We start from the raw sequence: 48862 nt of genomic DNA on the forward strand, positions 1-48862 counted from the left end.
AAACCCATGCCTAAATCCACTATCATCCGGCTTGAAGACATCTATAAGATTTACGGTTCTGGCGAAACGGAAGTTCGCGCTTTAGCTGGAGTCGATCTCATTGTAGAAGAAGGAGAGTTTTGCTCGATTATGGGTGCTTCTGGCTCGGGCAAATCCACCATGATGAATGTGATTGGCTGTCTCGATAAGCCAACATCAGGGCGCTACTACCTGGATAATGTGGACGTGTCTCATTTGGATGATTCTGCCCTCGCCCACGTGCGGAATCGTAAGCTAGGGTTTGTCTTTCAACAGTTTCACCTATTGCCCCAACTGAGCGCCTTAGAAAATGTAATGCTACCGTTGGTTTATGCCAATGTTCCTGACCGCGATCGCCGCGATCGTGCTACTGAAGCCCTAACAAAAGTTGGTTTAGCTCATCGGCTCAACAATCGTCCCAATCAGCTATCCGGTGGGCAGCAACAACGAGTTGCCATTGCTAGAGCGATCGTTGGGCAACCGGTTGTACTTCTGGCAGATGAACCCACAGGCGCACTTGACTCCCATACGACCGAAGAAATTTTACAAATCTTTTCAGACCTGAACGCCAGCGGTATGACCGTTGTAATGGTTACCCATGAACCCGATGTTGCCCGTCGCACTCGTCGGATTATTTGGTTCAAAGATGGTACTATTTTAAGCCCATCCCTTGCTCCAACTGAACTCAATCAAATCATGGCAGTAGCATAATCCAGTAAAAAATAGACCTAAAACTGTCTTTTGTCACTGTGCTATGATGCTCCAATAGGTGATTATTTTCGGTTATTCAAAGCGCTTCTGCTCATGAGTGTTTCTCTCCGAATTTAACCCTCTACACACTTCTCTATGTTTCGGAGACGCTCTTTATGTCGATTTACGTTGGTAATCTGTCCTATCAGGTTGCAGAAGATGACTTGAAACAAGCTTTTGGTGAGTATGGCACCGTCAAGCGTGTTCAGCTACCTACCGATCGCGAAACAGGTCGTGTTCGGGGTTTCGCATTTGTGGAAATGGGAACAGAAGCCGAAGAAGCAACTGCAATTGAAGCACTGGATGGTGCTGAATGGATGGGGCGAGATTTGAAAGTGAACAAAGCAAAGCCTAGAGAAGAACGAGGTTCTTCGGGAGGCTGGGGTGGCGATAACAATAGAAATCGCGATCGCCGCTTTTGAGTTCTGTTCCGCAAACAAAATTTTAGAGTTCCAGCAGAGCCAGTTAGCTGCGTCACTCTGCTGGAGTATTTTTATGTTTTTAGTTCACAGTCACACGAGGGATATCTAGAATGGCTCAAGTAGTTCTAGGGGAAAACGAAGGAATTGAATCTGCTCTGCGCCGATTCAAACGACAGGTTTCAAAAGCAGGAATTTTTCAAGATATGCGAAAAAATCGGCATTTTGAAACACCCTTAGAAAAGGAAAAACGCAAAGCTGTTGCTAAGCACAAGCAGCGTAAACGGAACTCTCTATTTCGCTATAAGTAAATGTTGCCTTGAGTTCATCCACTGCTTCATTTGTCTCAGTTTATTCATTGCCTCATTCATAACTTGCATAACTTAGCCAATAAAAGACTTAACGGCAATCAGTCTGGGTGGTAACAATCGAACTCATCCAAGATTTCATGATATGACTCCAGAATCTATCCGTGTTCTTTCCAGTCTTAGAACTGAGTTCTACACTCAGTTTGTGGCTGCAATGCAAGTACCTGTCAAAATTAGTGGCAGTTCTTACAACAGCATCTCTTTCGTTGCATCTTGGCTAAATGACCGAGAGCAGCTTAATTATCTAAATATTTATGCCTATACTGCTCCTGATGAGTTAGCGGTTAAACGTCCCTTTATTCTGCGAGTTGCAATTAATAAAGGGGCTGGTAACATGGGTTTTGCGCGACAGGCGCAGGCTTTTCGGGGTGTCAATCAAAAATGGCAATTGGAACTGACTGTTTTGCCAGATCAACTCCTAGATTTTTTACCTTGGGTTGTTGATTTAGTGCAGGCACATGCGAAAGGGGACTCATCATTCATGCAGGAGCCGCCCCACCCAGTCACGCTTGAACTTTCTAACTGGCTGCTGACTGACATGATTTGGAGTACACAAGCTGAACAGAAGCTAGCGTTACAGGCTCTAGAAGAGCTTGCTGAACCGCAGATTACTAACCTGAGCGAAAAAACCAATCCGCCTGTAAAAGCTGCTTTTTGGTTGAGCTAGAGAACTCTACAAAGTCTACCCTATAGACCTCTAGACTCCCGTGTCTAGGAATCTAAAAACTTACATAATTGCCGTAGGAGTACTATTTTGATGTTCTACGGTTTTTTAAAGCGCTACAAAAACGAGCTTAAACAGCAAGATAACAAATCTTAAAGCGCCACTGTACATCTTGGTTGGATAGGCGCTTTAGAAAAATTTAGTGTCCAAATTCCTCCTTCGATAAGCTTTGTCAAAGTGGTTGCAGCATAACCATTTGTTAGCGAAGTTGCAGAGAGGAGGTTACTTGTTTGCTAGATAAATTGCTGAGTCACTGAGTTTTGAGCACTGAAAAGTTTACCTAAACTAGTAAGTAGAAAACATAAATGTAGTAGTTATATTCTGTATGGGCATCAGACAAGAATTCTCAGTCCAATAGATTGAGAGAAAATTAGAAGTCAACTGAAATCCTTGTGGATCTGAACAATGATTGTTTTGGAAGTAATGTTTGGGCTGTTGATCATTGGAGGAATCGCGTTTTATTTGGGGTGTGCTTTTTTTACTAGTCGGTTTTTTGATTCGAGTGCTACTCTACCGCAAGTAACGACTACTAGCCAGAGTGCAGAGAACTCTTCTTCTCTCAATTCTGCTAGCATATCTTTTTCTCCTGTTTCTATTTTGGTTCCAGTCTGTGGGCTGGATGCAGGAGCTTGGGAAAATTGGTCATCCCTTTGTAGTCAGACTTATACAAACTATGAAGTTTTGTTTGGAGTTGTTGATCCACAAGATCCAGCGATTCCAGTACTTAAGGCGCTAGCAGATAGTTTTCCAGATAGGGTAAGAGTTTTTACTGGGCTAAAACCGCGTGGAATTAACTATAAGGACAGTAGCCTGAGTTATTTATTAGAAGAGGCTCAGCATGACTGGATTATTTTTGTTGATAGTGATGTTCGGGTGCCGCTGAATTACATTGAGATCGTGACTACTCCACTGTTGGATGCAAACGTGGGCATGGTGACTTGTGCGTTTATTGGTCATAATCCACGATCGCTAGGTGCCGCGATCGCCTCTTTTGGGCGTTGTTTTGATTTTATTCCGAGTTTATTGATTGCACGGGCGATTGATGGCGGGCTGAAGTGTGCGATTGGAACCACGATCGCAACTCGTCGTGATGCATTAATCAACTATGGGGGCTTGCATTTAAATCGGATTGGATCGGATTACAATATCGGCAAACGAGCCGCTAGCGCAGGCTATATAGTGGAACTATCGCGCTATGTGCTGGAGTCAGATACAGGCACAGAAAGCATTAGAGATGTTTATCAACGAGAACTACGCTGGGCACGAACGATTCGCTTTAATCGGGGCGCACAGTATTATTCAATGATTTTTTGCCATGCTACCGTCTTTTGTGTGCCCCTATTACTGATATCTCATTTTGCAACGTGGGCGATCGCCCTTACCCTAATTTGCTTTCTGGTTCGTTATATTCAAATATTGATCTCTATCCGCAGCATGGTAGCCCCCAATCTGATTCGCTGGCTGTGGGCAGTGCCACTACGCGATCTGCTCAGTTTCACCATTTGGGTGATGGGTTCCTACGGACAAAATGTTTACTGGCGTGGACGGCGGCTTCGGGTTTATAGCGATGGGCTGATTACCCAATCAGAATCTTAGAATAGGAATAGATGAAACATCCAAATGACCCATAGTTAATTGTCAACCTAGGCTTGATATGGCTCACCTCACCCAACGCCGTTCCGAAAACATTGACGGTGATTTTTATGTAGATTCCAGTTGCATTAATTGTGATACATGCCGCTGGATGGCTCCAGATATATATTATGAAATAGGTAGTCAATCTGCGGTACAACAGCAACCGAGCAATACCGCCGAGCGCTTACGAGCAATGCAAGCGCTCTTAGCTTGCCCTACTGCATCCATCGGTACGCTTGAAAAGCCTCAAGATATTAAAAGCGTTCACCAAAGTTTCCCGGTTCATATTGCAGAGACCGTTTATCACTGCGGCTATCATGCAGAAAATTCTTTTGGTGCGGCTAGCTATTTCATCCAGCGTCCAGAAGGAAATGTGCTAGTAGATTCGCCTCGTTTTGCTCCTCCATTAGTGAAGCGCTTAGAAGAGATGGGAGGTATTCGGTACTTATATCTCACCCATCGCGATGATGTGGCGGATCATCAAAAGTTTCACGATCATTTTAACTGTGAGCGGGTTTTGCACAAGGATGAGATTAATCAGGGGACTCGCGGTGTAGAAATGCAACTTTCTGGATCTGATCCCATTCAGTTAGCGCCCGATTTGCTAATTATTCCAGTACCGGGACACACCAAAGGACATACGGTTTTGCTTTACAACAATACCTTTCTATTTTCGGGAGATCATCTCGCTTGGTCGAGCGATCGCGATCAGCTAATCGCCTTTCGTTCTGCCTGCTGGTATTCCTGGACAGAACTAACGCAATCAATGCATAAACTGGCTGAGTATTCCTTTGAATGGGTTTTGCCGGGTCATGGTCGTCGCTATCATGCAGACCGAGAAACCATGCATCAACAAATGCAGCGTTGTTTGGCTTGGATGGCACAGATGTAAGGGATCAGTGGGTTAGTAGCATATCAATAGACCTAAACGATCGGGCGATCTCACTTGAGAGCATTTGCGATCGCGAAAATGATCAGATTTCGGTCACATCCCCACCAAGGACTTGCGGCATAATGCCCTGTTAAATCGTGCCTAACTCACGTTTGGCAAGGCTTCAATCGTAACAGAACCACCCTCGATCGTCTGAATCCGCAAATCGTAACCTCTCAATAATCGCATCCCAACTAGAGGCACTGTTTCTGATTCATTGATGTCAATGGTGCGATACTGCCCGTCCCAAATCACGCTGGCAATGTAAACGTCAAAAATGCAGGAAGTCCCATCTCCTAATGTCGCGATATCACGCCCCTTCCAAGTTAAATCCAAACCATCAATGATGTTAGAGGGCAAGGTTAAGAAGCCTGAGAAACCTGTATCAATCACGGTATCGACCAATTGCGTTGTGGAATTATGCTTTACTACAATAGGAAGGATTGCCTCACAACTCTGATTTACCACACCCTGCATCATGGAGTTTCTCTCAGACTCCGTGCGCCAAAATGGTAGACTGCCCGATGTCCAATCCGAATAAACCAAGTTTGAGCATCGGGATACTTGGCAAGAAGAAGCTCGGATGCCTTCACAATGTCGTCAGCAACTTCAAAGGCTCCAGTTTCAATGTCGATCGCCACAATCTTGCCATGATTGCCTGCCTCAACTTGAGGACGCACCTGAGACTCATAGATCTCATCCCCACGGCGAGCAAACTCTTCTTTGCTATATCTGGGTTGTCGAACTGTCATCTATCTGACCTTGGTGCGACTTGACCCTCTAATTTTAACTTGGGCGGGCGATCGCCCTTGAGAGAATTTGCGATCGCGGCATTCATGCCCAAATGATTGAGAGATCGCAGTTGAGAAAATTTGAGATCGTGAACAGATCAGATTTTGGTTACATCCCCAACGACTTGTTAGACCGCGTCGTTCAACAGTTTGACTCTATTTACCTCAACAAAGCTTTGATTGTTACAGCACCACCATCGATTGTCTGAATACAGACTTCATAGCCATACAACAAGCTCATACCGAGCAGTGGATCTGTGTCTGATTCGTTAACTTTGATTGTTCTAAATTCCCCATCCCAAATTATGGTTGCTGAATAAACATCAAACATTTCTTCCATCTCCAAGAATGCCCTCTTCGCTACCACGCCAAGGAAGATTCAGCGCTGCAATGGTGGATGGTGGCAAAGTCAGATGCCCAGTGTATCCTGTATCAATTACTGCATCAACTACGATCCGTTGTGTCTCCAAATCACCTACGACGACACGGAGCATCGCTTCGCTATTCACATTCACAACCCCTATCATCATGCTCTCTCTGATACCCCATGCCAACCGAAGCGATGGACTCCACGATGTCCAATGCGGATAAACCAGGTTTGAGCATCCGGGCACCTCTCCAACAGGCGATCTGAGGCAACTAAGGTATCGTCAGCGACTTCAAATGTCCCCGTTTCAATGTCAATTGCGACGATTTTGCCAAAGTTATTTGGCTCGACTTGTTGACGAATCTGAGACTCATAGAGTTCTTTCCCACGTCGAGCTAACTCTTCTTTGCTGTACCGTCGCTGGTGAACTGCCATAGGATTGACCTCGGTGCAACTTGACCCCTTCATTTTAGCTTGGGCAGGCGATCGCGGACTCCAGAGCTTGTGGTTGGTTGTGAGATCGCGCCCTTCATACCCACAAGCGGGCGATCGCACTTGAGAGAATTTGCGATCGCGAACAGATCAGAATGACTTGTGGCATAACGTTCGCAATCACCGGCGGCTCGTAACCTTTGCATCCTAACCGAGATCTCAATACCGTCCGCTGCAACCCGTTTGTTAGACCGTGCCATCGACAAACCCTATTGATTGACCAACCCTTGCAATGCCTTGATGTCAAGGTCAATCCCCTGACGTTTCAGATATTGGTTCAAATTGATCTGGATGAATAAATCTTTGAGTTCTTCAGCAATCTCTGGAGGCGGATTGCCCGATAATGCAGTTGCGATCAGGCGTTCTGCGGCTCGTAACTCGCCACATTCGATCGCTAGAGATGCAGCGCTTCGGTGAAGGACAGAACGAGTGGGTTCTGCATCAAGATCGCTAGCGACTAAAGTAGCGGCTTGGGCTTCTTGTTCAAAGGCTTGACGTGTTATCTGTGTAGCCTGTTCAATCGCACCTCTTAGACGAGCGACTGCCGCTGCTTCGGCTAAATTCATCGCTTGTTGATGGAGCGCTTGAATCTGGCTCATTAGAGTAAGGTTCCTTTGGGGTTGTGCTTTGCACTAATGATAGAAATTGGGCGGTTGAATTCTACCACAATGATATACGCTGGCAACCCTTCTGCATCAGATGCGCGGGTTTGCTCAGTTTTCTGCTTAACTCTGGCATTGATTTGACTCCGATTGCCTCTACGAATTCCAGAGACTTCTAGCCGAGCCATTCTTTGAAATGGCAGCTTAACGGTTGAATCGTGAATACCTAACCAGTAGTCAAATCCGGTTCCTTTGCGAGAACGCTCAATAACTGTGAGATTGGTTAATTGCAGAATTAGCAGAAATGCAATTCCATAAGCAGCTTGCTCGGTTGTATATTCCTCATCATTCCAGCATCGCCGCGCTTGTTCCGTGACGGGCTGCCAATTCAACTGCAATCTGGTGGAGAATTCTCCCTCAACTTCGAGGGTTACTCCTGGCTCATGAGCTTCATCAGTTAGACATATTGCACCTGCCTCTGAGATCGCGGCTCCAAAAGCGGGTGTAATAGCCGGAAGCCCTTGATTAAGACTCTGTAAGTTTAAGACTTGAATCCGGCTCAAAACGGTGTTGCCCCATAAAAACTAAAGGCTCAATTTTACTTTTAATCTCTATGATTTGAGTCGATCGCGACGATTTTGCCGTGATTGCCTGACTCGACCTGCGATCGCACCTGCGACTCATAGATCTCATCCCCACGACGAGCGAACTCTTCTTTGCTATACCTCGGTTGTCGAACTGTCATCCATCTGACCTTGGCGCGACTTCATCCCTTGATTTTAGCTTGAGGAGGAGATCGCGACCTTCATGCCCAAACGATTGAGCGATCGCCCTTGAGAGAATTTGCGATCGCGAACCGATAAGATTTTGGGATTGTCATGCGATACTTATTGCTTGGTGACTATCTGAATAGATTAACAAATCAATAAAATTTTCCATACTATACTCAGCCAAACAAAGTTCCCTAGTCAACGCGCATGACGCTTGGGATGATTCTGAATCCGAGAATGTCCATAGCCAGTAATCTTCGTCGTAAACATCATAAATGGGATCAACCGCCTCAACAGAATATATCTTGACTTTCTCTCCCTGTTTTATTGCCTTGAGGCATCTTAGACTTGGAAGACCCATGATCTCATCAACAAAAGTATCCCACTCCACAGCGATGTAAGCCGACTCACCATTTTGCAGATCTATGACTTTATTCTTCCATAGAGTAATCAATTCTTTAACTTTATTCCTCCCGACGGAATTGCAGTAGAAGAAACGATCACCAACCGAAAGTTCTTCCCCAAGATATTTAACTTCCATACAATTTCTCCAGTCAAAAAAAGCGAACCTCTTCGTCCATAACTTTTCATTCAGCAGTTATGTATTATTTTTACTTTTCTATGAGTGTAGAACATTTCTCTATAACTTCCTGTTTTAGGCGTTTATCCCCGAAAGCTCAGGGTTAATTCACGTTCTGAAGTCATCCCCCAAATTTTCAGTGTATTTCAGCACGATCGCTCTGATAAAGCTAATGCCGCATCATCATTCCGGCTAACTTCAATAATTCTTTACTAAATTCATTTTTGAGAGAACAAGCGATCGCGGCATTTTGCGCTTCATAATGAGAGGAGGTCTTTACAGTTCTTCATCATGGCGCGTGATCTTCGAGGGTTTATTCAACAGCTTGAGCAGCGGGGACAGTTGCGACGCATTCAGGCATTGGTTGATCCAGAACTAGAAATTGCTGAAATTGCGAATCGGCTGCTGCAAGCGGGTGGTCCGGCGTTGCTATTTGAAAATGTCAAAGGGTCAGCCTATCCCGTGGCGATTAACTTGATGGGCACCGTGGAGCGGGTGTGTATGGCGATGAACATGGAGAAACCCGAAGAACTGGAAACCCTCGGTAAAAAATTGGCGCTGCTGTATCAACCGCGTCCGCCAAAAAAGATTTCTCAGGCGGTGGAACTGGGTAAGGCGCTGTTTGATGTGATTCGGGCGAAACCCGATCGCGATCTGTTTCCGCCCTGTCATCAAGTGGTCTTGAAAGACGACGCAGTGGATTTGACCAAACTGCCGCTGCTGCGAGTTTACCCCGGCGATGCGGATAAGGTGGTGACCTTGGGCTTGATGATCACCAAAGACCCAGAGACAAAGATTCCGAATGTGGGCGTGTATCGTTTGCAGTTACAGTCGAAAAACACGATGACGGTGCAGTGGTTGTCTGTCCGAGGTCCGACGCGCCATTTGCGAAAAGCAGCGGAGATGGGCAAAAAGCTGGAAGTAGCGATCGCCCTCGGAGTCGATCCGCTGATCATCATGGCGGCGGCAACCCCTTTGCCTGTGGACTTATCGGAATGGCTGTTTGCTGGCATTTATGGCGGATCGGGTGTCCATCTTGCCAAATGCAAAACTGTAGATTTGGAAGTGCCTGCCGCCTCTGAAATTGTGCTGGAAGGAACGATTACGCCGGGTGAAACAGGCGTGGATGGACCTGCTGGCGACCACATGGGCTATTACGGCGGCGTGAATGAAAAGGCTCCGCTACTGCACTTTCACTGTATGACTCACCGCAAAGATCCGATCTACCTGACTACGTTTAGCGGTCGTCCGCCCAAGGAAGATGCGATGATGGCGATCGCCCTCAATCGGGTCTACACGCCAATCTTGCGGCAACAGGTGCCCGAAATCATCGACTTTTTCCTACCGATGGAAGGACTGTCTTATAAAGTGGCAGTGATTTCGATTGAGAAAACCTATCCCGGTCAAGCTCGTCGGGCGGCGTTGGCATTTTGGAGCGCGTTACCTCAGTTCAACTACACCAAATTCGTCATCGTGGTCGATAAAGATATCAACATCCGCGATCCGCGTCAGGTCGTCTGGGCGATTACCTCCAAAGTCGATCCGGCGCGAGATGTGTTTATCTTGCCGAATAATCCGTTTGATTCCCTCGACTTTGCTACCGAAAAACCTGGACTGGGTAGCCGCATGGGGATTGATGCTACGACTAAGATATCGCCCGAAAGCGATCGCCCTTGGAGTGAAACCCTGAAGCCTGATCCTGATACTGCTGCGTTGTGCGATCGCCGTTGGGCAGAATATGGCTTGGCAGACCTCAAGCTAGATGAAGTGAACCCCAACCTGTTCGGCTACGATATGAAATAGATTGCTGGCAAAACGAGAGCGATCCGCGATTGCTGAAATAAGGATATCGAGTTCTTACCGCAGTTCGGTTTGGCTAAGGTAAAGATGCTATAGGCAAATTGCTCGTGAGTTGTATGATGCTTTCCTCCAGTCTCTTTAGCCTGACTGCCGAAAATTGTTTACCGTTGCGATTGTGTAGGATCGTCGTGGGATGACTCTTCATCTGCCATTTGCAGAACTTGGTGATAAAACGCGGGACTAATCCACTTGCCTTGAGCGATTAAACGGTCGAGTAGCGGGGCGATCGCACTCAGAATTCGTTGCTCTTTTGCTAGGAGCAGAATCCCAATTGTGCCAATGACGGGTAGCCCTAGTTTTTCGGCTATCTGCGCCCTGCCCGCTCGTCCATCAGCAGGCGATCGGCGTTAAGCTCTTCTGCCAAAGCGATCGCGGCACATTCGCCACGATCGAGTCCTGGAGTTTGCAGAAATTGTTCAATTCTCTCCGGCTGACTGACCTCTTGGGTTTCGATCCAGGTGGCGGCAGGAATTGCGATCGCGGCGGGGTGATTGCCCGTGGTTAGTTCGGTATAAACGGATGGCGGAATCAGTATTCTAGGAAATAGAATTTGCAGCACATCAAGGCAATCAATTTTGGCGAGTTCACTGAGAGGCGTAGTGTTGGAGACGATGATCACGGTTGAATCAGGCGGCGAGTAGCAGCAACTTCCTGGGCAAGCTCTTCAGGAGGTTGTTCGGGGAAAATCGAAATTTTGTACTGTCCCATGAGATCAAGGATTTCCAAGCGGCTGAGCTTGAGGCTTTTAGCGGCGTAGCCTGTGCTGATGCTGCCGTAGCGGAGCAGTTCCATCACATAGGATTCACGCGCTCTGGATTCGGCGTGTTGGCGAATGGTTTCGTCTAGCTCTATATCTTGGGGCAGGTCGATCGTGATTTGCACCATTTAAGCTCCGTGGTTGGTTTTTCCATATAGCCAAGCTATTGATCTAACGAATCAAAAAGTCTGATTTCATCATAGAGCAGTTAGCAGTGCTGCTTGACTTCTAGCATCATCGCGATCGCAAACCTTGAACGATCGCCTCCCACAAACCGCGATCGCCCCGTTTCAACATGATCGCAGACCTTGAGCGATCGCCCCCACTCAACAAACCGCGATCGCTTAACCTCATTGAGATCGCTTAACGCAATAGCTAGTCCTTGGCTAAATCCTATCAACACTCACAAATGTATTGGTTCCGTCAAAATCCCAAATGTATTGGTTCCGCCAAAATCCAATCTACAAAGTTTAGTCTCTACCACAAAGCACGAATGCCATTGCTAGGACATCTGGGTGAAAAGGTAGGATTGTCACCGTATTTTTGAACTCTTGCCCAAACGGCTTGATTGGGTACAATTTCTACTTGCAATATCTTCACCTTTTCCCCAGGAACTACACATCCTAAAATCTCCTGCTGGGCATAATCAAAATCTGGTGCTTGTGGCTGATCAGATCTGATATTAGTTGTTTCTATGACTTCCACAATCGCTCCACTCTGAGGAATCATACGCGGATAGATGGTGGGTGGTTTGAGGATATCATCGCCACTTGAATTCCGTGTAATTTTGCCAATAAACATCCAACCTCGGGTATAACCGATTGGAGTTATTGTTGTTGTTGAAGTTGGGGTCGGAGTTGTTGAAGTTGGGGTCGGAGTTGTTGAAGCTGGGGGCAGAGTTGTTGTTGAAGTTGGGGTCGAGGTTGTTGTTGAAGTTGGGGTCGGGGTTGTTGGAGTTGGGGTCGGGGTTGTTTGCCCATGGCGAAGATAAATACCCAAAACTGTTAGCCCCAACAGTAAAGCTATTCCGCAATTTTTTTTCCATTTTCTCTTTCGTTCGTCTTCTTGAGCATCAGATTCGATTTCTTGGTATATCTGCTGCCCTAAATTTAATTCTTGCTTAATTTCTTTTAACTTATTCTGTAAACGCTCCCTTTCAGAGTGTGATTTTTTTCTAATTCTAAGCAGTTGTCGATATGTTGCACGATAAGAAACTAATTTTGCCCCAAATCCACCTCTCCATCTCTCAACAAAGTTTATAACGAAGGCTCTATCATCATTGGATTGAATGTATAAGTCTGAGACAGTTAGATTTTCCAAAAACTTAGCTAGTATTGGTTTCTTATTAATAAATCCCCATATTGGAGGATCGGAATTGTTTATATATTTGTCTGACAAATAACTGGTTAGTTCATTAACAAAACTTGCTGTAGTTGCATTATCCAAATGCAAATTATCTATGTAGATTTTATCTACCCGACAATTTTTGAGAAGGTTGCGGCGATCCTGAGAATTTTCAATGAGTGGAACACTACGAAGAATTCTATGAAGTTCATCCCAGTCGTTAATATCAGGAAAATCCTCTTTAAGCATTGCAGTCTTCTATTGGCTTAGTCATTAGTTACGATCGCTGCTTCCATCACTTCAACATCCGATCTGCCTCGTAGCCCAATATCACTCACATCTTGGACTGAAAAGTCGATCGCTGCGATCTGTGGAGCTAAAGAACGAGGCATATTTTCATCCACCAAAATATTTAAGGCTTATGCCCCCAAAGGCACGACTTCGGTTTGTTTCACCAAGTCCGCAGCGTAGGCAAGGGCAGCTTCTACCTGAATTTTGGTCAGTTCGTATTCCCGCATCACCTCTTCTTTGTTCATCCCCCCTGCTAACGAGCCAATAATCAGCCACACTGGGACGCGCGTTCCTGTGATGATTGGCGCTCCGTGATGGATTGCTGGATCAGCGCTGATATATCGTGCAATCTCCATACTTCCTCCTCGCTGTTATTATCTTTATCCTCCTTTGCGATCGGCTTTCATACCTACCCAAAGATCGTGATTTTCCTCCATACAGCCTGCGTCTCATAAACAGAGAATGTAAATGGAAAAACGGCTGCAAATTCTCAACTCCGCACTCCGTCCTCCGTCCTCCGCACCTCGCACTTTTACTATCTCCTACGCGCCAACGCATTATCCACTGCCTGTTGTTGATCGCGGCGAGTCATCCACTGATGATAAGTGCGCGTGTGAACGCCGACTGAGTGACCCATCATTCGGGCGGCAACTGTATCGGGTAAGCCAATGTGAATAGTTCGCACTGCCCACGCATGGCGCAAATCGTAGGGCGAAAAGGGTAGGTTATAGCGCCGAAACTGAACGCTAACCAGTTGCCCAACTCGTTGAAGCGTTGTTTTTGCCAAGTCGGTTTGAATCGGCGGCAGAGTGCCCGATCGAAGATTGAATCGATCAATCCAGTCGGGATGAAAGGGCCACACTTCATGCAGTCCAGTTTTGGTGGTGCTGAGAACTTGAATAGTCGGCTCTGAGCCACTTTGCAGGGCAGAGTAATCGCTGAAAAAAACTTCGTGGTTCCGTAAGCCATAGGTTGCCATGATGCCGTAAACAAACTGCCAGCTTGGATTAGGAATCGCTGCCCAAGTTTGCAGAATCAGTTCATCCGGGGGCAAGTCGCGCACCTGAGTTTGAGTGGTGCCATAGCTGCCCCAATAGTTTTTTAGATCTTCGGGTAGGGCAAGCTGAATAAATGTGGCAAACGCGGTGAATGCCGTACAGCAGACTTGGCGACTGCGGCTATTCACTTCGGTAGTGCGAACCGTGGCATAAATGGCTTCCACCAAGCTAAGACTGGGATTAGACTCAGCGATCGCCTCCAGTTTTCGCAGGTAGGGCGCATAGGCAAACTCCCAGGTGGTTTGGGTTGAGGTAGGATTGCTTGCTCGTTTGGGTTCATTTTTAAAGTGGCGTTCAAACGCTCGAATTTGCTGCGTCAGTCCTAGCTGATCGAGCCGACCCCAACCGACCCCAGCCACATAGTTTCGCCAATCAAAGCGATTTTCAATCAGTTGCCCTGCAATCACTTTGACTTCCTGCTCAGCCTGTTTTAACCCAGCAGTCGTGGCAGGAAAACCCAAACTGAGCCGCTGTTGATAAGGCTTGAGGCGATCGCTCCCCAGTCGCGGTGGTAGTGTTCCCCGCAAGCCTAACTTTTGTCCACGGCGCTCAATTTGCAGCCCTAATTGGGCAAGTTTGAGCCGCTGATTGATTTGAGCAATTTTGGTATCAACGGGTGAGTCCATTGCGATCGCAAACCAGTTCTTGAAACTACTCTTGAAACTACGAGGCTGCTAAGGTTATCAAGTTTTATATCGGAAAACGAGCAACAGAGAGATTTGCAGCCTATCGCGCCTCGAAAAATGAAAAATGTCTATAACCGCTTACATGAGGCTTTTTCAGAAGTTTAGCCTATCTTTTAATCACTTTCTTCTGCCATGCTGTTAAAATCGGTTACAAATCTAAAAAATTGGAAGCCGTTGCAGTCATGGGTCGAGTTGGAGTTTTATTGCTAAATTTGGGCGGACCAGATCGGTTGGAAGATGTTCGTCCATTTTTGTTTAATCTATTTTCCGACCCTGAAATTATTCGATTGCCATTTCCCTGGCTGCAAAAGCCTTTAGCGTGGCTCATTTCAACCTCGCGCGAGAAAAAATCTCAGGAGAATTACAAGCAAATTGGCGGGGGATCGCCGCTGCGTCGGATTACCAATGAACAAGCTCAAGCACTCCAAGCTGAGCTTCAGCAACAAGGACACGATGCGACAGTTTATGTAGGAATGCGCTATTGGCATCCATTTACCGAAGAAGCCGTTGCTCAAATTAAGCGCGATCGCGTTGAACAGCTAGTCATCTTGCCGCTGTATCCTCAGTTTTCTATTAGCACTAGCGGCTCTAGTTTTCGTTTGCTAGAGCAGATTTTGGCAAATGACCCAGAACTTCAAACAATTGAACACACCGTCATTCCCTCTTGGTACGACAGTCCTGGCTATTTGCAAGCGATGGCGCAACTGATTACCCAAGAGCTAGACCAGTTTTCAAATCCTGATCAGGTGCATGTTTTTTTCAGTGCCCACGGTGTGCCAGTTAGCTATGTTGAGGAAGTCGGCGACCCCTATCAGCGTGAGATCGAAGCGTGCAGCGAACTCATCATGAAAACGCTGAATCGTCCCAATCCTCATACCTTGGCATATCAAAGTCGGGTTGGGCCGGTTGAGTGGCTGCGACCTTACACGGATGATGCCCTGCAAGATCTCGCTGCCCAAGGTGTGAAAGATATGGTGGTTGTGCCGATTAGCTTTGTCTCTGAACACATTGAAACGTTGCAAGAGATTGATATTGAATATCGGGAGTTAGCCGAAGAATCAGGCATCGAGAACTTTCATCGAGTCCCTGCTTTGGATACTCATCCGGTGTTTATTCGTGATTTAGCAAGCTTAGTCACCGATGCTCTTGCTGCCCCAAGTCGTAAATTGGCAGATGTGATGCAAATTGAAAACGTCAAGTTGTATCCCCAAGAGCGATGGGCATGGGGCTTAACAACCTCGGCGGAAGTATGGAATGGACGACTGGCAATGTTAGGAATTATTGCCGTCATTGTTGAATTGGTTACTGGAAGAGGGCTTTTACACGCGATCGGGCTGCTGTAGAAAATACTGATCGCGGTTCATACAAGTTTTTATCGGCGTTGCTGAATGTAAGTATGATTTCTGACTGTAGGGTTAGTCCTTGTACCTACCCTGCCGGAGATGGAGGGCAACCACAAGGGATTGCCCCTACAAATTTCATCCCCAAATTCAGCAATACCTTTTTATCAATATCTCAAGTTCTATCAATCGGGATCTTGTTTGTAATCCCTAGGTCTGGCTTGTTTCCTTGATCCTGACTGTTGGGTATACCACTGGTGCCATTCTTTAGAGCTACGAATGGCAAGCCACAGGAGCAACATGGCAATTAGTCCTCCCTGGGTGGGAGCATCAAACGCAAAAAACACAAGGGCAATGCAGAGAGCATCCTGGGCAAAAATCATCCAAACTGGAACCTGTCTGAGCCGATAGATCCAACCAGTTTGAACCAGTTGCAAAACTAGGGCTAATACTCCGCCTGTAGCACCCAATAACCAGACTAGCCATTCGGGTTTTGTGGTGATGCGCGCGATCGCGACCCCAATAATGACTCCTACGATCGGACTAAATACCAGTTGAACCGTTTGCAAAAGCCGTTGACCAGCGCGATTTTTAGACGCAAATATCTCAAATAAAGACCAGACTACTAGAACACCTAGAACAAACGAAGGGTTCATATGAGAAAGAATCGGTACTTGAGACCATAAGCTTTCACCGTAAAGCAAGCCAATCAGCAGCAGGGGCAGGGCAAGACGGAAACCCGCAGCAGCAGAGGCAGAAAGTACCGCTAAAAGTTCAAGCATGAAATTAAGCTGTACTGAATCTAGAAACAATTGCTATTGAAAACAGCAACGTTCACAGGTGAATAAAACTTTTGGACTCAGAGGGCGATCGCATCTAAATTGTGACACTTTCAGGAAAAGTTGACTTTATTCAGTGTGCCATTGAATTTGAGAAGTGTTTGTATCAATGAGAGTGATCTTGAGGGCGATCGCCCATAAAAAAGAGCAGATCATGATCTGCTCTTCCAAAGAAATCGCTAATAGGATTATCTAAAACCGATGGCAGCTTGCCAGACAAACGCCAATAGCAAGAAAAAGACTGGAATAATCGGCAAAATGTCAACTAACGGATCGAAAATCGCATAAGCTTCGGGCAATTTTGCTAAGAGCAGCGCTGCTTGCATGAATAACCTCTTGTACAAATTTTAGAATTTCCATAGATCCTAACATGACAGGATGCGTGAGGATTATTGGTTCTTCCCAACTCAAGCTGAACGATGATGGGATGATTCATTTTCGGGTTAAATTTTTGCTTAAATTGGGCTATCATTGCGCCGCTAGTGGCTGTCTTTAATCATATTTTTCTTCATGGAACATATCGGATTTATTGGACTAGGACTGATGGGAAAACCCATGGCGAAAAATCTGCTTCAGGCGGGATATATCGTCACCGTTTTTAATCGCAGTCGGGCTGCAATGGACGAACTGGCGGCTTTAGGAGCGCAACTGGCAAACTGTCCTAGTGAAGTTGCACAACAGTCTGATGTGGTGCTGACATGCCTGCCTGATTCGCCCGATGTGGAAGCCGTAGTGTTGGGCGATCGCGGGATTTTGTCAGGCTCTCGTCCTGGAATGCTGTATGTTGACCACTCAACAATCGCCCCGGCAACCTCACGCAAACTTTACGACGCTCTGAAACTCAGCGGTGTCGATGCGTTGGATGCCCCGGTTTCGGGCGGCGATATTGGGGCAGAGCAAGGCACGTTGTCGATTATGGTGGGTGGCGATGAGGCGGCATTTGGGCGATCGCTCCCTATCCTGCAAACCATAGGCAAAAACATCATCCATATCGGCGATGCCGGAGCCGGACAGGTGACCAAAGCCTGCAATCAAATTGTCGTCGCCATGACCGTCCAGGCAGTTGCCGAAGCCTTGACTTTGGCAAAAAAATCAGGAGTCGATGCGGCAAAAGTCCGGGATGCCTTGCTGGGTGGCTTTGCCCAAAGTCGCGTTTTGGAAGTTCACGGTCAACGAATGCTCGATCGCACCTTCCAACCGGGCTTCAAGCTCAACCTCCATCGCAAAGACATGAACATCGTCTTACAAACCGGAAAAGAGCTAAATTTGCCTCTACTAGGCACGGCTCAAGTCACTGAATTGATGAGCGCGCTAATTGCCCAAGGCAAAGGCGAATTAGATCACTCTGCTTTGATTACGCTCTACGAACTGCTCAGCAATGAACACAATTAACAGCAATTAACGGCGTTTGAGGATCAGTAGGGTAATGTCATCAAATACACGCTGATCGCCGACAAATGCCATGACATCGCGAATCACATGCTGACGGATTTCGGTGGCAGGGCGATCGCGATTATTTTGCAGCACTCGATGAAACCGATCCAAGCCATACTGCTGTTTTTGCATATTCATCGCTTCCGTAATCCCATCGGTATACAGCACCGCCACATCTCCAGGGTTTAGCTGAATGTTCGTTTGAGCAACGAAAGCACTAATATCTTTTTCCAATCCCAAGGGAAAACCCAGGTCAAAGGTATCAAAACTTTCGATCGCGCCATCCGTCCGCAAGACAATGACATCTTCATGCTGTCCGCTAAGATTTAACACGCCTGTTTCATACTGAAGCAGCGACAGGGTCATGTTTTTATGGGATTTCATCCGGCGCGTATTGTCATATAAAGTACTGTTAATCGTATTCATCAGTTTGATGGGGTCTTCTTCGCCATTGGCAATTAAGGTTCGCACGGCAGTTTGTGCCATTATCATCAACACGCCGCTTTCCAAACCATGCCCAGTAACATCCCCAATGCCAATCCGCACTTTGCCGTTGTGCTGCACCACATCGTAATAATCGCCGCCCACTTCTTCGGCGGATTGCATAAATCCCGCAATATCTAAAGGTACGATCGCTTGCAGTTCCGCATCTCGCGGCAGCACCATTTCTTGTAGCCGACGAGTTACTGCTAACTCCGCCCCCATCCGCAAGTTTTCTGATTTCAACTGTTCATTCAGCAAAACAATTTCTGCATGGGCTTGAGCTAAGGCAAGTTCCGATCGCTTGCGATCGCTGACATCTCGCACAATAATCAGCACTTCATTTTCGCCAAAGGGAATAATCCGCGACTCCTCATACTGAATCACCCCATTGACTTCCAAGGTCGATTCAAAGAGTTGCAGTTTGCCCGTTTGCAGTGCCAGTTCAACGTGATACATTCGCTTTTTGGCGTGACTCAGCGGCATCACTTCATACTCGCTTTTACCAATCAGGTCTTCCCCAACCACGTTGAAATTAGTGGGCGGAATAAAATCCAAATAAATTCCGTCGCGGTTCATCTGCAACATTAAATCAGGAATGATCTCCAGCAGCGCCCGCTTTTTATGTTCACTTTGCCGCAATTCTGCCTCGGTGCGTTTCAAGTTGCTAATGTCGCGTGCTGCCCAAATGACGGTAGTTTTTGTTAGGAGCGCAATATGGGCAGAAAACCAGTGGATCTCGCCTTGAATCGGCAGTTGGTACTCAACATTGGTCGCCTGCTGAGTTTGCAAAACCTGCTGAATGTGAAATAGATGTCTATCTGCTTGTTCTGGAGGCAAAACATCATGGAGCGTTTTGCCAATCCGAGTAATTTCTGGTTTGTATGCGATGCTGGCTTGAGTAGACAGGACTTTGAGATATTGCCCCTGCCCATCATGAACAACCACGTAATCATTCATTGCCGTGAACATTGCCTGAAGTTCGGCTTCGGTTTGTTGTCGTGCTGTGGTTTCGCTTTGCAATTGGGTTAGAGCAGTTTCTAGCTCCTGAGATTTTTGCTCTAGCTGGGAGATATGCTGCACCGCTTGGGGCACTTCTGCGAGTAGATTTACAATCAAGTCTTGCAGGACGGGATCGCGCAGTTGCTTGATACCGAGCCAGGGTAGGGGTTGGATGGGGCGATCGCTCTGATCCACAATTTCAAACTGTCCATTGGGCTGTGCTTTGCCCAGATAGCAATCTTTCCAAAGATGTTGGGTTTCATCAATTCGCACTGACCCGCCAGGTGCGTCAAAGGTTTGCCCAAGGGCAGCGGCTCGGATTGCATCAATCTCTAGCGATCTCGCCGTTTCTACAGTGTGCTTCCACAAATACACTTGAGTATAGGCAGTTTCAATGGGATCACTGGTGACGCGATCGGCTCCATACCTCGCCTGAAAATTTTTGACAAACTGCTGATTTTGGGGCGTGTCTAAACTTTGGAAATAACTCCAACTGGCGTAGGTGCCTGCGGCTTCGGTGGCGATGCTTTGGAGTTCTGGCTCGGCAACACTAACTGCCATAATCGGCATGTGAATAGGCTGAATTCCCGCTTGGTGATACTGCCGATAAAATGCCAGATTGCTATCGCCGTTGAGCGTGTTGAAGATGATATCAGGCTGTAGATGCAGAATGCGATCGAGAATTTGAGTAAAATCCTTGCCGCCTAAAGGCACATAGGCTTCTTCTATCACAGTGCCACCCAAGCCTTTCACCTGAGCCTGAATAATTTTGTGAACGGTGCGCGGAAACACATAGTCTGATCCGACTAAGTAAAACTGCTTGCCATGATGCTTGACCAGCCACTCTAAAGCGGGTTGAACCTGCTGGTTGGGGCATGATCCCGTATAGAAAATATGCTGGGATTCTTCCAAACCTTCGTATTGCAGAGGATACCATAACAGAGTATTAAACTCTTCCAAAACGGGTACTAAGGCTTTGCGACAGGCAGAAGTCCAACAGCCAAATAGCGTGGCAACTTTGTCTTGCTGGATCAGTTTTCTGGCTTTTTGAGCAAATATTTTTTCATTAGAACCTCCATCTTCAATAATGGGCGTGATCGCCTGACCGAGTACACCACCCGCCTGATTAATTTCGGCGATCGCCATCAGCGCCGCGTCAACCAGCGATCGCTCACTGATTGCCATTGAGCCAGTTAATGAATGCAAAAGACCGATGCGTATCATGGGATGAAGTGGAGTAAAAGAATATTAACCCCCTAAGAATTATTATTCCTTAATCGGTTGGGAATTGCTGGTGTGATGACAGGTGTTTGACCAGAAACAAGATGAAGATGACAACATCAAAAGCGGTTCCTGACCAGTAGTTGAATAGAGGAGACGCGATCGTGTCCCCCCCTTTTGTCAGTTAAACATCGACTGATGAATAAAATCCGGACTGGGTGTCTGTTGTTCTTTTGGGTTTAGTAGCGGCAGGAGAAACAGTAGGGGCTTAGAACTGATATCAGCCTTTTTAATCAGGCTTTTTTATTCGTCACTTGTTCTACACCCTGACGCGACAAGCCAAGGGTTTCTGCAACTTGGTCTGGAGTCATGCCCATTGTCAATAATTGAGCGATCGCGGCTTGTTGTCCCTGCTCTGCCCGATCTGCCCGCTGTTGCTCTTGGTCTGCTTTCTCATCCCCCGTCAGCAGCACCACCCCATCGCGATCGCACCAGCGCAACCAGGTATCCTGTCGTTCTTCAAAGTTTCCCTGCCACAAGGTCAACCCTAAGCCAACCTGGTCTAGCCATTGCTCCTCCAGTTCGACATAGTGCCGTCCCCGCAGTTCATAGATTCGGAGAGGGCGATCGCTGAGTTGCCGATTGGGGTCATACACAACGTAGTAGCTGACGCGCATATGTTCGTAAATCTGGTACTTTGTGCCCAGTTCATCGCCCACCTGATTAGAAACAATTTCAATGACAATTTCGGGCGGTTTACCAAAGTTCCAAACCAGGTAGCAACGATGCTGTTTTTCCCACCAATTGTCTGGAACTTGTACATCAAAGCTAACCAACACATCAGACACAATGGCAGGCTGAGCAGCCGTGTGGTAAACGCCCACATTTGCCGCAGACAGAAAGACTTGCCCCTTCAAAGAACTATAAAGGGAACCAACCAGAAGGCGCTGTTGTTTTTCGGAAGCAAAGTTATCCACAGGTATATCGTTCTCTGTGACCCATTGGCTGGCATCAGGACTGGCAGGTTCATCAGAGAGTAGCAGTAAATCGACCATCATCCGATCCATTCTCTACGTCAGGATTGCCCTTAGTGTAGCGGGTTTATTCGGTGGGCAGAGCGCCGTACATAAAAGAACTAACTAAAGCTGAGGATTGATATGACTGAGTTTGGTGTGGCTGAGTACAGTTGCGGAACTTATATTTTTTTAAGCTAAGTCATGAAAGAACGTTTAGAGTTTGGCATACTGACTAAACTTTCAGATGCTCTGCAAAAAGCATTGTGTTTATAACTTAACGAGGCATCATGACAGATCTGACACCTAGCCTGACCCCCAATTCTAGTTACAGTTTGACCATTCGCTTTCAGTTTCCCAATCGCCCTGGTATGTTGGCAAACGTGACGAAAACAATTTCGACCTTGGGCGGCAGCATGGGGCAAATTGACCTGATTGAGCAAACTCGTCAGGTTTCTGTGCGAGATATTACCGTGGACTGTGTTAGCACTGAACATGCTGAAACGATTGTGGCTGCGGTTAAGGCGCTGCCAGAAACCAAGGTGATCAATGTCTACGATCGCACTTTTACCATTCATCGAGGCGGCAAAATCACGGTGAATAGTCGGATTCCGCTGCGAGGACAGGCAGATCTGGCAATGGCATATACGCCTGGAGTAGGGCGGGTTTGCTCGGCGATCGCCGACAATCCTGAAGAAGTGTATAACCTGACGATTAAGCAAAATATGGTGGCGATCGTCACCGATGGCAGTGCTGTTTTAGGATTGGGTAATCTAGGACCGGAAGCCGCCATGCCCGTGATGGAAGGAAAAGCAATGCTATTTAAAGAATTTGGCGGCGTGGATGCGTTTCCGATTTGTTTGGCAACCCAAGACACCGATGAAATTGTGGAAACCGTGAAGCGAATTTCCCCGGTGTTTGGCGGCGTGAATTTGGAAGATATCGCGGCACCCCGCTGTTTTGAAATTGAGGCACGACTCCAGCGCGAACTGAATATTCCGATTTTTCATGATGACCAGCACGGCACCGCGATCGTCAGTTTAGCCGCGCTGCTGAATGCGTTGAAGGTAGTGAAAAAACAAATGGCAGAGGTGCGAATTGTGATCAATGGGGCAGGTGCGGCAGGAGTGGCGATCGCCCGATTGCTACGAAAAGCCGATGCTCAGCATATCTGTATGTGTGATTCCAAGGGGATTTTGTCTCGCGATCGCGCCGACCTGAATGATCAAAAGCGCGAATTTGCCGTGGAGCAAGGCGGTAACTTGGCAGATGCCATGAAAGACAGCGATGTTTTTTTGGGGGTGAGTGCGCCAGGAGTGGTTTCGCCCGAAATGGTGCGATCCATGGCAAAAGACCCCATTGTTTTTGCGATGGCAAACCCGATTCCTGAAATTCAGCCCGAACTCATTACTCAAGATGTGGCAGTCATGGCAACGGGGCGCAGCGATTATCCCAACCAAATCAACAACGTGTTGGCATTTCCAGGACTGTTTCGTGGTGCCCTTGATTGTCGCGCTCAAACTTTTACCACCAGTATGTATTTGGAAGCAGCCCACGCGATCGCGGAACTGGTCAAACCCTCCGATCTCAACGCTGAGTACATCATTCCCTCGGTTTTTGACGATCGCGTCGCAACTGCTGTTGCTGCTGCTGTTCAACGCGCCGCCCGTCAAGATGGAGTCGCCAGGAATTAGTCGCAAACTGGCAGAAGATGACCCGTTGCCACTGCTCTTGCTGACCATGCTGAAATTACCGTGCTAGAGGCGATCGCCACTCAACTGATGCGGTACTCAAGGGGTTTTAGCCTGTCTTCAATTGCTCTAACTTTTGCCGAATTAAGCTTTCAACTTCCTCAATCTCGGCGGGTGATTTTGGGATATCAAAAGTCCCTGGAGACGCTTCAGCGGTAAAGCAATCGACGAAGGCACGAAATGCAGCCTCATCAGCGCGATGGGCAATTACATAAGCTCTTAGCTCAACCTTGGTCATGGTATTGAAGTCAGGCTGAATCATAAGAATCTCCAAAGACCATTGCGATAGATTTCCATCTCTATGTTATCTCCTGCCAAGATAAACACATTACCCGTGCGCTCGTCGAGGCGAACCACAAAGATAGGAGTGATCGAATACCTTGTTCAGCAGTTGGCAAAGTCTAACTCCTCGCAACCAAATCGCTCTGCATCAGAGTATCAGGTAAGAGGAAACACAAAGCAATCCCTCGAAAATGGGTAGATGTTTGGATAGCGCTAGATTTTTAAGTTAAAAAAGAAACATCTCCTCGCTGAGCCAGCCCCTATGGCAGAAGAACCATCTGCCTATTCCCCTACAACGATCGAGAAAGTTTTTGAGTCACTTAACACCAAACTGGCTCGTGGGAGAGTTTCCTGGGAGGGGAATGCATCCTGCGTTTGGGGGTTTTAGTTTTCCTACGGGAATTGATCCTGTATTTGATCCTGCGATGATTGCCGAGATTTGGGTTTGGTGTTTCTTCTCTCGCGTCCAGACCTGTCAAGCTTAAGGTGCAAGGATTCTAGCCATTTTTAAAGTTATGGTTGTGTCTGGTTTCTAGGCTCTGCTTGAAAACTTGTGGGTGAAGAGATGCAAAAATAATTGTGGAATTTGGGAGTTTATTAATGATAAAGCCAGATTTCAACGCGATGTCAAAACAAGAATTGAAAGCTTACGTGCTACAGCATCGTGATGCCTTGGATGCCTTAGAAGCATTGTTCAGCCGTCGATCTCTTAATGCTAGAGTGGTCAGATTTCCATTTGCACACACTGACTTGGAATGGCAACAGCAGCAAGAAACGCTGCGCTCTCTGCTTGAAGCCCACAGTAAACCTGATTCCGCAGGTTAAATTGCTAGCTTTACCGCAGCGATCGCTCCTCATCCCACTAATTTTTAATGCACTCTCAAAAAAAGTGCTAAAAGCGCCGATTTTGGGAATAACTGAACAATATTCTTGTTTTTCCCAAAGTTCTTTGGTGCATCCATGACTTATTCCCTCAAAGTTGCAGATATGCCTGCAAGCGAACGTCCCCGCGAACGTTTAATGTCTTATGGTTCACGGCATCTTGCGACGGCGGAACTGATTGCAATTTTGTTAGGAACAGGGCAAGGAGCCGGAAAACTTTCAGCAGTAGGTCTAGGGCAATATTTGCTGCATGAGTTGGGCAAATATCAACACGATCCGCTATCTGCTTTGCGAACGGTGACGGTGGCTGAGTTGACCAGGGTTCCTGGGATTGGGGAGGCAAAGGCAACTACAATTTTGGCAGCGATCGAACTGGGTAAGCGAGTCTTTCAATCTCGTCCTGCCGAAACGACGCTGATTGACGATCCGGCTGTGGCAGCAGCAGCCCTGAGTCACGATTTGATGTGGCAAGCTCAAGAGCGGTTTGCTGTCGTCTTTTTAGATGTAAAACATCGGCTGTTGGGCACTCGCGTGGTCAGTATTGGCACCGCAACCGAAACCCTGGCACATCCCCGTGAAATCTTTCGAGAAGTGCTAAAACAGGGAGCAACTCGGATTATCGTTGCCCACAATCACCCGTCTGGAAATGTGGAACCGAGCCAGGAAGATCTGACATTGACTCGCCAATTACTCTCAGGGGCGCAGTTTTTGGGCATTCCATTGCTGGATCATTTAATTTTGGGAAACGGAGATTTTCTCAGCTTGAGACAAACAACATCCCTATGGAGTGAGCAACCCCAGGAAGATTAAGCGGAAACGACCAAAAAACTCGCAAAAATAGCGGCGTTTGTGGGAAGAATACTTTCTTTCAAGGCTGCAAGTGTTACTTTGACGAAGGAACGCTAATTTCTAAGTACATTCTTTATGCGGTTATTTCGTCTTTTCTTCGGACTCTTGATTGTGCTATTGCTCTCGGCTCAATTTCTGCCCAATCCTGCTTATGCAGCGAGTTCGGCGGCAATTCGGGCGATCGATGACAACGAGACTATCAACAAAGATTTCTCTGGGCAAAATTTGGTTAAAGCTGAATTTGCCGATGCCAATTTTAAGGATGCAAACTTCAAAGGGGCAGACCTCCGGGGCGTTGTCTTTAATGGCACAAGCTTAATGAATGCTGACTTAAGCAGCGCTGATTTTAGTAATGGGATCGCCTATCTTACAGATTTTTCAGGCGCAAACCTGAGTAATGCGATTTTCACGTCTGCGATGATGCTGAAATCTAGCTTCAAAAATACGACGGTCACTGGTGCAGATTTTAGTGATGCTGCCCTCGATCGCGGACAGGTGTTGCGGTTGTGCGAAACCGCTAGCGGCATCAACGCGGTGACAGGTGTTGACACGCGAGAATCACTGGGCTGCCGTTAAATTGTCTGATCGCGATCGCCCTCATAAAGCTAAATCTGCTGTGGGATCACAGACTGGATCGGACGTGAGCGCAAAAAAGTGTTCCCAGTTCGTTCCTATCGGCTACTATCTACCAAGCCCTAGCCTTAGACAGCCCAGCCTACTGCTGGGTCGTTCTTGGATTATTTTGCGGCTGCATTTTATTTAGCACTTGCATTTGTAATCAGTAGGACAAATGAACTAAGATATGGGCAAATTGATCTGGAGCTAGCTTGGCATGAATATTTTCCGGCGTGTTTGGGATTCGTTTGGGTTTGCAGAGCAGTTTGATGAAGCCGACTATGACTATGAGTACGGCGATGAAGAGTTTGCTCAAAATCCAACGATGGCACAAGAAGCGGCGATGCTGCCCCGTGAGCGTGCGATTGCGCCAGCCAATAACGTGATTGGGATGCCAAATCGAGCGGCGGGGATTTCCGAAGTGGTGATTTTACAGCCCCGATCATTTGAAGAAATTCCCCAAGCCGTTAGGATTTTGCGAGAGCGAAAGTCTGTCATTCTAAACATGCTGCATATGGACCCAGAGCAGGCACAGCGCTCCGTTGATTTTGTGGCGGGGGGAGTGTTTGCGATCGACGGGCATCAAGAGCGCCTAGGCGAGAATATTTTTCTGTTCACTCCTAATGTGGTTCAAATTACGGCTCAAGGGTCTGCTCAACCCACTTTCAATCCTGTCATGCCCGTAGAGCCAACTCAACCCTCCATGCTGCATACGATGTCTGCGATCGCGCCAACCATTGCAACCTCCGACCATCAATTTCGGGTGAAGTAGTGACCGATATTGATGCAATCTTTATTAAAGCAGCGAAAAGGATGAAGTTTTGGGCTGATCTGATCAGGCTTAAAATCTAGTGTGGGCATTCTCAACGTAATAGCCATAAGTTGCGGAGAAAGCCCCATGAAAATTGTTAATGTTGCCGGATTGATTTTGCCATTGTTGACTACTATTGCAATCTTTCCAGCCCAAGCTCAAGAAGAATACTTCAAATATGCCTGTGAAGATGGCAAGACCTTTGAAGTGACGGTTAGACCCGACAGAGCCAAACTAAAACTAGATGGATCTACTTCCTTGAAACTACTGCCGTTAGATGCGCGGGAAGGACTCAAGTTTGCCGCTAAACGCACTTTACTGACGATGGTCAACCAAGAAGCTTCCATCGAAATTAACTATGCCTTCGTTTATAGGAACTGTATTGTTCAATAATTGCTACGGGTGCAATTTTTTGGAAAAAAGGAACTAGAGTTGCACTCAAGCGGCTGAGCCAATGAAGCCTTCTAGCCACTTAAAGACGCGATCGAGTTGAGGAATGGTAATCAATTTTTGCTGCCACAAAATCACGGGTAATCGGTTCAAATTTTGGCACTGTTGAATAATGTCAGGAATTTTATCAGAGGGAATCGCCAATTCTTCTTGAAGAAATCCGATTAACTGTTTCGTTCTACTTTCCATCGTGTTCCTAGTGATTATTGAGAGTTGATTTTGCAGCGTAATTAGCTTGATGAAGACCATTACCTGGTTAAGACAGAAGATAGTTCATCAACGATCTCTATTCTTCCTCTACGAAGCCCATAGAGCAGGCGATCGATCAAATGTAACTCTTCCTGAGTCGATTGAGTACTCAGGATGGTTGCCATCATCCCATAGCGATCGGCTAATGTAAGCCTACCTGTAGAGCTAGATTGAGCAAATAATTCGGGTAAAGCAGTCGGTAAAAGACAAATTGAAATCATGAAGGGATACCAAATTCATAATCCAACTATCGTTCTTCTAGAAGGGGTTTCGGGTGATTGACAAGGCTATACGTGTGTGAGATCCAAGGATAGAGAGTGTGACTGAGATCACTGGCTATAGGCAGGGCGCATGGGCAATGCCACTGCAAACACAGCCCCTTTTCCTAATTCGCTCGTGACTTGAATGTCTCCTCGATGCAGATCAACACATTTTTTGGCGATCGCCAGTCCTAACCCAGTTCCTTGAACCTTGCCCACATTGCTACAGCGATAAAACGTTTCAAACAAATGGCTTTGATCTTTTAGCGGAATGCCAATACCGTGATCCTGCACTCGGAAAGTGGCAGTGTCTGCTTGGCAGCATAAGCTAAATTGAATCTTGCTTTTGGGTGGCGAATATTTGATTGCATTGGAAAGTAAATTGGTGAGAATGTGCCACAGCAGCGCAGCATCCATCTCTACAATCGAGCAGTCTCCTTCATATTCAGCCGTGATGGTGTAGTGCTGGCTATGGCTAAACTGCAAGTCTTCTATCAGTTCAATACAGAATTTTGTTAAATCGAGTGGCTCTGGTCGATAGCGTAGCCCACCTGCTTCACCGCTACCCAATAGCAAGATTTCATCCAACAAATGGGTGATCTGTCGAATGGCTGCTTTAATTCGTTCAAAGTAATCGTGCTTTTTTTGTTCAGTCAGTTCGCGATCGAACTTTTGCAATAACTCCGTTGATGTGCGAATTGTCGTCATGGGAGTTCGAAACTCGTGAGATGCCATAGAAATGAAACTTGATTTCAGCAGATTTAATTCCTGTTCCTGTTCCCAAGCATTCAAAATAGTGCGTTCACTGTTTTTAAGCTGTTGCAAAATTCGTTCTCGCTCGATCGCATAGCGGATTGATCGCACCAACAATTGGCTGGTGATTTGCTCTTTAACCAGATAATCCTGTGCGCCTCGTGCCATCACTTGTAAAGCAAATTCATCATCATCCATCATGGTCAGGACGACCACTGGAACAGTGAACACACTTGCCCGAAATTCGGTGACGGTTTCTAGACCATCAGAATCGGGCAAACCGAGGTCTAATAAAACCACGTCATAGGAGTTATCTTGGCAGTGGGCGATCGCGGCTTCGAGCCGCTCAACATGCGTCAATCGCCATTGTTCTTGACTAGAACGCAAAAAAACTTGTCTTAGCAAATCGGCATCTGTTGGGCTATCTTCCACCAACAAGACATGCAGGGGTGTTTTGTCCATGAAACTGACTTGTTAAGAATGAGGAGCTTTCTGAAGAACCGTGAGTGATTTTCATTCAAGGAACTCGACTTAGGATGACTGTATCTTAAGGTAGGAACATCCGTATTCTTGTTGAGTTACTATTTTCGCTGGCAGTGCAAACTATGGGGTTTCCCCGATTGACAGATATTTATAGAAAAGTTTTGAGTCTTAAGTTTTGAATTTTGAATTTAAAAAAGTAGCAAGACAGGATTAAGCAAGCCTCAATTTTCGGGTTTCGACTACGCTCAACCCACTACCTGCAAAGGAGCCGACCCTTGAGTGAAGTTGAAATGCGTCTTACCCATCCCTCATTCTAGAGGGAGTTTCACAGCAGTGAGCCAGAAGTCGCTAATCAACTGCACAACTTGGATAAACTGCTGCACGTTAAAGGGTTTCGTCACATAGCAATTGGCATTGAGATCATAGGAACGCAGGACATCTTCTTCATTGGATGACGTGGTTAGCACTACCACCGGAATTCGTCTCAAACTGGAGTCTGCTTTCACTTCTGCCAAAATTTCGCGACCATCCATTCCCGGCAAATTTAAGTCCAATACAATCAGATCGGGGCGCGGCGCATCGGGATAGTCTCCCCGCTGATACAAAAAATCCATTGCTGCCTCACCTTCTTCCACCCAATGCAGGGTATTGGTGATTTTAGCTTGTTGGAGGCTTTGAATCGTCAGGTTGGCATCGCTAGGAGAATCTTCAATCAATAGAATCTCGATTGAGTTGAGGGTTTGGCGAACCATAGGAAGATGCGGGGGTAGGAGGTTGGGGAAGCGTGAAATAGAAAGTGGTGCCTATGTCTGGCTCAGATTCTGCCCAAATGCGCCCATTGTGGCGATCGACAATCTTTTTGCAAATGGCTAACCCAATCCCCGTGCCGGGAAACTCTCGCCGGGTGTGCAGCCGTTTGAAGATTTCAAAAATACGCTCCAGATAGCGAGGTTTGATGCCGATTCCATTATCGCGGATGGCGAATAGATAAACTACTTCGGTGGCAGGAATAGGGTCGGTAGGTTCAGGGTTTGGAGGATGGGGATCGGAACGATGAGATCGCCCATTGCTATTGTCCCAAGTGGCACTAATGTGAATTTGGGGCGGTGATTCTCGCCGAAATTTGATGGCGTTGCCAATTAGGTTTTGAAAAAGTTGGATAAGCTGAGTCTTATCGGCAGTGACCGTGGGTAAGGGATCGTGGGTGATAATGGCATTACTTTCGGCGATCGCGAGTTGCAAATTATCTAACACCCGATTCAAAACGGCATTGGAATCGACGGCAGTCAGCACCAGATCACGAGTGCCAATGCGAGAATAATCCAGCAGGTCTTGGATTAACTGCTGCATCCGAGCAGCCCCTTCAACCACATAAGCGGTGTATTGCTGTCCGGTTGCATCAAGTTGATTGAGGTAGTCTTTGGCTAACAGTTGGGTATAGCCGCTAATTGCCCTCAGAGGTTCTTGCAAATCGTGGGATGCTACATAAGCAAACTGCTCTAGCTCTTGATTAGAACGAGTCAGATCTTCATTTACCTGGTTCAATTCTGCCGTGCGCTCTTGAACTTTAATTTCTAATGCCTCATTCATCTGTTGCAGGGCGGCTTGTAGTTGCGTTCGTTCGCTAATATCCAAAAAAGCGCCCACGCAGCCAATAATTTGATTCTGCTCATCAAACAAAGGCGCAGCATATTCTAGCAGCGTCACCACCTTGCCATTTTCATGCACCACATCGATTTCAACATCCATCACTACAGCCCCGTGAGCCGCTGCATATTGCATGGGCAACTCTTCGGGGATCATTTCTCTGCCATTTTGATACACCTTAAATGTAGGAGATTCTTTAGGCGGAGTGCTGAGAGACGCATTGATTGTGGTAGGAATACCAAGTTGCTTTGCAAAAGCAGGATTAACCTTAATATGTTTACACTCTGGATCTTGGGCAATGCCAATGCCAATGGGGATCACTTCTAATAAGGTTTCTAGCTGCCTAATTTGGTGATTCAGCGATTGGTTAAGTTGAACGACTTCTTGCTGAGCCGCTTTGCGATCTGTGACATCGACCCCAATCCCCCAAAAAGCCCAACCGGGAGTTGGACACTGGTCAGAAATGCTAGACCATGAAATCGTTTTGATCGTGCCATCTTTACAGGTAACTTCCCATTCCCACTGGCGGTAATCATTGCCGCGATCGCGCCATGCCTGTATCATTCGCTGGCGATACTCCAAGTTGGGATAGAGCAGTTCCATAACCTGGGAATTGCCTACTACTTCATCAGCACGATAGCCCGTCACCCGTTCACATTCTCGGTTCCACTCAATCAGGTTCCAATTGTCATCGAAGGCATCCAGCATGACTGGCATATTTTGTAAGATTCGATGTAAATGTTCTTCACTTTGGCGGAGCGATACCTCGGTTTGTTTGCGATCGCTAATATCATCAACTAAGGCAAAATAGCCTTTAACAGTTTTCTGCTCATCAAAATCGGGAATATAGGTCACATGAACCCAGCGATCGCCCCCCGTTTGATAAGAGATGAGGCTTTCATAGCTAACAGTTTGTCCTGCTAGAACGGCTTCCGCATAGTGGCGAATGGTTTGATAAGCAGATTCACCTACCACGTCTTTCAGCAACCGTCCGGTCAAATCTTTTTGAGAAGAACCAAACCACTCTTCATAGGTTTTGTTATTAAAACGATAACGCTGCTCTGAATCAATGTAGGAAATCAAGACGGGTAGGGCATCAGTAATCAGACGCAGTTGCTTTTCACTATCCAGAAGTGCCCGTACTGCTAGCTGACGCTCTGTTAACTCGGTTTGCAGCGATAAATTTGCCTGGGCAAGTTCCAGGGTGCGCTTTTCCACATTAGCTTCTAAGCGATCGTTGGCTTGCTGGAGTGCCATTTCTGCCCGATAGCGAACGACTTCGTCGCGCTTCGCTTCGCGGATTTGATGCAAAAGCAAAGAAAAGATGCCAATCAGCAGGCTAAACCCCAAAGCATTCCCAATTCCACTAATCCAAAGTGCGCGTTTGACACTACGGTCTGTCGCGGCGGAGCGTTGCTGTAGCAAAGTGCGTTCCACTGTGATCATGGCTTGCAGTTTCGACTCGATCTCTCGATGCAGGCTAAGAGATTGTTTAGAAATTGCAGTCTGAGTAGCTTGGTCTGCCGGATTTTGTTGGACTAAATTGATCGATTGTTGGAGAAGGATCAACCGCTTTGCTATCAAAGGTTCAAGTGTATTTAAATACCGCTGCTGGTCAGGATTATCTTGGGTTAGTTGCCGAACTTGGGCAAGCGATCGCTCTCGTTTTTTCACACTATTCCAAAACTCTTCTCGCGCAGCAGCATCTTCACCATTTGAAAATACATAACTGCGTTGCCCTTTTCCAGCATCTTCAACACTGTCGAGAGCCATATAAATTGACTCCAATACCTTATGAGTATGCTGAACCGATCGCCGATTCTCATTTAACTGACGCACCTGCAAGTAAGACTCAGCACCGACTCCACTTAACAGCAGCATTGATAAAGCAAATCCACCCGTAACAACTTTTTCAGAAAGCTTTTTCAAGCAAATCCTCCTTCTTGTAAAGCAGTACAAGGAAAGATCAAGACAACAAACATCCGTTATTCCTTATTTCTCAAGGATCTTTGTGTCTTACCTATTCATCCGCTGTTATACCAGCAAGTTTGAGTTAGGTTCTCCTGTCTTTACCCCTAGCATATTAATTGTAAGGAAGAAGCACAGTTAATATTTAGTAAAATAGTTTAGTGGGGAATTTATGGGTTTTCTCAAGGTTATAGCAGTACGAAAAACAGTCAAGACAACAAACATTCGTTGCTTTATTTCTCAAGGATCTTTGTGTTCTAAACTATTCATCCGTTTCTAATACTCTGTATTCCACACAAAAACTCTCCGCAACATAGATTTGTTACAGAGAGTTTTGAGGGTATCGTATTTCTAGAGGTATTGCGTTCTTGCAAGAGGTTTTTGCAAGATGAAAATTAACAGGTTATGCAGCGTTCCGAGTCATCAAGCCCCAAAGGAAGATAGCAACCATGGCTCCCAAAACCGCAATGATTACGCCAGGAATGGTAAAAGCCACTGAGCTTAGATTTAATGCACCAGTGGTCAGAAGGGTATACAAACTACCGCCTACAAATGCACCGATGATACCTAGGAGCATTGTTGAAAGAATACCGCCACCTTGAGCGCCAGGATAAATTGCTTTGGCGATCGCACCAGCCAACAAGCCCAAAACTATCCATGCAATAATAGTCATTTTTTTAATCTCCAAAAACGTTTGTTTTAACCATTGACCTCATAGTATCGAGTCAACCTGTAAGACACGTCCCTCTAGAGAAGTAAGCTCGTATAGCCTAAAGATAGAGAGCTAAAAGTTAGAGTAGTTAGGATGCTCTTATTTTCTTCTCCCAAATCCTGATTTAGGTTGTTTCACTTTAGATTTTGATCGATCTTTGCTCACCTCCAAGACTGCATCTTGAAATAGTTCATGTAGATGAAGAGGAACACTCGCAATTTCAGGCAATGTTGGCTTTAAAGACTTTTTGTTTTCCAACAAAAGTGCATCCAAATCCTGTTGCAAGTTAAACTCTGGACGTTTCAAAACAACTTGCAAAATAGATTGTAGGACTGTTGGATAATGAGTTGCCAGTCGATGCCAAACAAAGCTATTCACCTCAGCGTTTTCTAAAAACTGAAGGGTTTGTTTCTCAGTGTTGGGATTAGTCTGCCAATCATCGCTTTCTAACAGTGTTTTGAATGCTTGATAGAGTGTTAAAAAGAGTTGCCCCCATTGAGGATGAGTTAAAGCCGTCACTTGTTCGGCTTGTTTTAGGTGAGTTGGTAATTCAACTTGAGGAGCCACCATTTTAGTGGAAGCTCTACTGTCCAGCATTTGAGTGATTGTTTTTCTATCTGCACCTAATGCTTCTGCTGTAGCGGTGAGTTCGTCTTTAGAGGTGCCTGTTTTTTCGGCTAACTCTGCTAAGGTGAGTGACTCATCTAGACCCGCGCTTTCAGTTTGCTTTTGGGTAATGTAGGTTTGAAACTCAGCTAGTTTTTTGCTGAATTGATATCCCGGTAGTGTAACTTCATCACTGCCAAAAAAGTCTAAAAAGTCTTGATGGTAATGCTCAACCGATCGCCATGCTTCTGCTTCTAATTCAGGTGCATCGCTATAGAGAAACGCTGGATAGGCTTTCTTAAAGTTACCGATCGCTACTGCCAGCTTAGGTTTACCGAGCTTTCCAAGCGATGTCCAATCACTAAAAAGTATCCATTCATTGTCCGTTAGGGGCGCGATTTGAGTCAGCAAGATTTCGCCAACCTTCAGCCGTGCCATGGTTTGCCAAGCGGTTCCATCCAGCGGTTTAACGCGATAGTGCTTGGCGGTTGTCCAGTTGAGTAGTTCAAACCCGTCGGGTAAAACTTGCACAATTTCAAATAAACCGATGAATGCCCGATGCCAACTTTGCAATAAGGCGCGATCGCCCTCGGTGGGTGCGTCTAGCTGCTCTAAAAATAATTGAATCGGTGTGGTATCGTTCACCGTTCCTTCTACTAAAAAGCGATCAACAACCAAGTTGCGCTGATGCAATTCTGATTGGTAAGACCGAGTGGATTGGTCAGCACTGAAGGTTTCGAGGGCGATCGCCGTATCTCCTTCAGCCTCTAAAACAAAATCCGTTAATCTTTGCTTTAGCGCTTTGGCTCGTTCCAAAATAGTATCCACTTAAAATCCTCATCTTTCTAGCCGCACATTGTCCAGTTGCACACTACTCGCTAACCATCATCTAAACAACTGCCTAAAGACTGAATAATGCAGCGATTGAGGGAATGTTAAGCATCACAAGGCTGAAAATGGAGTCAGCGCCGTCCTTTTTTGGCGTAATACTGCTGGTGATACTCTTCAGCGAGCCAATATTTCGCAGCGGGTTCAATAGGCGTGACGATGGGGCAATCGTACTTTCCAGAGTGCTGTAAAGCATTTTTAGACTGGTTTGCAGCTATTTTTTGGGCTGGAGTATGGAAGAAAATGATGGAGCGATATTGATCGCCGCGATCGGCTCCTTGTCGATTTAGGCTTGTGGGATCATGAATGCTCCAAAACAAGTCTAATAAGGTGGTGTAGGGCGCGATCGCTGGATCATACTCCACCTGCACTACTTCAGCATGTCCGGTAATTCGAGCGCAAACATCTAGATAAATTGGGTTTTCAAAATGTCCACCCATATAGCCAACAGAGGTTTTGAGTACGCCTTCAACTCGATGAAAAGCGGCTTCAATGCCCCAAAAACATCCGGCTCCAAAGGTTGCTGTTTCCATGGTTATGACAGGGGATAGGGGACAGGGGACAGGGGACAGGGGAACTTTGTGCAGAGGAGAAAGTTTATGGTAGCGCTGATTTCCAGAGTTTATGGAACTCAATGCAGTGATGCTCTAACACCAATTTAAACAGAGGAGGCGAAAGATCTTAGGTTTAGACCGTGACTGAGTAAAGCTTCTACAATTCAAAACTCAAAATTCAAAACTCAAAACGGTATAACTTTCCGCCTCTTCCCTCTTCCCTCTTCCCTCTTTCGGATAACCGCTCAATTGAGTTCGGCTGACCCCAAAAAGTGGGATTACTACGACAAATTATGAGGTTCTCCACACCAGATTTATTCAGATCAGTTTGGGATGATAAATAGGTGAATCAGAGAGAATCAAATGAAAAACATATTTGCAGTGCAAGCATTCTCGAACTGGATTTTTAATTGGTATCGCAGTACTATTCGTCATCCTAAATGGCGTTGGTATTTGATTTTAGGAAGTTTAGTTTATTTGCTCAATCCCTTTGATGCACTCCCAGACTTTTTACCGATCGCTGGCATGATTGATGATGGCTTAATTGCAGCAGTACTTGTTTCAGAAGTTTCTCAGATGATGAGCGATCGCCTTAAATCCCAAAAAAACAAGCTTTCTAATAGCTCAATCGTAAACAGTGAAACATCTGTAATTGATGTTGAAAGTGTTTCCCTTAGTTAGTCCAAACTCAGTTATTTCTGAGATGTTTGTGAGTAAAAATTCTTTTATCTATCCAGTTTTTTACAGTGTTAAAGGAGATTTCTATGACTAGTATGATTCAAGAAAAAATCACCGCTGATCTGCAAAAAGCAAAAGCAGAAGGTGGGTTGCGAGTTGAAAAAATTCGTGAGATTTTCAAAACTGCTGTTGCCCAGTCTATTGCAGAAGTGAAAGACGGTTCGGGCGGAGTTCGGGCGATCGCCAAAGACAGCATGGCAAGTGTGATCGAGATTCTGAATGAAACAGGCAACAACACGCAAGCAGAAGTAAACGCATCGGTGGAAGGGATTGTGGAAGGACTCCATGAGAGCAATCACACGGCGGCGGATATTGGGGGCGCATTGGCGGAAATCGAAGCTTCTGGCAATCAGACTTCTGCGGATATGCAATCGTTAATGGCGGCGGTGCTAAATGCGGTGAAACGCTCTCCGCAGTATGCCGTTTTGATGGAGCGCTACGCTGAAGTGAAAACTCGCCTCAATTCTGTGGATGCTCAACTGTCGGAAAAATATGGCGATCGCTATCAGCAACTTAAACAACAACTTGAAAAACTTTGGGAACTGGCAAAAGTGTGGTTTACGAAAGCGAAAGCAACCGTCAGCGCTCCAGATCCGATTCAACGAATGCACATAGAAATGGGTGCCAAAATGGCTGAAAAAAATAATCAGCATTTTTAGGATAAATTCAGCATAAATACTGAATACTTTACAAGTATATTCGGAAGCCAAGAGGAGAATGACCTGACCTCTTGGCTTTTGGCGTTCAAAGTTTTTATAGGGTCAAAGAATTTTTTGTGTAAAGCGTTTATTTACGTGAATTTACCGGGTAGCCTAGAGGTTTACAGAATGATGTTTTAACAAATACGGTTCCTTTTTAGAAAAACTTTGGAAAAACAATGTTGAAAGTTGCGGTTGGGCACAGTAACGACCCAAATTCAGACAATGCGATCGCCGAAATCATTCAGCAGTGCCGCAAAACTTTAGCCGGAAACGTTCCTAAAGCAGGCTTGCTATTCGCGGCTATTGATTTTAACTATCTCTTGATTTTGCAGCATATTCAGGCTGAATATCCCAACATTGAATTGATTGGAGGCACCACCGATGGCGAAATCTCTTCTGAACTGGGGTTTCAGCAAGATTCTCTAGTGCTGATGTTATTTTGCTCCGATACGATTGATATTGTGGCAGGAGTGGGACACGGTTTATCTGACAATGTGACAGCGGCAACTCAAGCAGCGATCGCCCAAGCAAAAGCTAAAACCAATCTACAACCCCAACTGTGCATCACCGTTTTTGATGTATTAACCAGCCGCAGCAGCCAAACCCTAGAGCAGCTAAAGCAAGGGCTAGGGCAAACCTTTCCGATTTTTGGTGGATGCGCTGCCGACTCCTGGAAATTTCAACAAACCCATCAGTTTTATCAAAACGAATCATTCAGCGATGGAATTGTCATGCTGCTTTTTGCGGGAGAACTTCAGTTTTCTCATGGGGTCGCTAGCGGCTGGAAACCTATTGGAGAACAAGGGCGTGTGACTAGAACTCACGAAAGACAAGTTTGTGAAATTGATGGCAAGCCAGCGCTGAAATTTTACGATCGCTACCTCGGCGGATTGCCCCCTTCAGGAGACTATCCCCTAGCAGTATTTGAGCCACAGTCTGATCAGTTTTATCTGAGAGCGCCTTGGGCACATGATCCAAACACGGGCAGTATTACTATCTTGGACGAAATTCCAGAGCAGTCCATTGTCCAAATTACCCTTGGCAAACGGGAAGAAATCCTATCTGCTGCCAAGGAATCCTTAGAAAATGCCCTGGCTGGCTTTTCAGGAACTCCTACAGCCGCTTTATTTTTCTCCTGTGCAGGTCGTCGTCGCATCCTCGGTGTTCAAGTAGAAAAAGAGTATCAAATTGCCGAAACATCCTTGTCTTCATCGGTCACAAGCTGCGGCTTTTATTCTTATGCAGAAATTTCGCCAATAGAGAACGGAGAAGCTCAAATTCACAACGAAACTTTTGTGACCTTACTTTTGGGCGACTTAATCATTTGAATACATCTACTGGGTGAGTGAAATACGTATCTAATGAATCCCCTTTGAATGGCTTATCCAAACGTTGACGCAATAAATATTTGATTGGGAAATGAACTCATGGAACCAATGGATTACGAAAAAAAGATTCAAGCGTTAGAAAAGGCAAACCGAGTACTGCAAAAAAAACTCGATCGCTGCGAAGTAAACGCGCTTGAGCAAGATGAAATCCAGAGCAAAAAGCAAGCGTTATTGAGGCAAGTGATTGACGAGTTGGGAGAGTCTGAGCGCAACCTACAACAAAAGAGCCGCGAATTAGAAAAGACTCTTGTTAACTTGCATCAAATGCAGACAAAGATAGTGCAATCCGAAAAAATGTCTGCATTGGGTGTTTTGGTGGCAGGAGTTGCCCATGAGATTAATAATCCGGTCAACTTTATTCATGGCAATATTGCTCATATTGAAGACTATATTCATGATTTGTTGCGGCTCATTTCAGCGTATCAAACGCATTGCCCTAATCCTGGAGAAGTCGTCGAAAGTTTGAGTGAAGAGATTGATTTAGACTTTTTAAGCGATGATTTGAAAAAAATTATTGGCTCAATGAGAATTGGCACCGATCGCATTTGTGGGATTGTGCGATCGCTCCGCATTTTTTCACGTTTAGATGAAGCAGAGGTTAAAGCGATCGATATTCATGAAGGCATCGATAGCACCTTAACCATTTTGCAAAATCGCCTTAAGACAAAACTTGATCATCCCGGTATTCAAATTGTGCAAGAGTATGGCAATTTGCCCAAGGTGGAATGCTATGCAGGGCAAATCAATCAAGTATTTATTAATATTTTGGCAAATGCGATCGATGCGTTGGAAGACCGCGATCGCTACCGCTCTTTTGCCGAGATTCAAGAAAATCCCAGCATTATTACAATTCGGACTCGACTATTAGGAACAGGCGCGATCGCCATTCATTTTATTGATAACGGCTTGGGTATGAATGAAACCACTACCAGTCGGCTATTCGACCCATTTTTTACCACTAAAGACGTGGGCAAAGGCACCGGATTAGGCATGTCTATCAGCTACGACATCGTGACTCGCCATCAAGGATCACTTCGCTGCATCTCCGCCCTTGGGGTTGGCACCGAATTTATCATCGAGATCCCGATCAAACAGGCAGTTGTTCAAGCTCCTTCATGCCCCCATCCCCGAATAATGCCGCAAACCCTTGCGCCAGAGCCACCGATAAACTCCGAAAAACACTGCGCTCCATCCACCCATTACTAGCAGCCCTCGTCCCAAATCCACAGGTAGCCCTACCAAAATACTGGCAGGGAAACCTACTAGATAGGGAAATGGAGTCCACAGGGCAAACTCACGGACAGCAGGCGGAAATACTTCCAGCGGGGCAATTAAGCCAGAAAGAAACAAGTAAAATAAAAACCAAAATTGCTCCAAAGCGCTAGCCCGCTCTGTCCAAAAAGCAAACATTGCCAGCGTATACTGCATCAAAAATCGCAGGAGGAAGGCAAGCGTGATCACTACTAAAAACAGCACCAACGTTCCCAAACTAGGTATCCAAAAAGCAGCAGGATATAGCAGAAAGAACACGCCAATCAGCACAAACGCAAAGGGCAGACGCGCCAGCCGCTCGGATTGGTGGGAGGCGAGATAGTGCCAGATGGGATCGAGGGGCTGCAATAATCGGAATGACAAGCGCCCTTCTACGATTTCTCGTTCAAACTCCCAAATCACCCACACAATCGTAAATTGCCTTGCCAGGAATGCGGCTAGAAAATAGCGAGCAAACTGTACAGGAGAGAGTCCAAATTGCCCTGTCTGGGCGGCTTGCATCCAAACGCCCATGAGGATAAAGGGCAACGAGCCAGACAGCACCCACAGTACCAGTTCCGCCCGATATTCCACCATGTAAGCGTAGTAAACGACGGTCAGTTCACGGGCAATTCTGGCAATGCGATTCATGTGGCTAACCCCGATCGCAACACGCGCCCAATTACTTCTTCAATCGGAGGTTCCGTCACTGCTAAATCGATTACTGCTAAGTCAGCCAATATTTTTGCCACGGTTTGCGTCAGTGCTTCTTGGGATACTAAAAATTTTACAGTCTGACCTTTTGCCAGATCTTCCACGGCTTCCACATCGGCATATCCAGAGAGTTGATCAATCGGGTATACCTCGGAAAGTTCTACGGTCACCTCGCGGCAGGGCGCAAAGCGATCGACTAAACCGGCTAAACTTCCGTCGTAAATCATTCCTCCTTGGTGAATCACTAGCACTCGTTGACACAAGGCGGTGATGTCTGCCATGTAGTGGCTGGTGAGCAAAACGGTTGCTCCAAAGCGTTGATTATAGTCGCGCAAAAATTCCCGAACGCTCACTTGGGCATTCACGTCTAGTCCCAAGGTTGGTTCGTCTAAAAACAAGACTTCGGGATGATGGATCAGGGCAGCCAGCAGTTCTGCTTTCATCCGCTCTCCCAGAGATAGCTTGCGAACTGGCTGGGTGAGTTTGCCTTCTAGGGAAAGCATTTCGGTGAGTTCGCTGACTTGCTGCTGAAAGGCGCGATCGCCAATGCCATAAACTGCCGCATTGATCCGCAATGAATCCATCGCTGGGAGATCCCAGATCAACTGCTGTTTTTGCCCCATGACCAACGTAATCTTTCGCAAAAATCCTGCTTTTCGCTGAAATGGCACATATCCCGCCACCTGAACCGTGCCCTCGGATGGGTGAATCAGCCCCGTTAGCATTTTGAGCGTGGTTGTTTTCCCGGCTCCGTTTGCTCCCAAAAAACCGACGACTTCTCCAGGTTCAATCTGAAAAGAAACCGCCTGCACCGCATTTACAGTCTGGTAGTTGCGGCGAAAAAAGTGCTGGGCAGTTCCCTGAAAGCCCGATTCCTTCACGGTGATTGGATACCGTTTGCTAAGATTTTCAGCCGAAATAGCAGGCATATCTAAATTATATTTTCCTTACAGACTTCAAAATGCACTTGACCTTAGCTAACTGCTCCCTCTAATGTAATTTCACATATTGAGAGAAAGATGTCATGGATTTTTTAATTCCGTTTCTTGTTGGGGCTATTGTGACCGCGATCGCACTGCTGATCATTTCAAAAATTCCTTTTCTGGGAATTGAAGTAGATAGCGTTAGTAAAGCACTACTGGCTGGGGTTGTGTTTGGGATATTGAGTTGGGCTTTAGGCTGGATGGCTGGCAGTAAGATTATCAACGTTCTCACATTGGGGATTTTGTGGCTGGTCGTTAACACGGTTATCTTTGGTTTATCTGCCTGGTTAATCGAAGGCTTCCGGTTGCGGAACGGTATCATCAGCGCAATTTTGGGTGCGATCGCGCTCACGTTTGTTAATTCGGTGCTGTTTAAGGTGTTGGGGTTAGTTTTTCCTAACGTGGTTCCAACATTCTTCTAGAGCGTTCGTTCTCGACTCTCGAATTATGTAGAGAGACGTTAAGTACTTAACGTCTCTCTACTGTTTTTAGGATTAATTTCTAAGATTTTGTTCCAAAACTGTAACCAGGTTCCAGCAATGGGGCTGCTAATGGCAAAGTGAGAACATCCTAATACTTTAATTTGTCTGTGAGGGGATTACTCATGAAATCATCAACGCTAGCTCATCAATGGCTAGGGCGCTCTTGGAAACCGTTTGTGATGACGCTGGGGATCACGAGTCTATGTCTGATGCCGCCTGCGATCGCCCAAGAAAAATTGCTGCGAACCTTGACAGTCAGCGGACGGGGCACGGAATTTGTACCCACGACATTAACTCAAGTGCGGCTTGGGGTAGAAGCTCAAGGGAAAACTGCAAACGAGGTGCAAAAAATTGTGGCTCAGCGCTCTAATGCAGTAGTTGACTTGCTGAAGTCGCGCCAAGTCGAAAAGCTAGAAACCACTGGAATCAATTTAAACCCCACCTATCGCTATGACAACGGCAACCAAACTTTAACAGGGTACAGCGCTAGCAATATCGTGAGTTTTCGGGTCGTCACCTCCAAGGCTGGAGCATTGCTGGATGATGCCGTCAAAGCAGGCGCAACGCGAGTGGATGGAGTCAGCTTTATTGCCACAGAAGGCGCGATCGCAGGTGCCCAAAAAGTTGCCCTAAAAGAAGCCACCCAAGATGCCCAAGCCCAAGCTGATGCCGTATTAGACGTTCTCAATTTGACTCGTAAAGATATCGTCGGCATCCAAATTAATGGGGCTTTTACACCGCCTCCACGCCCAATGAGAGCAGACGCAATGGAATTCAAAGCTGCCGCCGCACCTAGCCCTGTGATTGGTGGAGACCAACAGGTTGAAGCTTCCGTTACCTTACAAATCAGTTACTAAAGAAGGCATTGAAAATGAGGCGTTGCTGAATTGATCTATGAACGCCTAAATTTGCCCTCACCCTAGCCCTCTCCCAACGGGCGAGGGGATAAGATTTCTAGCTCCCTTCTCCTTGGGGAGAAGGGTTGGGGATGAGGGAAATCATAGCTGCAATCAGCAACGCCGAAAATGAATAGGTGAATAGCGAGACAGATCGATTTCCTTCACCTCTCCAGTCTTCAAAACTCATCCTGATAGCCTCCCCCACCTGATCCCTCAGCTTCGTTGTCACGCTTAGAACCCAACAGTTCCATCCGTTCAACCCGCACCACTGGTTTAGACCGATTCGCTCCAGTATTTCGGTCTTTCCAACTATCAAATTTGAGCGAGCCTGTAATGCCAATCAAACTGCCTTTACGGACATAATTTGCTGCTACTTCAGCGGTTTTTCCCCAGAGTTCTAAGTTAAACCAATCAGGCTGGTCATTATTCTTAGATTGACGATTGACTGCTAAAGTCAAATTGCAAACAACACTTCCCGATTCAAAATATTTAACGTCAGGATCTCCCCCAACTCGACCTACTAATGTCACAACATTTAAACTCATAATTCATCTCGTTGAAAGTAAAAGCGCAGTATTAGCAAGACCACTTATTTTAATCGAAGATTTTACCTATAGCTCATAGAGCTTATTCCACTAAAACAATACATACGATCTTATCGCTTCAGGCTAATCTTGTCGAAAAAACACTTGCAGCAAGTCCTTCAGGGAAGCTAGCTAATTAGGAATCAGAATCCTTTTAATAAAAAGGGGAATTTGATGTAAAGTGAGAGGCTCAGGGCATAAATATCGCAATTTGTAGTTAATACACAATATATTCTACGGATGAAATTGGTTGCTTACCTGGATAGGTCGAATTTAGATTAGGTCAAATTCGTAGGGTCGTTCCTATATAAAGGCTCCCTTCTACCTAGACGAGTAAGCAAAAGCATAATAGAATCCCCTTTAGATTATCTATTGATTTAATACACTTGATTTGTTTCCAGCGATCGCACTTTAAATTGAATTTAACTTGTTCATTCTTTGAGGCATAGAGACTAGTGGGTCTTTTCAGTCGCTTTTCCCTGTCACGGGATATGGGTATCGATCTTGGCACTGCCAATACGTTGGTCTACGTGTCGGGCAAAGGGATTGTTTTGCAAGAGCCATCGGTGGTGGCAATGGATCAAGACGAGAATGTTCCTTTGGCGGTTGGAGAAGATGCAAAAAGGATGTTGGGACGGACTCCCGGTAACGTCGTTGCGCTTCGTCCACTCCGGGATGGGGTGATTGCAGACTTTTATACTGCCGAGCTAATGCTCAAGCATTTTATTGCGCGGGTGAACGAAGGAAAAACCCTTGTTGCTCCCAGAATTGTGATTGGCATTCCTAGCGGGGTGACTGGAGTTGAGCGCAGAGCCGTGATGGATGCTGCCTCCCAAGCTGGAGCGCGTGATGTTTACTTAATTGATGAACCGGTTGCTGCGGCGATCGGGGCAGGGCTGCCCGTTGCTGAACCCACTGGAAATATGATTATCGATATTGGCGGAGGCACCACAGAAGTTGCCGTTCTCAGTTTGCAGGGAACCGTTTTGAGCGAGTCTGTACGAGTTGCAGGCGATGAATTGAATGAGTCAATCTCCCACTACATGAAGAAAATTCATAACCTGGTCATTGGTGAGCGAACCTCCGAAGAAATTAAGATCACGATTGGCTCGGCTTACCCCATTGATGACGAGGCTCAGATGGATGTGCGCGGCTTGCATCTGCTCTCTGGTTTGCCTCGGACAGTTACTGTGAAAAGTGCTGAAATTCGGGAAAGTATGGCAGAACCCCTTTCGGTAATTGTAGATGCGGTCAAGCGCACCTTAGAACGCACTCCCCCAGAACTGGCGGCAGATATTATCGATCGCGGCATTATGCTGGCGGGTGGTGGCGCTCTCCTCAAGGGACTAGATACACTCATTAGTCATGAAACCGGAATTGTGGTTCATGTTGCGGCGGATCCACTCAGTTGTGTTGTGCTAGGTACGGGTAGAGTATTGGAGAACTTCAAACAGCTAGAACGGGTCTTCAGTGGTCGTTCTCGCAATTTCTAAGTTTCTCTAACGCCGCATAGATTCCTTCAACTGTTATACTTTGAAAATGAATTTATCCTGATGGTCGGAATGGGAAATTAGCCTTTTCGCAACCCTGTTTATTGCATGTTTACGCTACGCCGCTGGTGGGATCGTCATCGCTTACAGATTATTTTAGCGAGTCTGGCTCTTGGCTCTGCTGCTTTTTTACGTCAAACTGAGGGCGCAGTTTTGTATGAAGCTTATAAGCTATTGACCTTCCCCTTTCAGCCCAATTTAGAGCGCAAAGCAGCATTGGAAAATGCTCAGGTTCAAGAGCTAGAGCAGCGTTTAACAGAGCTAGAAAGTCAAAATCAACAGTTGCGATCGCTCGTTGGTTATATTGCTGAAACCAAAAAGTCAGGAATTACTGCACCTATTGTAGGTCGGAGTGCTGATCACTGGTGGCAGCACTTGATATTAGGACGAGGAACTCAAGACGGCATTCAGCCCGGTTCTATTGTGATGGCTCCGGGTGGAGTCGTTGGACGAGTCACGTCTGCAACCCCCCATACCAGCCGCGCTTTATTGCTAAGCGATCCTTCCAGCCGCGTTGGGGCGACGGTTAGCCGCAGTCGTAATATGGGGTATGTGCGCGGACAAACATCCAATCGCGCCATCATGGAATTTTTTGATAAGGTTCCTGATGTGCGCCAAGGGGATGTAATTACGACTTCCTCCTTAAGTAAACTATTTCCGGCAGGCTTACCCATTGGGCGGGTGCAATCAATAGATTTAAACAAAAGTCCTGCTCCTGAAGCCCTGATTGAGTTATCGACTCCGATTAGTTTTTTAGAATGGGCAATCGTGTATCCTCACAAACCATCTGTTCAGATTGTGCCATCCAACGCTGGGCAACCTAATCAAAATCCAGGTGGCTCTCTTCCCGCCCAGTCTGAGCCAGTAGAATCACCGCTATGAGAAAGGAGTCTTTGTTTGAGCGATTGCAAGATCGTCCTGGCGCTCGTGTGGTCGTGAACTGTGCCGTGACGACTTTGTCGGTTCTGCTCTGCTTAATGATTTCGCCCACACGACTACCTGGCATGGAGTTGGCAGGAATCGGACCGAACTGGCTACTCATTTGGGTAGTGGCTTGGAGTGTCAAGCGCTCAATGGTGCAGGGTGCATTAGCAGGTTTGGCGTTAGGACTCATTCAAGATGGCATGACGGCTCATACGCCCACTCATGTTGTTAGCTTGATGCTGGTGGGCATTTTAACGGCTCGATTGAGAAAAGAGCGGTATCTCCGAGAAGATTTTATTTCAGTTGCCCTGATTGCTTTTGCAATGGCGGTGATGTCAGAAACCGTGACAGCGATTCAGTATAGTATTCAGGGCGATCGCTCTCTAGTAGAAATCTGGACTTATCACCAACTGATCGCGTTGGGATCAGCAGTTCTCAGCAGCCTATGGGCACCGGTGATTTATTTTCCGCTGAATCGCTGGTGGCAACAAATGAGTCTGTTGGAACAACAGTCTTAGCTAATTTGCCGTAAGTCCTCTGGCGTGTTGCAGTTAAACAGCATTGCCTGTTCTTGTCGCTTTGTATCGGGATCATCACTGAACTGAATGGTCTGGACTGAGGCTTGAGCTAACCACCCCTGAAACGATCGCCCCCCTTGCTGCCTAAACTGATTTAGGCTGGGTAAACAATCAGTTCGATAGAACCCACATAACGGTTCCCACCCTTTTTCGCCTTGAGGGAGCAGAGCAATTACATCATTAATCGGTGGCAATTGCAGCATCCAGCGTTGCAGAATTTCCTGGTTCAGCCTGGGTAAATCACATGCTAGCAACAAGACCCACTCTGTTTTAACCTGCTTTAATCCTTGAATAAACCCGACGAGTGGTCCTTGTGGTTTAGACTCGTTTGCTAGAAGGGGTTCTTTAATTAAAATGCAGCGATCGGGCACAACTTTAGAGTAGTCTCTCAGGGCAGACGTGACCACAAACACTTCAGGAGCGCGCTGCAACGCGATCGCACAGGTACGCTGTAATAGCGGGATGCCTTCCACCCTAATTAGCGCCTTGTCTCTGCCCATACGAGAACTTTGCCCTCCCGCAAGGATGATCACTGAGATCGCAGGATTCATACCATTGATTCAGAGTTTTTCTTAAAGGCTAGGAAGTTTCTGGCAAGGAATCCCTTGCTTTAAAAATACGCTGTTGCGAAAGGTGTCTTGCAACATCTTTGGGGGATCAGTATCTGGTTTTTGTTGCAATACTCGCCGCACCCGCCAAAGACTGTAACCACTGAGCCAACCAAGATCCACCAGTGCCGTATAAAACCAGCCGTGATTCTTCAGAAAATAGCGGCGACGAGAATCATACCAATACTGGGGAAGACGTTTAGGCGCTTGGTTGGTAGCCGTCACGCCTGTACTTTGCCCTAGAATATGCATGACTCGGCTTTGGGGCACATACCAACAAGACCATCCTGCCCGCCGCGCTTGCAAGCAAAAATCAGTCTCCTCAAAATAGAGAAAGTATCCTTCATCCATCAGCCCAATCGCTTCAAACACTTGTCGCCGAATCATCATGCTGGCACCGGGCAACCAGTCGATTTGCTCTTCCTGATTGCCCATGACTTTTGCCACAATCCATTTAGATAACAGCTTGGAGACAACGCCAAGCCGCAGGGCGGAGTCTAATTCGCTAAAAACACTGGGAAACCGGAATGCGTATGGCCAGGGTTTGCCGTCGGCTTCTTCAAAACTGCTGCCAGCGATCCCAACTTCTGGATGGTGATCCATGAAATCGACTAAGGCTTTGAGGGCACCGGGGCGCACTTGCGTATCGGGATTGAGCAGCAGGAAATAGTCAGGTGGGTTAGCAGTTTTAAGGGCGGGACGAATGGCATAGTTATTGCCATAGGCGTAACCTCCATTAAGTTTTGAGGGGAAGAGCGTTGCCCAATCTTGCCAGCCTTCCGCCGCGATCGCCGTGCCAATTTTTTCCACCGAGTCGTCACCCGAATGATTATCGACAACGGCAACCTTGGTTCCCGGCACCGATTGAATTTCATCTTTAAGCGATCGCAAACTATCAACAACTAGGGAACCCGTTCGATAGTTGACCGTGACAACAAGTAAACGATTTTTTTCTTCAAGCTGAAGTTCAGGAGACATAGCGACTTACCACAAAGTGAGAGAAACAGTGTACAAATGCAACAAAAAAGTGAGCTTACTAGTTTATAGCAATCAAAAAACTTAGATCAGATGGTCTGGATTGCTTCTATATCTTCGCTTCCAGTCCAGTTGTTTTCAGAGGGAAATGCTGATTTCGCCTTAATAATTTTGGCAGGAATCCCCACTGCCGTCGCTCCAGCAGGTACATCGATTAAGACTACGGCGTTAGCCCCGATATTAGCGTCATCGCCAATGGTGACCGCTCCAAAAATTTTTGCGCCTGCACCTACATTTACCCGTGCGCCGAGCTTGGGCGCTTCCAATGGTTTTTCCAAATAGCGGTTTCCGAGAGTCACACCTTGACGAATGATGCTGTCATCGCCAATTTCACAGTATCCATGAATGACGATAGCGCTTTGATGTTCAATGATCACCCGGCGACCTAACTGGGTGGTATAGGGCAGTTCAATACCATAAGTGTTTCGCACTTTGCGAAATAGCATTCGATACAGCACGCTAAAGGGGGCACGCAGCAGCTTTGACGATAGCGTCATCCGCCATACGCCAAATCGGTGAACGGCGATCGCGCGAAAACCAGGTTTCGTCCAATCGCGCCCGTGGGCAATCCAGTCTTCAGTAATTTGCTGCCATAACCCTAGAGGTTGATTGGGAGGAAAGTGACCGTTTACAGTTTGGGTGAGGTTTTGGGGCATGTAGAATCAATCCTACCGTTGGCTGTCAGATTTTTTTGAACAAAGGAATCTAAGCTTCAGACTTTTGCTGCTTAGTATTCCCACTTTTGATAAAAACACTAGTTTTTTAAAGCAATACTTCGGACAGTTTTACAGCGGGTTGCCCACCCTGCGGGAAGCAAGCAAGCTTGTATCTTGAAACTAATCAGGCGAAATGGGTCAAGAACCCTTTTGGCTTGAGAGAGAACGGTAGAAGAGAG

The 48862-nt window shown here is 46.4% G+C and carries 60 protein-coding genes; 24 read left to right on the forward strand and 36 right to left on the reverse strand.

Annotated elements, in window-relative coordinates; genetic code table 11:
• The first annotated feature begins 6 nt into the window (after positions 1–6).
• The 6 genes from AB3R30_RS06800 (at position 7) to AB3R30_RS06825 (ending at position 4806) form a co-directional block, all read left to right on the forward strand.
• Positions 7–729, forward strand: a complete 723-nt coding sequence (locus AB3R30_RS06800) for an ABC transporter ATP-binding protein (protein ID WP_458648457.1) — start codon at positions 7–9, stop codon at positions 727–729.
• A gap of 155 nt (positions 730–884) precedes the next feature.
• Positions 885–1190 carry an RNA recognition motif domain-containing protein gene (locus AB3R30_RS06805; RefSeq protein ID WP_458648402.1) on the forward strand — a complete coding sequence of 102 codons (306 nt, stop codon included), beginning with the start codon at positions 885–887 and terminating at the stop codon, positions 1188–1190.
• Positions 1191–1300: 110 nt separating this feature from the next.
• Positions 1301–1498 (forward strand): 30S ribosomal protein S21, encoded by a 198-nt coding sequence (gene rpsU, locus AB3R30_RS06810; RefSeq protein WP_171573384.1) that lies wholly within the window; start codon positions 1301–1303, stop codon positions 1496–1498.
• Positions 1499–1640: 142 nt separating this feature from the next.
• On the forward strand, positions 1641–2222 hold the full coding sequence (locus AB3R30_RS06815) for a hypothetical protein (RefSeq protein WP_458648403.1): 582 nt from the start codon (positions 1641–1643) through the stop codon (positions 2220–2222).
• A gap of 462 nt (positions 2223–2684) precedes the next feature.
• Entirely contained in the window at positions 2685–3875 is a 1191-nt protein-coding gene (locus AB3R30_RS06820) for a glycosyltransferase (protein ID WP_458648404.1), read from the forward strand.
• Between the two features lie 58 nt (positions 3876–3933).
• Entirely contained in the window at positions 3934–4806 is an 873-nt protein-coding gene (locus AB3R30_RS06825) for an MBL fold metallo-hydrolase (protein ID WP_458648405.1), read from the forward strand.
• Positions 4807–4947: 141 nt separating this feature from the next.
• Here the strand turns inward: AB3R30_RS06825 and AB3R30_RS06830 are convergent, their stop codons facing one another.
• The 8 genes from AB3R30_RS06830 to AB3R30_RS06865 all read right to left on the reverse strand — a co-directional run bounded on the left by AB3R30_RS06830 (position 4948) and on the right by AB3R30_RS06865 (position 8408).
• A complete protein-coding gene (locus AB3R30_RS06830) occupies positions 4948–5325 on the reverse strand; it encodes a clan AA aspartic protease (protein WP_458648406.1) in 378 nt (125 codons plus the stop codon).
• Positions 5322–5597: a hypothetical protein gene (locus tag AB3R30_RS06835; protein ID WP_458648407.1), complete on the reverse strand. Its 276-nt coding sequence runs from the start codon at positions 5595–5597 to the stop codon at positions 5322–5324. Before AB3R30_RS06835 ends, AB3R30_RS06830 begins: the two co-directional genes overlap by 4 nt.
• Before the next feature lie 565 nt (positions 5598–6162).
• Positions 6163–6438 (reverse strand): hypothetical protein, encoded by a 276-nt coding sequence (locus AB3R30_RS06840; RefSeq protein WP_458648408.1) that lies wholly within the window; start codon positions 6436–6438, stop codon positions 6163–6165.
• Positions 6439–6467: 29 nt separating this feature from the next.
• On the reverse strand, positions 6468–6695 hold the full coding sequence (locus tag AB3R30_RS06845; RefSeq protein WP_458648409.1) for a hypothetical protein: 228 nt from the start codon (positions 6693–6695) through the stop codon (positions 6468–6470).
• A gap of 9 nt (positions 6696–6704) precedes the next feature.
• The gene (locus AB3R30_RS06850) at positions 6705–7094 is read right to left on the reverse strand and encodes a hypothetical protein (protein WP_458648410.1); all 390 of its coding nucleotides are present in this window, start codon (positions 7092–7094) and stop codon (positions 6705–6707) included.
• The gene (locus AB3R30_RS06855; RefSeq protein ID WP_458648411.1) at positions 7094–7660 is read right to left on the reverse strand and encodes a hypothetical protein; all 567 of its coding nucleotides are present in this window, start codon (positions 7658–7660) and stop codon (positions 7094–7096) included. Before AB3R30_RS06855 ends, AB3R30_RS06850 begins: the two co-directional genes overlap by 1 nt.
• A gap of 41 nt (positions 7661–7701) precedes the next feature.
• A complete protein-coding gene (locus AB3R30_RS06860; RefSeq protein WP_458648412.1) occupies positions 7702–7842 on the reverse strand; it encodes a hypothetical protein in 141 nt (46 codons plus the stop codon).
• 131 nt (positions 7843–7973) lie between these two features.
• Positions 7974–8408, reverse strand: a complete 435-nt coding sequence (locus tag AB3R30_RS06865; RefSeq protein ID WP_458648413.1) for a hypothetical protein — start codon at positions 8406–8408, stop codon at positions 7974–7976.
• A gap of 330 nt (positions 8409–8738) precedes the next feature.
• On the opposite strand from AB3R30_RS06865, the gene AB3R30_RS06870 reads away from it, so the two are divergent.
• On the forward strand, positions 8739–10250 hold the full coding sequence (locus AB3R30_RS06870; protein WP_458648414.1) for a UbiD family decarboxylase: 1512 nt from the start codon (positions 8739–8741) through the stop codon (positions 10248–10250).
• A gap of 158 nt (positions 10251–10408) precedes the next feature.
• On the opposite strand, the gene AB3R30_RS06875 is transcribed toward AB3R30_RS06870, so the two are convergent.
• From AB3R30_RS06875 to AB3R30_RS06910, 8 genes are all read right to left on the reverse strand, one after another.
• On the reverse strand, positions 10409–10615 hold the full coding sequence (locus AB3R30_RS06875) for a DUF3368 domain-containing protein (protein ID WP_458648458.1): 207 nt from the start codon (positions 10613–10615) through the stop codon (positions 10409–10411).
• A complete protein-coding gene (locus AB3R30_RS06880; protein ID WP_458648415.1) occupies positions 10612–10926 on the reverse strand; it encodes a DUF3368 domain-containing protein in 315 nt (104 codons plus the stop codon). Before AB3R30_RS06880 ends, AB3R30_RS06875 begins: the two co-directional genes overlap by 4 nt.
• Positions 10923–11192: a UPF0175 family protein gene (locus AB3R30_RS06885; RefSeq protein ID WP_458648416.1), complete on the reverse strand. Its 270-nt coding sequence runs from the start codon at positions 11190–11192 to the stop codon at positions 10923–10925. The genes AB3R30_RS06880 and AB3R30_RS06885 overlap by 4 nt, the downstream gene beginning before the upstream one ends.
• An 80-nt stretch (positions 11193–11272) precedes the next feature.
• Positions 11273–11464: a hypothetical protein gene (locus tag AB3R30_RS06890; protein WP_458648417.1), complete on the reverse strand. Its 192-nt coding sequence runs from the start codon at positions 11462–11464 to the stop codon at positions 11273–11275.
• 77 nt (positions 11465–11541) lie between these two features.
• Entirely contained in the window at positions 11542–12657 is a 1116-nt protein-coding gene (locus AB3R30_RS06895; protein WP_458648418.1) for a hypothetical protein, read from the reverse strand.
• A 17-nt stretch (positions 12658–12674) separates the two neighbouring features.
• Positions 12675–12812 (reverse strand): DUF5615 family PIN-like protein, encoded by a 138-nt coding sequence (locus AB3R30_RS06900; protein ID WP_458648459.1) that lies wholly within the window; start codon positions 12810–12812, stop codon positions 12675–12677.
• Positions 12813–12827: 15 nt separating this feature from the next.
• Complete coding sequence (locus AB3R30_RS06905; RefSeq protein WP_458648419.1) at positions 12828–13055, reverse strand: DUF433 domain-containing protein; 228 nt, start codon at positions 13053–13055, stop codon at positions 12828–12830.
• A 179-nt stretch (positions 13056–13234) separates the two neighbouring features.
• Positions 13235–14383, reverse strand: a complete 1149-nt coding sequence (locus AB3R30_RS06910; RefSeq protein ID WP_458648420.1) for a site-specific integrase — start codon at positions 14381–14383, stop codon at positions 13235–13237.
• Between the two features lie 224 nt (positions 14384–14607).
• On the opposite strand from AB3R30_RS06910, the gene hemH reads away from it, so the two are divergent.
• A complete protein-coding gene (hemH, locus tag AB3R30_RS06915; RefSeq protein ID WP_458648421.1) occupies positions 14608–15786 on the forward strand; it encodes a ferrochelatase in 1179 nt (392 codons plus the stop codon).
• Positions 15787–15968: 182 nt separating this feature from the next.
• On the opposite strand, the gene AB3R30_RS06920 is transcribed toward hemH, so the two are convergent.
• Positions 15969–16565, reverse strand: coding sequence for a DUF4126 domain-containing protein (locus tag AB3R30_RS06920; RefSeq protein ID WP_458648422.1), 597 nt, complete (start codon positions 16563–16565; stop codon positions 15969–15971).
• A gap of 245 nt (positions 16566–16810) precedes the next feature.
• Entirely contained in the window at positions 16811–16948 is a 138-nt protein-coding gene (locus AB3R30_RS06925) for a photosystem II reaction center protein K (protein WP_458648423.1), read from the reverse strand.
• A 184-nt stretch (positions 16949–17132) separates the two neighbouring features.
• Here AB3R30_RS06925 and AB3R30_RS06930 point away from each other — a divergent pair, with 184 nt between their 5' ends.
• A complete protein-coding gene (locus AB3R30_RS06930; RefSeq protein WP_458648424.1) occupies positions 17133–18014 on the forward strand; it encodes a 2-hydroxy-3-oxopropionate reductase in 882 nt (293 codons plus the stop codon).
• Between the two features lie 6 nt (positions 18015–18020).
• On the opposite strand, the gene urtA is transcribed toward AB3R30_RS06930, so the two are convergent.
• Together urtA and AB3R30_RS06940 are read right to left on the reverse strand one after the other, a co-directional pair.
• Positions 18021–20762 (reverse strand): urea ABC transporter substrate-binding protein, encoded by a 2742-nt coding sequence (urtA, locus tag AB3R30_RS06935; RefSeq protein WP_458648425.1) that lies wholly within the window; start codon positions 20760–20762, stop codon positions 18021–18023.
• 290 nt (positions 20763–21052) lie between these two features.
• Positions 21053–21826 carry a Uma2 family endonuclease gene (locus AB3R30_RS06940; RefSeq protein WP_458648426.1) on the reverse strand — a complete coding sequence of 258 codons (774 nt, stop codon included), beginning with the start codon at positions 21824–21826 and terminating at the stop codon, positions 21053–21055.
• A gap of 236 nt (positions 21827–22062) precedes the next feature.
• On the opposite strand from AB3R30_RS06940, the gene AB3R30_RS06945 reads away from it, so the two are divergent.
• A complete protein-coding gene (locus AB3R30_RS06945) occupies positions 22063–23466 on the forward strand; it encodes a malic enzyme-like NAD(P)-binding protein (protein ID WP_458648427.1) in 1404 nt (467 codons plus the stop codon).
• Between the two features lie 106 nt (positions 23467–23572).
• Here the strand turns inward: AB3R30_RS06945 and AB3R30_RS06950 are convergent, their stop codons facing one another.
• Positions 23573–23785 carry a DUF6887 family protein gene (locus tag AB3R30_RS06950; RefSeq protein WP_458648428.1) on the reverse strand — a complete coding sequence of 71 codons (213 nt, stop codon included), beginning with the start codon at positions 23783–23785 and terminating at the stop codon, positions 23573–23575.
• Positions 23782–23895, reverse strand: a complete 114-nt coding sequence (locus AB3R30_RS06955; RefSeq protein ID WP_458648460.1) for a DUF6888 family protein — start codon at positions 23893–23895, stop codon at positions 23782–23784. The genes AB3R30_RS06950 and AB3R30_RS06955 overlap by 4 nt, the downstream gene beginning before the upstream one ends.
• A 510-nt stretch (positions 23896–24405) precedes the next feature.
• Between AB3R30_RS06955 and AB3R30_RS06960 the strand changes: the two genes are divergently transcribed.
• The 5 genes from AB3R30_RS06960 (at position 24406) to AB3R30_RS06980 (ending at position 27355) form a co-directional block, all read left to right on the forward strand.
• On the forward strand, positions 24406–24630 hold the full coding sequence (locus AB3R30_RS06960; RefSeq protein ID WP_458648429.1) for a DUF6887 family protein: 225 nt from the start codon (positions 24406–24408) through the stop codon (positions 24628–24630).
• Between the two features lie 135 nt (positions 24631–24765).
• On the forward strand, positions 24766–25497 hold the full coding sequence (gene radC / locus AB3R30_RS06965) for a RadC family protein (protein ID WP_458648430.1): 732 nt from the start codon (positions 24766–24768) through the stop codon (positions 25495–25497).
• Positions 25498–25611: 114 nt separating this feature from the next.
• Entirely contained in the window at positions 25612–26112 is a 501-nt protein-coding gene (locus AB3R30_RS06970) for a pentapeptide repeat-containing protein (RefSeq protein ID WP_458648431.1), read from the forward strand.
• A 256-nt stretch (positions 26113–26368) separates the two neighbouring features.
• Positions 26369–26923: a cell division protein SepF gene (locus AB3R30_RS06975; RefSeq protein WP_458648432.1), complete on the forward strand. Its 555-nt coding sequence runs from the start codon at positions 26369–26371 to the stop codon at positions 26921–26923.
• Positions 26924–27049: 126 nt separating this feature from the next.
• Entirely contained in the window at positions 27050–27355 is a 306-nt protein-coding gene (locus tag AB3R30_RS06980) for a hypothetical protein (protein ID WP_458648433.1), read from the forward strand.
• 45 nt (positions 27356–27400) lie between these two features.
• On the opposite strand, the gene AB3R30_RS06985 is transcribed toward AB3R30_RS06980, so the two are convergent.
• The 8 genes from AB3R30_RS06985 to msrA form a co-directional block, all read right to left on the reverse strand.
• Positions 27401–27601, reverse strand: coding sequence for a DUF2949 domain-containing protein (locus tag AB3R30_RS06985; RefSeq protein ID WP_458648434.1), 201 nt, complete (start codon positions 27599–27601; stop codon positions 27401–27403).
• A gap of 59 nt (positions 27602–27660) precedes the next feature.
• Positions 27661–27882, reverse strand: a complete 222-nt coding sequence (locus tag AB3R30_RS06990; RefSeq protein ID WP_458648435.1) for a hypothetical protein — start codon at positions 27880–27882, stop codon at positions 27661–27663.
• Positions 27883–27990: 108 nt separating this feature from the next.
• Positions 27991–29136 carry a sensor histidine kinase gene (locus AB3R30_RS06995; protein WP_458648436.1) on the reverse strand — a complete coding sequence of 382 codons (1146 nt, stop codon included), beginning with the start codon at positions 29134–29136 and terminating at the stop codon, positions 27991–27993.
• A gap of 329 nt (positions 29137–29465) precedes the next feature.
• Positions 29466–29909 carry a response regulator gene (locus AB3R30_RS07000; protein WP_458648437.1) on the reverse strand — a complete coding sequence of 148 codons (444 nt, stop codon included), beginning with the start codon at positions 29907–29909 and terminating at the stop codon, positions 29466–29468.
• Complete coding sequence (locus AB3R30_RS07005) at positions 29866–32733, reverse strand: PAS domain S-box protein (RefSeq protein WP_458648438.1); 2868 nt, start codon at positions 32731–32733, stop codon at positions 29866–29868. Before AB3R30_RS07005 ends, AB3R30_RS07000 begins: the two co-directional genes overlap by 44 nt.
• A gap of 442 nt (positions 32734–33175) precedes the next feature.
• Positions 33176–33445 (reverse strand): GlsB/YeaQ/YmgE family stress response membrane protein, encoded by a 270-nt coding sequence (locus AB3R30_RS07010; RefSeq protein ID WP_458648439.1) that lies wholly within the window; start codon positions 33443–33445, stop codon positions 33176–33178.
• 138 nt (positions 33446–33583) lie between these two features.
• On the reverse strand, positions 33584–34918 hold the full coding sequence (locus AB3R30_RS07015) for a hypothetical protein (RefSeq protein ID WP_458648440.1): 1335 nt from the start codon (positions 34916–34918) through the stop codon (positions 33584–33586).
• A gap of 134 nt (positions 34919–35052) precedes the next feature.
• Entirely contained in the window at positions 35053–35511 is a 459-nt protein-coding gene (gene msrA / locus AB3R30_RS07020; RefSeq protein ID WP_458648441.1) for a peptide-methionine (S)-S-oxide reductase MsrA, read from the reverse strand.
• Positions 35512–35895: 384 nt separating this feature from the next.
• On the opposite strand from msrA, the gene AB3R30_RS07025 reads away from it, so the two are divergent.
• The 4 genes from AB3R30_RS07025 to AB3R30_RS07040 all read left to right on the forward strand — a co-directional run bounded on the left by AB3R30_RS07025 (position 35896) and on the right by AB3R30_RS07040 (position 39565).
• Positions 35896–36213 carry a YkvA family protein gene (locus tag AB3R30_RS07025; RefSeq protein WP_458648442.1) on the forward strand — a complete coding sequence of 106 codons (318 nt, stop codon included), beginning with the start codon at positions 35896–35898 and terminating at the stop codon, positions 36211–36213.
• Positions 36214–36296: 83 nt separating this feature from the next.
• The gene (locus AB3R30_RS07030; RefSeq protein WP_458648443.1) at positions 36297–36929 is read left to right on the forward strand and encodes a hypothetical protein; all 633 of its coding nucleotides are present in this window, start codon (positions 36297–36299) and stop codon (positions 36927–36929) included.
• Between the two features lie 218 nt (positions 36930–37147).
• Positions 37148–38299 carry an FIST signal transduction protein gene (locus AB3R30_RS07035; RefSeq protein ID WP_458648444.1) on the forward strand — a complete coding sequence of 384 codons (1152 nt, stop codon included), beginning with the start codon at positions 37148–37150 and terminating at the stop codon, positions 38297–38299.
• Positions 38300–38398: 99 nt separating this feature from the next.
• On the forward strand, positions 38399–39565 hold the full coding sequence (locus AB3R30_RS07040) for a sensor histidine kinase (RefSeq protein WP_458648445.1): 1167 nt from the start codon (positions 38399–38401) through the stop codon (positions 39563–39565).
• Here the strand turns inward: AB3R30_RS07040 and AB3R30_RS07045 are convergent.
• A complete protein-coding gene (locus tag AB3R30_RS07045) occupies positions 39473–40261 on the reverse strand; it encodes an ABC transporter permease (RefSeq protein WP_458648446.1) in 789 nt (262 codons plus the stop codon). The genes AB3R30_RS07040 and AB3R30_RS07045 overlap by 93 nt on opposite strands.
• Complete coding sequence (locus tag AB3R30_RS07050) at positions 40258–41253, reverse strand: ABC transporter ATP-binding protein (protein WP_458648447.1); 996 nt, start codon at positions 41251–41253, stop codon at positions 40258–40260. The genes AB3R30_RS07045 and AB3R30_RS07050 overlap by 4 nt, the downstream gene beginning before the upstream one ends.
• A gap of 95 nt (positions 41254–41348) precedes the next feature.
• Here AB3R30_RS07050 and AB3R30_RS07055 point away from each other — a divergent pair, with 95 nt between their 5' ends.
• The gene (locus tag AB3R30_RS07055; RefSeq protein ID WP_458648448.1) at positions 41349–41729 is read left to right on the forward strand and encodes a phage holin family protein; all 381 of its coding nucleotides are present in this window, start codon (positions 41349–41351) and stop codon (positions 41727–41729) included.
• Between the two features lie 182 nt (positions 41730–41911).
• Positions 41912–42646 (forward strand): SIMPL domain-containing protein, encoded by a 735-nt coding sequence (locus tag AB3R30_RS07060; protein ID WP_458648449.1) that lies wholly within the window; start codon positions 41912–41914, stop codon positions 42644–42646.
• Between the two features lie 218 nt (positions 42647–42864).
• Here AB3R30_RS07060 and AB3R30_RS07065 read toward each other — a convergent pair whose 3' ends face one another.
• Entirely contained in the window at positions 42865–43233 is a 369-nt protein-coding gene (locus AB3R30_RS07065; RefSeq protein ID WP_458648450.1) for a single-stranded DNA-binding protein, read from the reverse strand.
• Positions 43234–43763: 530 nt separating this feature from the next.
• Here AB3R30_RS07065 and AB3R30_RS07070 point away from each other — a divergent pair.
• The 3 genes from AB3R30_RS07070 (at position 43764) to mreD (ending at position 46264) form a co-directional block, all read left to right on the forward strand.
• Positions 43764–44765: a rod shape-determining protein gene (locus AB3R30_RS07070; protein WP_458648451.1), complete on the forward strand. Its 1002-nt coding sequence runs from the start codon at positions 43764–43766 to the stop codon at positions 44763–44765.
• Between the two features lie 105 nt (positions 44766–44870).
• A complete protein-coding gene (gene mreC, locus AB3R30_RS07075; protein ID WP_458648452.1) occupies positions 44871–45704 on the forward strand; it encodes a rod shape-determining protein MreC in 834 nt (277 codons plus the stop codon).
• On the forward strand, positions 45701–46264 hold the full coding sequence (gene mreD / locus AB3R30_RS07080; protein WP_458648453.1) for a rod shape-determining protein MreD: 564 nt from the start codon (positions 45701–45703) through the stop codon (positions 46262–46264). Before mreC ends, mreD begins: the two co-directional genes overlap by 4 nt.
• Here mreD and AB3R30_RS07085 read toward each other — a convergent pair.
• The 3 genes from AB3R30_RS07085 to AB3R30_RS07095 all read right to left on the reverse strand — a co-directional run bounded on the left by AB3R30_RS07085 (position 46261) and on the right by AB3R30_RS07095 (position 48623).
• Entirely contained in the window at positions 46261–46875 is a 615-nt protein-coding gene (locus tag AB3R30_RS07085) for a molybdenum cofactor guanylyltransferase (protein ID WP_458648454.1), read from the reverse strand. The two genes, mreD and AB3R30_RS07085, sit on opposite strands and share 4 nt — an antisense overlap.
• Positions 46876–46896: 21 nt before the next feature.
• The gene (locus AB3R30_RS07090; protein ID WP_458648455.1) at positions 46897–47910 is read right to left on the reverse strand and encodes a glycosyltransferase family 2 protein; all 1014 of its coding nucleotides are present in this window, start codon (positions 47908–47910) and stop codon (positions 46897–46899) included.
• 86 nt (positions 47911–47996) lie between these two features.
• Positions 47997–48623 (reverse strand): serine O-acetyltransferase, encoded by a 627-nt coding sequence (locus tag AB3R30_RS07095; RefSeq protein ID WP_458648456.1) that lies wholly within the window; start codon positions 48621–48623, stop codon positions 47997–47999.
• Between the last annotated feature and the right edge of the window lie 239 nt (positions 48624–48862).

Source organism: Sivoneniella epilithica UHCC 1019 (assembly GCF_040830845.1).
Lineage (GTDB): Bacteria > Cyanobacteriota > Cyanobacteriia > Leptolyngbyales > Leptolyngbyaceae > ULC077BIN1.

Bases quoted from the DNA above. Each gene is read 5' to 3' on its own strand.
- AB3R30_RS06800 (WP_458648457.1), top strand. From the start codon at position 7: ATGCCTAAATCCACTATCATCCGGCTTGAAGACATCTATAAGATTTAC.
- AB3R30_RS06805 (WP_458648402.1), top strand. From the start codon at position 885: ATGTCGATTTACGTTGGTAATCTGTCCTATCAGGTTGCAGAAGATGAC.
- rpsU (WP_171573384.1), top strand. From the start codon at position 1,301: ATGGCTCAAGTAGTTCTAGGGGAAAACGAAGGAATTGAATCTGCTCTG.
- AB3R30_RS06815 (WP_458648403.1), top strand. From the start codon at position 1,641: ATGACTCCAGAATCTATCCGTGTTCTTTCCAGTCTTAGAACTGAGTTC.
- AB3R30_RS06820 (WP_458648404.1), top strand. From the start codon at position 2,685: ATGATTGTTTTGGAAGTAATGTTTGGGCTGTTGATCATTGGAGGAATC.
- AB3R30_RS06825 (WP_458648405.1), top strand. From the start codon at position 3,934: ATGGCTCACCTCACCCAACGCCGTTCCGAAAACATTGACGGTGATTTT.
- AB3R30_RS06830 (WP_458648406.1), bottom strand. From the start codon at position 5,325: ATGATGCAGGGTGTGGTAAATCAGAGTTGTGAGGCAATCCTTCCTATT.
- AB3R30_RS06835 (WP_458648407.1), bottom strand. From the start codon at position 5,597: ATGACAGTTCGACAACCCAGATATAGCAAAGAAGAGTTTGCTCGCCGT.
- AB3R30_RS06840 (WP_458648408.1), bottom strand. From the start codon at position 6,438: ATGGCAGTTCACCAGCGACGGTACAGCAAAGAAGAGTTAGCTCGACGT.
- AB3R30_RS06845 (WP_458648409.1), bottom strand. From the start codon at position 6,695: ATGGCACGGTCTAACAAACGGGTTGCAGCGGACGGTATTGAGATCTCG.
- AB3R30_RS06850 (WP_458648410.1), bottom strand. From the start codon at position 7,094: ATGAGCCAGATTCAAGCGCTCCATCAACAAGCGATGAATTTAGCCGAA.
- AB3R30_RS06860 (WP_458648412.1), bottom strand. From the start codon at position 7,842: ATGACAGTTCGACAACCGAGGTATAGCAAAGAAGAGTTCGCTCGTCGT.
- AB3R30_RS06865 (WP_458648413.1), bottom strand. From the start codon at position 8,408: ATGGAAGTTAAATATCTTGGGGAAGAACTTTCGGTTGGTGATCGTTTC.
- AB3R30_RS06870 (WP_458648414.1), top strand. From the start codon at position 8,739: ATGGCGCGTGATCTTCGAGGGTTTATTCAACAGCTTGAGCAGCGGGGA.
- AB3R30_RS06885 (WP_458648416.1), bottom strand. From the start codon at position 11,192: ATGGTGCAAATCACGATCGACCTGCCCCAAGATATAGAGCTAGACGAA.
- AB3R30_RS06895 (WP_458648418.1), bottom strand. From the start codon at position 12,657: ATGCTTAAAGAGGATTTTCCTGATATTAACGACTGGGATGAACTTCAT.
- AB3R30_RS06905 (WP_458648419.1), bottom strand. From the start codon at position 13,055: ATGGAGATTGCACGATATATCAGCGCTGATCCAGCAATCCATCACGGA.
- AB3R30_RS06910 (WP_458648420.1), bottom strand. From the start codon at position 14,383: ATGGACTCACCCGTTGATACCAAAATTGCTCAAATCAATCAGCGGCTC.
- AB3R30_RS06920 (WP_458648422.1), bottom strand. From the start codon at position 16,565: ATGCTTGAACTTTTAGCGGTACTTTCTGCCTCTGCTGCTGCGGGTTTC.
- AB3R30_RS06925 (WP_458648423.1), bottom strand. From the start codon at position 16,948: ATGCAAGCAGCGCTGCTCTTAGCAAAATTGCCCGAAGCTTATGCGATT.
- AB3R30_RS06930 (WP_458648424.1), top strand. From the start codon at position 17,133: ATGGAACATATCGGATTTATTGGACTAGGACTGATGGGAAAACCCATG.
- urtA (WP_458648425.1), bottom strand. From the start codon at position 20,762: ATGATACGCATCGGTCTTTTGCATTCATTAACTGGCTCAATGGCAATC.
- AB3R30_RS06940 (WP_458648426.1), bottom strand. From the start codon at position 21,826: ATGGATCGGATGATGGTCGATTTACTGCTACTCTCTGATGAACCTGCC.
- AB3R30_RS06945 (WP_458648427.1), top strand. From the start codon at position 22,063: ATGACAGATCTGACACCTAGCCTGACCCCCAATTCTAGTTACAGTTTG.
- AB3R30_RS06950 (WP_458648428.1), bottom strand. From the start codon at position 23,785: ATGATTCAGCCTGACTTCAATACCATGACCAAGGTTGAGCTAAGAGCT.
- AB3R30_RS06960 (WP_458648429.1), top strand. From the start codon at position 24,406: ATGATAAAGCCAGATTTCAACGCGATGTCAAAACAAGAATTGAAAGCT.
- radC (WP_458648430.1), top strand. From the start codon at position 24,766: ATGACTTATTCCCTCAAAGTTGCAGATATGCCTGCAAGCGAACGTCCC.
- AB3R30_RS06970 (WP_458648431.1), top strand. From the start codon at position 25,612: ATGCGGTTATTTCGTCTTTTCTTCGGACTCTTGATTGTGCTATTGCTC.
- AB3R30_RS06975 (WP_458648432.1), top strand. From the start codon at position 26,369: ATGAATATTTTCCGGCGTGTTTGGGATTCGTTTGGGTTTGCAGAGCAG.
- AB3R30_RS06980 (WP_458648433.1), top strand. From the start codon at position 27,050: ATGAAAATTGTTAATGTTGCCGGATTGATTTTGCCATTGTTGACTACT.
- AB3R30_RS06985 (WP_458648434.1), bottom strand. From the start codon at position 27,601: ATGGAAAGTAGAACGAAACAGTTAATCGGATTTCTTCAAGAAGAATTG.
- AB3R30_RS06990 (WP_458648435.1), bottom strand. From the start codon at position 27,882: ATGATTTCAATTTGTCTTTTACCGACTGCTTTACCCGAATTATTTGCT.
- AB3R30_RS06995 (WP_458648436.1), bottom strand. From the start codon at position 29,136: ATGGACAAAACACCCCTGCATGTCTTGTTGGTGGAAGATAGCCCAACA.
- AB3R30_RS07000 (WP_458648437.1), bottom strand. From the start codon at position 29,909: ATGGTTCGCCAAACCCTCAACTCAATCGAGATTCTATTGATTGAAGAT.
- AB3R30_RS07010 (WP_458648439.1), bottom strand. From the start codon at position 33,445: ATGACTATTATTGCATGGATAGTTTTGGGCTTGTTGGCTGGTGCGATC.
- msrA (WP_458648441.1), bottom strand. From the start codon at position 35,511: ATGGAAACAGCAACCTTTGGAGCCGGATGTTTTTGGGGCATTGAAGCC.
- AB3R30_RS07025 (WP_458648442.1), top strand. From the start codon at position 35,896: ATGAAAAACATATTTGCAGTGCAAGCATTCTCGAACTGGATTTTTAAT.
- AB3R30_RS07030 (WP_458648443.1), top strand. From the start codon at position 36,297: ATGACTAGTATGATTCAAGAAAAAATCACCGCTGATCTGCAAAAAGCA.
- AB3R30_RS07035 (WP_458648444.1), top strand. From the start codon at position 37,148: ATGTTGAAAGTTGCGGTTGGGCACAGTAACGACCCAAATTCAGACAAT.
- AB3R30_RS07040 (WP_458648445.1), top strand. From the start codon at position 38,399: ATGGAACCAATGGATTACGAAAAAAAGATTCAAGCGTTAGAAAAGGCA.
- AB3R30_RS07045 (WP_458648446.1), bottom strand. From the start codon at position 40,261: ATGAATCGCATTGCCAGAATTGCCCGTGAACTGACCGTCGTTTACTAC.
- AB3R30_RS07050 (WP_458648447.1), bottom strand. From the start codon at position 41,253: ATGCCTGCTATTTCGGCTGAAAATCTTAGCAAACGGTATCCAATCACC.
- AB3R30_RS07055 (WP_458648448.1), top strand. From the start codon at position 41,349: ATGGATTTTTTAATTCCGTTTCTTGTTGGGGCTATTGTGACCGCGATC.
- AB3R30_RS07060 (WP_458648449.1), top strand. From the start codon at position 41,912: ATGAAATCATCAACGCTAGCTCATCAATGGCTAGGGCGCTCTTGGAAA.
- AB3R30_RS07065 (WP_458648450.1), bottom strand. From the start codon at position 43,233: ATGAGTTTAAATGTTGTGACATTAGTAGGTCGAGTTGGGGGAGATCCT.
- AB3R30_RS07070 (WP_458648451.1), top strand. From the start codon at position 43,764: ATGGGTATCGATCTTGGCACTGCCAATACGTTGGTCTACGTGTCGGGC.
- mreC (WP_458648452.1), top strand. From the start codon at position 44,871: ATGTTTACGCTACGCCGCTGGTGGGATCGTCATCGCTTACAGATTATT.
- mreD (WP_458648453.1), top strand. From the start codon at position 45,701: ATGAGAAAGGAGTCTTTGTTTGAGCGATTGCAAGATCGTCCTGGCGCT.
- AB3R30_RS07085 (WP_458648454.1), bottom strand. From the start codon at position 46,875: ATGAATCCTGCGATCTCAGTGATCATCCTTGCGGGAGGGCAAAGTTCT.
- AB3R30_RS07090 (WP_458648455.1), bottom strand. From the start codon at position 47,910: ATGTCTCCTGAACTTCAGCTTGAAGAAAAAAATCGTTTACTTGTTGTC.
- AB3R30_RS07095 (WP_458648456.1), bottom strand. From the start codon at position 48,623: ATGCCCCAAAACCTCACCCAAACTGTAAACGGTCACTTTCCTCCCAAT.